The organism is Klebsiella sp. GFKo11 (assembly GCF_056490265.1).
Genome location: NZ_CM151369.1, coordinates 5,966,623 through 6,024,293 on the forward strand (window position 1 = coordinate 5,966,623; position 57,671 = coordinate 6,024,293).

At 53.0% G+C, this 57,671-nt stretch carries 42 protein-coding genes, 4 tRNA genes, 5 rRNA genes and 1 riboswitch (1 of these 52 running past the window's edge); of the genes, 17 read left to right on the forward strand and 34 right to left on the reverse strand.

The genetic code is table 11. The features are described 5' to 3' along the window. Positions 1-137: 137 nt before the first annotated feature. Positions 138-3,821: a methionine synthase gene (gene metH, locus AC07P6_RS28630; RefSeq protein ID WP_478315221.1), complete on the reverse strand. Its 3,684-nt coding sequence runs from the start codon at positions 3,819-3,821 to the stop codon at positions 138-140. Positions 3,822-4,015: 194 nt separating this feature from the next. On the opposite strand from metH, the gene iclR reads away from it, so the two are divergent. Both iclR and AC07P6_RS28640 read left to right on the forward strand, forming a co-directional pair. Beyond that, positions 4,016-4,843, forward strand: coding sequence for a glyoxylate bypass operon transcriptional repressor IclR (gene iclR, locus AC07P6_RS28635; RefSeq protein WP_478315222.1), 828 nt, complete (start codon positions 4,016-4,018; stop codon positions 4,841-4,843). 10 nt (positions 4,844-4,853) lie between these two features. Next, a complete protein-coding gene (locus tag AC07P6_RS28640) occupies positions 4,854-5,258 on the forward strand; it encodes an ASCH domain-containing protein (protein ID WP_478317108.1) in 405 nt (134 codons plus the stop codon). Between the two features lie 14 nt (positions 5,259-5,272). Here the strand turns inward: AC07P6_RS28640 and aceK are convergent, their stop codons facing one another. The 4 genes from aceK to metA all read right to left on the reverse strand — a co-directional run bounded on the left by aceK (position 5,273) and on the right by metA (position 11,197). After that, complete coding sequence (gene aceK / locus AC07P6_RS28645) at positions 5,273-7,015, reverse strand: bifunctional isocitrate dehydrogenase kinase/phosphatase (RefSeq protein WP_434660702.1); 1,743 nt, start codon at positions 7,013-7,015, stop codon at positions 5,273-5,275. Positions 7,016-7,069: 54 nt separating this feature from the next. Continuing rightward, positions 7,070-8,374: an isocitrate lyase gene (gene aceA, locus AC07P6_RS28650; protein ID WP_434660703.1), complete on the reverse strand. Its 1,305-nt coding sequence runs from the start codon at positions 8,372-8,374 to the stop codon at positions 7,070-7,072. 31 nt (positions 8,375-8,405) lie between these two features. Next, positions 8,406-10,007, reverse strand: coding sequence for a malate synthase A (aceB, locus tag AC07P6_RS28655; protein WP_478315223.1), 1,602 nt, complete (start codon positions 10,005-10,007; stop codon positions 8,406-8,408). Positions 10,008-10,267: 260 nt separating this feature from the next. Continuing rightward, the gene (gene metA, locus AC07P6_RS28660) at positions 10,268-11,197 is read right to left on the reverse strand and encodes a homoserine O-succinyltransferase MetA (protein ID WP_434660707.1); all 930 of its coding nucleotides are present in this window, start codon (positions 11,195-11,197) and stop codon (positions 10,268-10,270) included. A 156-nt stretch (positions 11,198-11,353) separates the two neighbouring features. On the opposite strand from metA, the gene AC07P6_RS28665 reads away from it, so the two are divergent. Beyond that, on the forward strand, positions 11,354-11,791 hold the full coding sequence (locus tag AC07P6_RS28665) for an acetyltransferase (RefSeq protein ID WP_182235608.1): 438 nt from the start codon (positions 11,354-11,356) through the stop codon (positions 11,789-11,791). Between the two features lie 100 nt (positions 11,792-11,891). On the opposite strand, the gene rrf (AC07P6_RS28670) is transcribed toward AC07P6_RS28665, so the two are convergent. The 3 genes from rrf (AC07P6_RS28670) to AC07P6_RS28680 form a co-directional block, all read right to left on the reverse strand. Continuing rightward, positions 11,892-12,007, reverse strand: a 5S ribosomal RNA gene (gene rrf, locus AC07P6_RS28670). A 66-nt stretch (positions 12,008-12,073) separates the two neighbouring features. Next, positions 12,074-14,981, reverse strand: a 23S ribosomal RNA gene (locus AC07P6_RS28675). 233 nt (positions 14,982-15,214) lie between these two features. After that, positions 15,215-16,756: ribosomal RNA gene (locus tag AC07P6_RS28680) — 16S ribosomal RNA — on the reverse strand. Together the 16S, 23S and 5S rRNA genes form the textbook arrangement of a ribosomal RNA operon. Before the next feature lie 628 nt (positions 16,757-17,384). Here AC07P6_RS28680 and purH point away from each other — a divergent pair. Together purH and purD are read left to right on the forward strand one after the other, a co-directional pair. Next, positions 17,385-18,974, forward strand: coding sequence for a bifunctional phosphoribosylaminoimidazolecarboxamide formyltransferase/IMP cyclohydrolase (gene purH, locus AC07P6_RS28685; RefSeq protein ID WP_434660709.1), 1,590 nt, complete (start codon positions 17,385-17,387; stop codon positions 18,972-18,974). A 15-nt stretch (positions 18,975-18,989) separates the two neighbouring features. Then, on the forward strand, positions 18,990-20,279 hold the full coding sequence (purD, locus tag AC07P6_RS28690) for a phosphoribosylamine--glycine ligase (protein ID WP_478315224.1): 1,290 nt from the start codon (positions 18,990-18,992) through the stop codon (positions 20,277-20,279). Here purD and zraR read toward each other — a convergent pair. Beyond that, positions 20,276-21,607 (reverse strand): sigma-54-dependent response regulator transcription factor ZraR, encoded by a 1,332-nt coding sequence (gene zraR, locus AC07P6_RS28695; protein ID WP_304255062.1) that lies wholly within the window; start codon positions 21,605-21,607, stop codon positions 20,276-20,278. The two genes, purD and zraR, sit on opposite strands and share 4 nt — an antisense overlap. Beyond that, the gene (gene zraS, locus AC07P6_RS28700; protein ID WP_478315225.1) at positions 21,604-22,995 is read right to left on the reverse strand and encodes a two-component system sensor histidine kinase ZraS; all 1,392 of its coding nucleotides are present in this window, start codon (positions 22,993-22,995) and stop codon (positions 21,604-21,606) included. Before zraS ends, zraR begins: the two co-directional genes overlap by 4 nt. A 256-nt stretch (positions 22,996-23,251) precedes the next feature. On the opposite strand from zraS, the gene zraP reads away from it, so the two are divergent. Then, entirely contained in the window at positions 23,252-23,689 is a 438-nt protein-coding gene (zraP, locus tag AC07P6_RS28705) for a zinc resistance sensor/chaperone ZraP (protein WP_182235603.1), read from the forward strand. A 3-nt stretch (positions 23,690-23,692) separates the two neighbouring features. On the opposite strand, the gene AC07P6_RS28710 is transcribed toward zraP, so the two are convergent. The 6 genes from AC07P6_RS28710 to nudC form a co-directional block, all read right to left on the reverse strand. Continuing rightward, positions 23,693-24,391: a DUF1481 domain-containing protein gene (locus tag AC07P6_RS28710; RefSeq protein WP_478315226.1), complete on the reverse strand. Its 699-nt coding sequence runs from the start codon at positions 24,389-24,391 to the stop codon at positions 23,693-23,695. A 6-nt stretch (positions 24,392-24,397) separates the two neighbouring features. After that, a complete protein-coding gene (gene hupA, locus AC07P6_RS28715; RefSeq protein WP_004097675.1) occupies positions 24,398-24,670 on the reverse strand; it encodes a nucleoid-associated protein HU-alpha in 273 nt (90 codons plus the stop codon). 186 nt (positions 24,671-24,856) lie between these two features. Next, positions 24,857-25,447, reverse strand: a complete 591-nt coding sequence (locus AC07P6_RS28720; RefSeq protein WP_182235602.1) for a YjaG family protein — start codon at positions 25,445-25,447, stop codon at positions 24,857-24,859. 42 nt (positions 25,448-25,489) lie between these two features. Then, positions 25,490-26,161, reverse strand: coding sequence for a deoxyribonuclease V (gene nfi, locus AC07P6_RS28725; RefSeq protein WP_182235601.1), 672 nt, complete (start codon positions 26,159-26,161; stop codon positions 25,490-25,492). Positions 26,162-26,170: 9 nt separating this feature from the next. Next, positions 26,171-27,235, reverse strand: a complete 1,065-nt coding sequence (hemE, locus tag AC07P6_RS28730; protein WP_478315227.1) for a uroporphyrinogen decarboxylase — start codon at positions 27,233-27,235, stop codon at positions 26,171-26,173. Between the two features lie 40 nt (positions 27,236-27,275). Continuing rightward, the gene (nudC, locus tag AC07P6_RS28735) at positions 27,276-28,049 is read right to left on the reverse strand and encodes an NAD(+) diphosphatase (RefSeq protein WP_478315228.1); all 774 of its coding nucleotides are present in this window, start codon (positions 28,047-28,049) and stop codon (positions 27,276-27,278) included. A 95-nt stretch (positions 28,050-28,144) separates the two neighbouring features. Here nudC and rsd point away from each other — a divergent pair, with 95 nt between their 5' ends. The 10 genes from rsd to AC07P6_RS28785 all read left to right on the forward strand — a co-directional run bounded on the left by rsd (position 28,145) and on the right by AC07P6_RS28785 (position 36,896). Then, positions 28,145-28,642 (forward strand): sigma D regulator, encoded by a 498-nt coding sequence (gene rsd / locus AC07P6_RS28740; protein WP_181484074.1) that lies wholly within the window; start codon positions 28,145-28,147, stop codon positions 28,640-28,642. A 54-nt stretch (positions 28,643-28,696) separates the two neighbouring features. After that, positions 28,697-28,810: riboswitch (TPP riboswitch) on the forward strand. Positions 28,811-28,895: 85 nt separating this feature from the next. Further along, positions 28,896-30,791 carry a phosphomethylpyrimidine synthase ThiC gene (thiC, locus tag AC07P6_RS28745; RefSeq protein ID WP_478315229.1) on the forward strand — a complete coding sequence of 632 codons (1,896 nt, stop codon included), beginning with the start codon at positions 28,896-28,898 and terminating at the stop codon, positions 30,789-30,791. Then, complete coding sequence (gene thiE, locus AC07P6_RS28750; RefSeq protein WP_478315230.1) at positions 30,791-31,426, forward strand: thiamine phosphate synthase; 636 nt, start codon at positions 30,791-30,793, stop codon at positions 31,424-31,426. The genes thiC and thiE overlap by 1 nt, the downstream gene beginning before the upstream one ends. Further along, entirely contained in the window at positions 31,419-32,174 is a 756-nt protein-coding gene (locus tag AC07P6_RS28755) for a HesA/MoeB/ThiF family protein (RefSeq protein ID WP_478315231.1), read from the forward strand. Before thiE ends, AC07P6_RS28755 begins: the two co-directional genes overlap by 8 nt. After that, complete coding sequence (gene thiS, locus AC07P6_RS28760; RefSeq protein WP_181484078.1) at positions 32,158-32,358, forward strand: sulfur carrier protein ThiS; 201 nt, start codon at positions 32,158-32,160, stop codon at positions 32,356-32,358. Before AC07P6_RS28755 ends, thiS begins: the two co-directional genes overlap by 17 nt. Position 32,359: 1 nt before the next feature. After that, positions 32,360-33,130 (forward strand): thiazole synthase, encoded by a 771-nt coding sequence (thiG, locus tag AC07P6_RS28765; protein ID WP_478315232.1) that lies wholly within the window; start codon positions 32,360-32,362, stop codon positions 33,128-33,130. After that, positions 33,127-34,260 (forward strand): 2-iminoacetate synthase ThiH, encoded by a 1,134-nt coding sequence (thiH, locus tag AC07P6_RS28770; protein ID WP_478315233.1) that lies wholly within the window; start codon positions 33,127-33,129, stop codon positions 34,258-34,260. Before thiG ends, thiH begins: the two co-directional genes overlap by 4 nt. 302 nt (positions 34,261-34,562) lie before the next feature. Then, positions 34,563-36,095, forward strand: coding sequence for a sensor domain-containing diguanylate cyclase (locus AC07P6_RS28775; protein ID WP_478315234.1), 1,533 nt, complete (start codon positions 34,563-34,565; stop codon positions 36,093-36,095). A 219-nt stretch (positions 36,096-36,314) separates the two neighbouring features. After that, positions 36,315-36,575 carry a PTS sugar transporter subunit IIB gene (locus AC07P6_RS28780; RefSeq protein WP_249415956.1) on the forward strand — a complete coding sequence of 87 codons (261 nt, stop codon included), beginning with the start codon at positions 36,315-36,317 and terminating at the stop codon, positions 36,573-36,575. Positions 36,576-36,578: 3 nt separating this feature from the next. After that, positions 36,579-36,896, forward strand: coding sequence for a PTS lactose/cellobiose transporter subunit IIA (locus tag AC07P6_RS28785; protein ID WP_110277341.1), 318 nt, complete (start codon positions 36,579-36,581; stop codon positions 36,894-36,896). Between the two features lie 43 nt (positions 36,897-36,939). Here AC07P6_RS28785 and dcuB read toward each other — a convergent pair whose 3' ends face one another. The 14 genes from dcuB to AC07P6_RS28855 form a co-directional block, all read right to left on the reverse strand. Continuing rightward, entirely contained in the window at positions 36,940-38,280 is a 1,341-nt protein-coding gene (gene dcuB, locus AC07P6_RS28790) for an anaerobic C4-dicarboxylate transporter DcuB (RefSeq protein ID WP_110277340.1), read from the reverse strand. Positions 38,281-38,733: 453 nt separating this feature from the next. After that, positions 38,734-42,957: a DNA-directed RNA polymerase subunit beta' gene (rpoC, locus tag AC07P6_RS28795; RefSeq protein WP_112217118.1), complete on the reverse strand. Its 4,224-nt coding sequence runs from the start codon at positions 42,955-42,957 to the stop codon at positions 38,734-38,736. Between the two features lie 76 nt (positions 42,958-43,033). Next, a complete protein-coding gene (rpoB, locus tag AC07P6_RS28800; protein ID WP_181484082.1) occupies positions 43,034-47,062 on the reverse strand; it encodes a DNA-directed RNA polymerase subunit beta in 4,029 nt (1,342 codons plus the stop codon). Positions 47,063-47,387: 325 nt separating this feature from the next. Then, positions 47,388-47,753: a 50S ribosomal protein L7/L12 gene (gene rplL, locus AC07P6_RS28805; RefSeq protein ID WP_049842133.1), complete on the reverse strand. Its 366-nt coding sequence runs from the start codon at positions 47,751-47,753 to the stop codon at positions 47,388-47,390. A 66-nt stretch (positions 47,754-47,819) separates the two neighbouring features. Next, positions 47,820-48,317 (reverse strand): 50S ribosomal protein L10, encoded by a 498-nt coding sequence (rplJ, locus tag AC07P6_RS28810; RefSeq protein ID WP_111753862.1) that lies wholly within the window; start codon positions 48,315-48,317, stop codon positions 47,820-47,822. Between the two features lie 293 nt (positions 48,318-48,610). Further along, positions 48,611-49,318, reverse strand: coding sequence for a 50S ribosomal protein L1 (gene rplA / locus AC07P6_RS28815; RefSeq protein ID WP_110277336.1), 708 nt, complete (start codon positions 49,316-49,318; stop codon positions 48,611-48,613). Positions 49,319-49,321: 3 nt separating this feature from the next. Next, positions 49,322-49,750, reverse strand: coding sequence for a 50S ribosomal protein L11 (rplK, locus tag AC07P6_RS28820; protein ID WP_004097640.1), 429 nt, complete (start codon positions 49,748-49,750; stop codon positions 49,322-49,324). Positions 49,751-49,906: 156 nt separating this feature from the next. Beyond that, positions 49,907-50,452, reverse strand: coding sequence for a transcription termination/antitermination protein NusG (gene nusG / locus AC07P6_RS28825; protein ID WP_041143537.1), 546 nt, complete (start codon positions 50,450-50,452; stop codon positions 49,907-49,909). Between the two features lies 1 nt (position 50,453). After that, positions 50,454-50,837, reverse strand: a complete 384-nt coding sequence (gene secE, locus AC07P6_RS28830; protein ID WP_110277335.1) for a preprotein translocase subunit SecE — start codon at positions 50,835-50,837, stop codon at positions 50,454-50,456. 232 nt (positions 50,838-51,069) lie between these two features. Beyond that, on the reverse strand, positions 51,070-52,254 hold the full coding sequence (tuf, locus tag AC07P6_RS28835) for an elongation factor Tu (protein ID WP_182235593.1): 1,185 nt from the start codon (positions 52,252-52,254) through the stop codon (positions 51,070-51,072). A 115-nt stretch (positions 52,255-52,369) separates the two neighbouring features. Beyond that, positions 52,370-52,445 (reverse strand) — tRNA-Thr (locus tag AC07P6_RS28840). 5 nt (positions 52,446-52,450) lie between these two features. Continuing rightward, a tRNA-Gly gene (locus AC07P6_RS28845) sits at positions 52,451-52,525 on the reverse strand. A gap of 120 nt (positions 52,526-52,645) precedes the next feature. Beyond that, a tRNA-Tyr gene (locus tag AC07P6_RS28850) sits at positions 52,646-52,730 on the reverse strand. Positions 52,731-52,740: 10 nt separating this feature from the next. Further along, positions 52,741-52,816: transfer RNA gene (locus tag AC07P6_RS28855), tRNA-Thr, on the reverse strand. A gap of 441 nt (positions 52,817-53,257) precedes the next feature. Here AC07P6_RS28855 and coaA point away from each other — a divergent pair. Further along, positions 53,258-54,208: a type I pantothenate kinase gene (coaA, locus tag AC07P6_RS28860; RefSeq protein WP_478315235.1), complete on the forward strand. Its 951-nt coding sequence runs from the start codon at positions 53,258-53,260 to the stop codon at positions 54,206-54,208. Positions 54,209-54,233: 25 nt separating this feature from the next. On the opposite strand, the gene birA is transcribed toward coaA, so the two are convergent. From birA to AC07P6_RS28880, 4 genes are all read right to left on the reverse strand, one after another. Then, positions 54,234-55,196 (reverse strand): bifunctional biotin--[acetyl-CoA-carboxylase] ligase/biotin operon repressor BirA, encoded by a 963-nt coding sequence (gene birA, locus AC07P6_RS28865; RefSeq protein ID WP_434660739.1) that lies wholly within the window; start codon positions 55,194-55,196, stop codon positions 54,234-54,236. Continuing rightward, complete coding sequence (murB, locus tag AC07P6_RS28870; protein ID WP_478315236.1) at positions 55,193-56,221, reverse strand: UDP-N-acetylmuramate dehydrogenase; 1,029 nt, start codon at positions 56,219-56,221, stop codon at positions 55,193-55,195. Before murB ends, birA begins: the two co-directional genes overlap by 4 nt. Before the next feature lie 190 nt (positions 56,222-56,411). Beyond that, positions 56,412-56,527 (reverse strand): 5S ribosomal RNA (gene rrf / locus AC07P6_RS28875). 66 nt (positions 56,528-56,593) lie between these two features. After that, positions 56,594-57,671, reverse strand: a 23S ribosomal RNA gene (locus AC07P6_RS28880); it runs 1,830 nt beyond the window's last position.

Genomic DNA, 57,671 nt, shown 5'->3' on the forward strand with positions numbered 1-57,671 from the left:
GGATAAGGCGTTTACGCCGCCATCCGGCAAGCTGCGCCCGCAAACCTTGTTTCAGTATAAGGGTTTAAACACAATAAAGAGACAGGGCGCTCATTGAGCGCCCTGTTAGTTGTAAGGAAAGATAACTGATTGGCGAATCAGTCAGCGTCATATCCCAAATTCGGCGCTAACCAGCGTTCAACTTCCGCCACGCTCATCCCTTTACGCAACGCGTAGTCCTCCACCTGATCGCGCTGAATTTGCGCTACCGCGAAATACTTGCTGTCCGGGTGGCTGAAGTACCAGCCGGAGACCGAGGCTCCGGGCCACATAGCGAAGGATTCGGTCAGCTTCATACCGGTGTGTTTTTCCACTTCCAGCAGCTCCCAGATGGTCGCCTTTTCAGTGTGTTCCGGGCAGGCAGGATAACCGGGCGCCGGGCGGATCCCCTGGTAGTTTTCGCGGATGAGTTCCTCGTTGCTGAGGTTCTCGTTCGCCGCGTAACCCCAGTACACTTTACGCACGCGCTCATGCAGATATTCAGCAAAGGCTTCCGCCAGACGGTCGGCAATCGCCTTCACCATGATCTTGTTATAGTCATCGTGCTGCGCCTCGTAAGCATCGGCCAGCGCGTCCTCTTCAAGACCGCCAGTTACCGCGAACGCGCCGATGTAGTCCGCTTTTCCGGACAATTTCGGGGCGACAAAATCCGCCAGGCAGTAGTTAGCAAAGCCGACTTTCTCGGTCTGCTGGCGCAAATGATGGCCCACGGTCAGCACGTGAGTGCGGGTTTCATCGCGATAGATTTCCACATCGTCACCGACGCGGTTTGCCGGGAACAGCCCCACCACGCCGCGTGGGTTAAGAGATTTTTCAGCACTCAGCTTATCCAGCAGATCGTTGGCATCTTTGAACAGACGCTGCGCCTCAACGCCGACCACTTCATCTTCCAGAATGCGCGGATATTTCCCGGCCAGCGACCAGGTCATAAAGAACGGCGTCCAGTCGATATAGTTACGCAGGGTTTCGATACTGGCTTCAACCTCCTGCACGCCCAGACGATGGGCCACCGGCGGGGTATAGTTTTCCCAGTCAAAGGCCAGATCGTTATCGCGCGCAGCCTCCAGCGTGACCGGCGGCGTACGCGGTTTTTTGCGCGCGTGCTGGATACGCACGGTTTCATACTCTTTACGGGTACGAGCAACGAAGTCATCGCGCTGGGTATCGGAGAGCAGCGCCGCGACGACACCTACGGTGCGCGAGGCGTTCTGCACGTAGACCGTCGGGCCACTGTAGTTCTGCTCGATTTTCACTGCTGTATGCGCTTTCGAAGTCGTCGCGCCGCCGATCAGCAGCGGAATGGTAAAGCCCTGGCGTTCCATCTCTTTCGCCACGTTGACCATTTCATCCAGCGACGGAGTAATCAGTCCGGAAAGGCCAATCAGATCCGCATTCACTTCTCTCGCCGTTCTAAGGATTTTCTCCGCGGGGACCATCACGCCAAGATCGACGATTTCGTAGTTGTTACATTGCAGCACCACGCCAACGATATTTTTACCGATGTCATGCACGTCGCCCTTCACGGTCGCAATGACCATCTTGCCGTTGCTGGAGCCTTTCTCTTTGCTGGCTTCAATGTACGGTTCCAGATAAGCCACCGCCTGCTTCATCACGCGGGCAGATTTCACCACCTGCGGCAGGAACATTTTCCCTTCACCAAACAGATCGCCGACCACGTTCATGCCGTCCATCAGCGGCCCTTCGATGACCTCGATAGGGCGCGTGGCCTGCTGACGGGCCTCTTCGGTATCCAGCTCGATAAATTCGGTAATGCCTTTGACCAGCGAATATTCGAGACGCTTTTTCACTTCCCACGAACGCCATTCAGCCTGCTGGATGTTGGCACTTTCGTCGGATTTGCTACCGCGATATTTCTCCGCCAGATCCAGCAGACGTTCAGTGCCATCATCGCGACGGTTAAGGATCACATCTTCAACCGCATCGCGCAGCTCGGCGGGCAGGTCGTCGTAAATCGCCAGCTGACCGGCGTTGACGATGCCCATGTCCATGCCGTTACGGATGGCGTAGTAGAGGAATACTGCGTGAATCGCCTCCCGCACTGGGTCGTTGCCGCGGAACGAGAAAGATACGTTGGAAACGCCGCCGGAAATTAGCGCATGCGGCAGCTCGCGTTTGATGTCTTCACAGGCACCGATAAAGTCCTGGGCGTAGTTGTTGTGCTCTTCAATGCCGGTCGCCACGGCGAAAATATTCGGGTCAAAAATGATGTCTTCCGGCGGGAAGCCCACTTCTTCGGTGAGAATCTTGTACGCCCGGCGGCAAATCTCAATTTTGCGCGCCCGGGTATCGGCCTGGCCCTGTTCATCAAAGGCCATCACTACCATGGCAGCACCGTAGCGGCGCACTTTTTTGGCATGATGGATAAACGGCTCAACGCCCTCTTTCATCGAGATGGAGTTGACGATGCCTTTACCCTGAATGCATTTCAGCCCTTTCTCAATGACCTCCCACTTTGAGGAGTCAATCATAATCGGCACGCGGGCAATATCCGGCTCACCGGCGATCAGGTTGAGGAATCGCACCATCGCCGCTTCGGCGTCGAGCATCCCCTCATCCATGTTGATATCGATAATCTGCGCGCCGCTTTCCACCTGCTGGCGGGCAACGTCCAGCGCTTCGTTGTATTTTTCTTCTTTAATCAGGCGTTTAAATTTTGCTGAGCCGGTCACGTTGGTACGCTCGCCAACGTTCACGAACAGGCTGTCGTCGCCGATATTCAGCGGCTCAAGGCCTGCGAGACGGCAGGCAACCGGCAGTTCCGGCAACTGGCGCGGCGTCAGCCCTTCAACGGCGCGGCTCATGGCGGCGATATGTTCCGGCGTTGTGCCGCAGCAGCCGCCAACGATATTCAGGAAGCCAGCCTCTGCCCATTCACGGATTTGCGCCGCCATATTGTCGGCGTCCAGGTCGTATTCACCAAAAGCGTTCGGCAGCCCGGCGTTCGGGTGCGCGGTGACGTAGCATTCGGCAATGCGCGACAGCTCCTGCACGTACTGACGCAGTTCATCCGGGCCTAACGCACAGTTGAGACCAAAGGTCAGCGCATCGGCGTGGCGCAGTGAGTTATAGAAGGCTTCAGTGGTCTGGCCGGAAAGCGTACGCCCGGAGGCGTCGGTGATGGTGCCGGAGATCATAATAGGCAGATCCACGCCCAGCGCTTCAAACTCTTCCTTCACCGCAAAAATCGCCGCTTTGGCGTTAAGGGTATCGAAGACGGTTTCAATCAGGATCAGGTCACTGCCGCCCTCCACCAGCGCTTTGGTGGATTCGCGATAGGCCGCCACCAGCCCGTCGAAAGTGATATTGCGAAAGGCCGGGTCGTTGACGTCCGGAGAAATAGACGCGGTGCGGTTAGTCGGGCCGAGAACGCCTGCGACGTAGCGCGGTTTTTCCGGCGTGCGGGCGGTCCAGGCATCGGCGCTGGCGCGGGCCAGTTTCGCCGCCGCAAAGTTGATCTCCGCCGACAGGGATTCCATCTGGTAATCCGCCATCGCGATGGTCGTCGAGTTAAAGGTATTGGTTTCAATGATATCCGCCCCGGCCGCAAAGTAGGCATCGTGGATCGCGGTTATCACCTCCGGCTTGCTGAGAACCAGCAGGTCGTTGTTGCCCTTCAGATCGCATGGCCAGTCGGCAAAGCGATCGCCGCGAAAGTCCTGCTCGCTCAGACGATAGCTCTGGATCATGGTGCCCATGCCTCCGTCCAGCACCAAAATACGTTCTTTTAACTGCTGATGCAGTTGCTCAACTTTGCTGCTCACACTCGCTCCCGACAACGCTCAATCAGACCGAAAAAACTCAACAGACCATACTGGCATAAACCTGGAGGGTGGAAAAGAAAACAACGGCAACATGAGACATGTTCAGCTTCACTCATCCGATCAGTTGGGTAGTGATTGCATTATCGCCAAATAAAACGAAAATCATTTCCACGATACAGAAAAAGGAGTCCGCGATGGCTACCCCCGTTCCTGCAAAACGCGGCAGAAAACCTGCCTCACCCGCCGCCGCTCCGGCTGGCGGACAAGTTCAGTCCCTGACACGTGGCCTGAAGCTACTCGAATGGATTTCTGAATCTCACGGCAGCGTCGCGCTGACCGAGCTGGCCCAGCAGGCCGGTTTGCCTAATTCGACCACTCACCGCCTGCTGACCACCATGCAGCAGTTGGGCTTTGTTCGCCAAGTTGGCGAGCTGGGACACTGGTCGGTGGGGGCGCATGCATTTGTTGTCGGCAGCAGCTTCCTGCAAAGCCGCAACCTGCTGGCTATCGTCCATCCGATTCTGCGCCAACTGATGGAAGATTCCGGCGAGACGGTAAACCTCGCGGTGCTGGACCAGGGCGACCATCAGGCGATTATCATCGACCAGGTACAGTGTACCCAACTGATGCGTATGTCGGCGCCAATTGGCGGTAAGCTGCCGATGCACGCTTCCGGCGCGGGAAAAGCGTTTCTGTCGCAGTTGAGTGAAGAGCAAGTGACCAGCCTGCTGCATCGTAAAGGCCTGCATGCTTATACTCACGCTACGCTGGTGTCGCCGGTGCATCTGAAAGAAGATTTGGCCCAGACGCGTAAACGCGGCTATTCGTTTGATGATGAAGAACACGCGCTTGGCCTGCGCTGCGTGGCGTCGTGTATTTATGATGAACACCGCGAGCCGTTCGCCGCGATTTCTATCTCCGGGCCGATTTCGCGCATTACCGACGATCGCGTCACCGAGTTAGGCGCGCTGGCGATAAAGGCGGCGAAGGAAGTGACGCTGGCCTACGGGGGGATTCGATAACATGAACGATCTGAAATCACGCTGGCAGGCAAAATACCCTCAGGCATGGAGTTGGTCCTTCGGCGATTCGCCAGAATTAGCCGACGAGCTGGCCGCGCTGGTGGTTGCCGGGAAAAAACGTGGAACCTGCGGCTCCTTTGCAAGTTATCAACAAGAAGAACCGCGGCTGACGCCCGGCACATATCATATCGTGCTCAACGGCGCGGGCGAGGCGATGTGCGTGATACGCACCCTGGCGCTCAGGCTGATACGTTTTAACGAAATGAGCCCCGAGCTGGCCGCGCTGGAAGGCGAAGGTGATTTAAGCCTGACTTACTGGCAGTCTGCACATCAGGCGTTTTTTGAGCGAGAAGGCACCTGGGCACCGGATATGGAGCTGGTGTACGAAGAATTCGCCGTTATTGAAATGGCCTGAACCAGGCCATCGGCTTAACCCGCCTGCTGTAGGTTGTCGTAGCGCACGCAAAAGCGCTGGCGGCGGCGATAGGCGTAGACGTCCTCCACGTGGCCCTCTCGAATCCGCGTTTGCAACGCCCGCCAGTAATCAGCACGCAGCAGGTCGGCATGCATCTCTTCAAATAGCGGCCCGATGCGCCGGTCAGCGCACAGCCAGTGGCGAAACTCTTCCGGAAAGACATCCCCCGGCGAAACGCTATACCAGGGCTCGCTGGCCAGCTCGTCTTCCGGATAACGTGCAGGCGGGATTTCGCGGAAATTCACTTCGGTCATATAGCAAATTTCATCATAATCGTAGAACACCACCCGGCCGTGGCGCGTGACGCCAAAGTTCTTAAATAGCATATCGCCGGGGAAAATATTAGCGGCGGCCAGTTGACGAATGGCGTTCCCATACTCCTCTACCGCATCGCGCAACGCCTGACCGTCCACCTGCTCCAGCCAGATATTCAACGGCACCATCCGCCGCTCAATATAGAGATGGCTGATGACAATCCGCTCCCCGAGATCGGTGATTTTTGCTCCAGCCTCGGTTTGTAACAGGGTCATGAGTTCAGGCGCAATTTGCCGTTTCTCCAGCACAAAATTTTCAAACTCCTGGGTATCCGCCATTCTTCCCACGCGGTCGTGCTCTTTAACCAACTGATAGCAAGCGCGCACGTGGGCGGCGGTCATCTCTTTTTGCGGCGCAAAATTGTCTTTGATTACCTTAAATACCCGGTCAAATCCCGGCAAGGTGAATACCAACATCACCATCCCGCGAATGCCCGGCGCTTCGATAAATTGCTCATCGCTGCGGGAGATATAGTGCAGGTATTCGCGATAGCTTTCGGTTTTCGCATGCTTCTGACAGCCAATCGCCATATACAGTTCGGCGGTGGTTTTACCCGGCAGGATATCGCGCAGCCATTCGACCAGCGCGCCGGGCAGCGGCGCGTAAACCATAAAATAGGAGCGGGCGAAGCCAAAAACGATACTCGCTTCGGCATGCGTCGTCAGGCAGGCATCGACAAACAGCTCGCCTTCGTCGGTACGATGAATTGGCAGCAGGAAAGGCAGCGTCGTCATTGGCGTGACGAGTTTACCCACCAACCAGGCAGCTTTATTGCGATAAAACAGTTCGTTCGCTACCTGCAAATGCGACCGGGAGAGCAGTTCGCTGCCAAGCGCCTCCTGCAAACAAGCGGTGATATAGCCGATATCACGTGCCCGGTTTTGCCACGGTAGACGCAGAGGGAGATCGGATAACACCTTGCGTAATAAGGTGTCCCAGCCCCGATCGGGGAAGAAATCTTTTGCCAGCGGGCGCGGGATAGAGCGCAAACGGCGCTCGGGCTGTGAACTGAAAATAAAAAGCCGCTCGGGAGTCAGCGAGCGGTGGTCAAACAACCGACAATAGACGGAATTGAAAAAGCTCTCCGCAATTTCGAAGCGAGGGTAATCCGGCAACAAGTGGGTGTAGTGCTCTTTCACCCGCAGCAAAAAATCAGCATCGGTATTTTTGCCATCGGTAATGCAGCGCAGCTGTTCGACAACCAGACCGACATGGTGATCATAGAGATGAATGCGCTGTTTCATTGCCTGCTGGACGGCATGCCAGTCAGCCTGTTCGAAGCGCTGCTGGGCACCGGAAGTGACTTCAAGAAAACGCCCGTACTGGGCGTCAAAACCCTGCAAGATAGTCTGAGCAATCAATAATTCCAGGCCACGCGTCATATCTTCCCCCTCACCCATCCCTCTCCCCCCGGAGCGAGGGAGAGGGGGAAATCATCAGAACTGCTCTTCTTCTGTTGAACCGGTTAACGCCGTGACCGACGAGGCCCCACCCTGAATAATAGTGGTCACCTTATCGAAGTAGCCGGTGCCGACTTCCTGCTGATGAGAGACAAAAGTGTAGCCATCTTTAGCCGCCGCAAACTCCGGCTGCTGGACCTTCTCAACGTAGTGCTTCATGCCTTCGCCCTGAGCGTAAGCGTGCGCCAGGTCGAACATGTTGAACCACATGCTGTGAATACCGGCCAGGGTGATGAACTGATACTTGTAGCCCATATCCGCCAGCTGCTGCTGGAAGCTGGCGATGGTTTTATCATCCAGTTTTTTCTGCCAGTTAAAGGACGGCGAGCAGTTGTAAGCCAGCAGCTTACCCGGATATTTGGCGTGAATCGCATCGGCAAAGCGTTTCGCCAGCTCAAGGTCCGGGGTAGAGGTTTCGCACCACACCAGGTCAGCATACGGTGCGTAGGCCAGCCCGCGACTGATCGCCTGTTCGATACCCGCGTGGGTACGGAAGAAACCTTCGCTGGTACGGTCGCCAGTGATAAATTCGCGATCGTAAGGGTCGCAGTCTGACGTAATTAAATCGGCAGCATCAGCATCCGTTCGGGCGATCACCAGCGTCGGCACGCCCATGACGTCAGCCGCCAGTCGCGCGGCAACCAGTTTCTGAATGGCTTCTTGCGTCGGCACCAGCACTTTGCCGCCCATATGACCGCATTTCTTCACCGAGGCCAGCTGATCTTCGAAGTGAACGGCCGCTGCACCGGCCTCAATCATCGATTTCATCAACTCAAACGCGTTGAGTACGCCGCCAAATCCTGCTTCCGCATCGGCGACGATCGGCAGGAAATAATCGGTGTAACGCGGATCGTTCGGCTCAATACCGGCAGACCACTGGATCTGATCCGCGCGGCGGAAGGTGTTGTTGATCCGATCGACAACGGCCGGTACCGAGTTCGCCGGATAGAGCGATTGATCCGGGTACATGCTGGAAGCCAGGTTGGCGTCCGCCGCAACCTGCCAGCCAGAAAGATAAATGGCCTCAATACCCGCTTTCGCCTGCTGCAACGCCTGCCCGCCGGTCAGCGCGCCGAGGCTGTTGATATACCCTTTTTTCGCTTCACCGTGCAGCAGCCGCCACATCTTCGCCGCGCCCAGCTGAGCCAGGGTGCATTCCGGATTGACTGAACCACGTAATTTCACCACGTCTTCAGCGCTGTATGGGCGGGTAATGCCTTCCCAGCGCGGGTTCGTCCACTCTTTATTTAATTCTTCGATTTGTTGGGTACGAGTTTTCATGTACAGATGCTCCATATTGTTATGTGGTGAATTAGGCCAGCAGGCGGTAGCCCGGCAGAGTCAGGAAGTCGATTAATTCGTCAGAAGTGGTGATTTGTTCCATCAGGCGGGCGGCTTCATCAAAGCGCCCGCTGCTGTAGCGGTGTTCGCCCAGTTCGTCCTGAATCACCCGCATCTCTTCAGCCAGCCACTGACGGAATAGTGCTTTGGTTACCGGCTTGCCGTTGTTCAGGGTTTTCTCGTGATGGATCCACTGCCAAATGGAAGTACGAGAGATTTCGGCAGTAGCCGCATCTTCCATCAGACCATAAATCGGCACGCAGCCGTTGCCGGAGATCCATGCTTCGATGTACTGCACCGCCACGCGAATATTGGCGCGCATGCCTTCTTCAGTTCGTTCACCTTCACAAGGAGCCAGCAGTTGCTCGGCGGTAATTGGCGCATCGTCATCACGGGTGACGAACAGCTGGTTTTTATTCTCGCCCAGCACGCGGTTAAAGACGGCCATTGCGGTATCCGCCAGCCCCGGATGGGCGATCCAGGTGCCATCGTGGCCGTTATTAGCTTCCAGCGATTTGTCGGCTTTTACCTTATTCAGTACCTGATTATTTCGCTCAGCATCTTTGCTCGGAATAAATGCCGCCATGCCGCCCATCGCAAACGCACCACGCTTGTGGCAGGTTTTAATCAGCAATCGCGAGTAGGCGCTGAGGAAAGGTTTGTCCATTGTCACGACCTGTCGGTCCGGCAGCACGCGATCCGGGTGGTTCTTCAGGGTTTTGATATAGCTGAAAATGTAGTCCCAGCGCCCGCAGTTCAGACCCACTATATGGTCACGCAGCGCGTGCAGGATCTCATCCATCTGGAAGACGGCCGGCAGCGTTTCAATCAGTAGAGTGGCTTTGATGGTGCCGCGCGGAAGCTCAAAGCGGTCTTCAGTGAAGCTAAAGACTTCACTCCACCACGCGGCCTCCTGCCAGGCCTGAGTCTTCGGCAGATAGAAATAAGGACCGCTATCTTTTGCCAGCAACGCCTTGTAGTTGTGGAAGAAATAGAGAGCAAAATCGAACAGGCTGCCGGGAATAGCATCCCCACGCCATGTCACGTGTTTTTCCGGCAAATGCAGGCCGCGTACACGACAAATAAGTAATGCCGGGTCCGGCTTAAGCTGGTAAATCTTGCCAGCCTCGTTGGTGTAACTAATGGTACCGTTTACCGCATCACGCAGGTTAATTTGCCCATCAACGACTTTGCTCCATTCGGGTGCCAGCGAGTCTTCAAAATCGGCCATAAAGACTTTTACTTTCGCATTGAGCGCGTTGATGACCATCTTGCGCTCAACCGGGCCGGTAATTTCTACCCGGCGATCCTGCAAGTCTTCAGGAATGCCGCGAATTTTCCAGTCACCATTACGAATGGAAGCTGTTTCCGAAATAAAATCAGGAAGCTTGCCATCATCAATTGCCTTCTGTTGCTGGATTCGTGCCGTCAGCAATTTATTGCGCTCAGGCGTAAAACGGCTCACCAGTTCGCTCAGGAATTCCACCGCCTCAGGCGTTAAGATTTGCTTTTCCTGTTCGCCGTAGGGCTGACTGAAAGTCAGTTCATCAGTGATTGTCGCCTGCTGCGTCATTGTGCTGCTCCTCTTGGTTGATCCAGTTGGCGCGAACGTAAGATCGTTGTGTAGTTTTCGTTCAGCACAATTAAGATTACGCAATTAAATCCCAAAATCAAAAACAATTTCCATTTTTAATTTAAATATCAATTAACTTATTGATAACAATAAAATTAAAAATAAATTACAACATGAAGCAGATTTCGAAAACAAAAAAGGCACCCGAAGGTGCCAGAGGCAAAATGCTGAAACGCTTTAGGATCGTGTTATGTAGAAGATTAATCCAGCGTCGGATTCATATGGCGTAGATCGTATGGCGTGATCTGGTAAACGTAATAGTTGAGCCAGTTGATAAACAGTAAATTACCATGACTTCGCCAGCTGGCTCGTGGTTTGTTCTGCGGATCGTTTTGTGGGAAATAATTGTGCGGGACCTGTGGATCGAGGCCAGCTTCAACATCGCGGAAAAACTCGCTGGCGAGGGTATTCGCATCATACTCTGGATGGCCGGTCACGAAGGCAATACGCTTATCTTTACTGGCAAACAGGTAGGCATCTCCCTCTTCCGTCTCCGCCAGAATCTCTAAATCCGTGTAGTCGCGAATCAATACAGCCGGAAAGTCGGCATAGCGTGAATGTGGGGCAAGGAAAGAGTCGTCAAAACCACGGGTTAATAAGGCATGTGGTTGCAGGATATGGTGTTCGTATACCCCTGAAATCTTTTCGGAACGAGTCTGTTTTGGGATGCCGTAGAGAATATTGAGGGCGGCCTGTACCGCCCAACAGACAAAAAGCGTCGAGGTAACGTGATCTTTGGCCCATTCAAGGACCTGTTTAATCTGTGGCCAGTAGGCGACATCATTGAACTCAACCAGCCCCAACGGGGCACCGGTAACAATTAGCCCATCGAAGTTTTGATCGCAGATCTCCTCGAAATTACAGTAAAAGTTATTCAGATGCTCCATCGGCGTGTTACGTGATTCCCTGGCATCAATGCGCAGCAGTTGAATATCAAGCTGTAACGGTGAGTTCGATAGCAGGCGTAGGAACTGGTTCTCGGTTTCGATTTTCTTCGGCATCAGGTTGAGGATGAGCACCTTCAGCGGGCGAATTTCCTGAGTTGTCGCGCGAGTTGTCGTCATCACAAAGACGTTTTCATCACGCAAGAAACTGACGGCCGGTAGCTCGTCCTGCACCCGAATTGGCATAACTTGATTACCTCATAGCATACGTATAAACGTTTAGACATCCAGACAGCTGAAGATACCCAGAAATCAGGAGAATGTCGAGCCTGCATGTTCAGGGTGAGAAAGTTTCACGGAGATATTTGAGTTAGAATATAAGAACGAATAAAAGGAGAACATATGGTTATTAACATCCGCCGTTCACGGCATGACGAAGGGGAAAAACTCATTGCGATCTGGTGTCGTTCGGTCGATGCAACGCACAATTTCCTGTCGAAGGAGTATAGGGTAGAGCTGGAAGAGTTAGTGAGATCATTTTTGCCCGAAGCACCACTGTGGGTAGCGGTGACGGAGAAAGATGAGCCTATCGCCTTTATGCTTCTTACTGGTGAACATATGGACGCGTTGTTCGTCGATCCCGATGTCCGCGGCTGTGGCGTGGGGAAATTACTGATCAACCATGCGCTGACGCTATCATCGAAACTGACGACCAACGTCAACGAGCAGAATGAACAGGCGGTTGGATTTTATAAGAAGATGGGCTTCAAGGTGACGGGGCGTTCAGAGACGGACGATCTGGGAAAACCGTATCCGTTGCTCAATTTGGTGCACGAGTAATCTACAAGGCCGGATGAGGCAAAGCTGATATCCGGTTTTTTTAAATACCATAAAAACGCAAAAAGCCCATCCGTCAGGATGGGCTCTTCACTTAATTGATGCCTGGCAGTTCCCTACTCTCACATGGGGAGACCCCACACTACCATCGGCGCTACGGCGTTTCACTTCTGAGTTCGGCATGGGGTCAGGTGGGACCACCGCGCTGTCGCCGCCAGGCAAATTCTGTTTAATCTGTATCAAGCTGAATCTCTCTCAAATCCGCCAAAACATCTTCGGCGTTGTAAGGTTAAGCCTCACGGTTCATTAGTACCGGTTAGCTCAACGTATCGCTACGCTTACACACCCGGCCTATCAACGTCGTCGTCTTCAACGTTCCTTCAGGACTCTCAAGGAGTCAGGGAGAACTCATCTCGGGGCAAGTTTCGTGCTTAGATGCTTTCAGCACTTATCTCTTCCGCATTTAGCTACCGGGCAATGCCATTGGCATGACAACCCGAACACCAGTGATGCGTCCACTCCGGTCCTCTCGTACTAGGAGCAGCCCCCCTCAATTCTCCAGCGCCCACGGCAGATAGGGACCGAACTGTCTCACGACGTTCTAAACCCAGCTCGCGTACCACTTTAAATGGCGAACAGCCATACCCTTGGGACCTACTTCAGCCCCAGGATGTGATGAGCCGACATCGAGGTGCCAAACACCGCCGTCGATATGAACTCTTGGGCGGTATCAGCCTGTTATCCCCGGAGTACCTTTTATCCGTTGAGCGATGGCCCTTCCATTCAGAACCACCGGATCACTATGACCTGCTTTCGCACCTGCTCGCGCCGTCACGCTCGCAGTCAAGCTAGCTTATGCCATTGCACTAACCTCCTGATGTCCGACCAGGATTAGCTAACCTTCGTGCTCCTCCGTTACTCTTTAGGAGGAGACCGCCCCAGTCAAACTACCCACCAGACACTGTCCGCAACCCGGATTACGGGTCCACGTTAGAACACCAGCCATTAAAGGGTGGTATTTCAAGGATGGCTCCATGCAGACTGGCGTCCACACTTCAAAGCCTCCCACCTATCCTACACATCAAGGACCAGTGTTCAGTGTCAAGCTATAGTAAAGGTTCACGGGGTCTTTCCGTCTTGCCGCGGGTACACTGCATCTTCACAGCGAGTTCAATTTCACTGAGTCTCGGGTGGAGACAGCCTGGCCATCATTACGCCATTCGTGCAGGTCGGAACTTACCCGACAAGGAATTTCGCTACCTTAGGACCGTTATAGTTACGGCCGCCGTTTACCGGGGCTTCGATCAAGAGCTTCTCCTTACGGATAACCCCATCAATTAACCTTCCGGCACCGGGCAGGCGTCACACCGTATACGTCCACTTTCGTGTTTGCACAGTGCTGTGTTTTTAATAAACAGTTGCAGCCAGCTGGTATCTTCGACTGATTTCAGCTCCGTGAGCAAGTCACTTCACCTACCATCAGCGTGCCTTCTCCCGAAGTTACGGCACCATTTTGCCTAGTTCCTTCACCCGAGTTCTCTCAAGCGCCTTGGTATTCTCTACCTGACCACCTGTGTCGGTTTGGGGTACGATTTGATGTTACCTGATGCTTAGAGGCTTTTCCTGGAAGCAGGGCATTTGTTACTTCAGCACCGTAGTGCCTCGTCATCACACCTCAGCGTTGAATGACGTTCCGGATTTACCTGGAACATCCGCCTACATGCTTAAACCGGGACAACCGTCGCCCGGCTAACATAGCCTTCTCCGTCCCCCCTTCGCAGTAACACCGAGTACAGGAATATTAACCTGTTTCCCATCGACTACGCCTTTCGGCCTCGCCTTAGGGGTCGACTCACCCTGCCCCGATTAACGTTGGACAGGAACCCTTGGTCTTCCGGCGAGCGGGCTTTTCACCCGCTTTATCGTTACTTATGTCAGCATTCGCACTTCTGATACCTCCAGCAACCCTCACAGGCCACCTTCAACGGCTTACAGAACGCTCCCCTACCCAACAACGCATAAGCGTCGCTGCCGCAGCTTCGGTGCATGGTTTAGCCCCGTTACATCTTCCGCGCAGGCCGACTCGACCAGTGAGCTATTACGCTTTCTTTAAATGATGGCTGCTTCTAAGCCAACATCCTGGCTGTCTGTGCCTTCCCACATCGTTTCCCACTTAACCATGACTTTGGGACCTTAGCTGGCGGTCTGGGTTGTTTCCCTCTTCACGACGGACGTTAGCACCCGCCGTGTGTCTCCCGTGATAACATTCTTCGGTATTCGTAGTTTGCATCGGGTTGGTAAGTCGGGATGACCCCCTAGCCGAAACAGTGCTCTACCCCCGAAGATGAGTTCACGAGGCGCTACCTAAATAGCTTTCGGGGAGAACCAGCTATCTCCCGGTTTGATTGGCCTTTCACCCCCAGCCACAAGTCATCCGCTAATTTTTCAACATTAGTCGGTTCGGTCCTCCAGTTAGTGTTACCCAACCTTCAACCTGCCCATGGCTAGATCACCGGGTTTCGGGTCTATACCCTGCAACTTAACGCCCAGTTAAGACTCGGTTTCCCTGCGGCTCCCCTATACGGTTAACCTTGCTACAGAATATAAGTCGCTGACCCATTATACAAAAGGTACGCAGTCACCCAACAAGTGGGCTCCTACTGCTTGTACGTACACGGTTTCAGGTTCTGTTTCACTCCCCTCGCCGGGGTTCTTTTCGCCTTTCCCTCACGGTACTGGTTCACTATCGGTCAGTCAGGAGTATTTAGCCTTGGAGGATGGTCCCCCCATATTCAGACAGGATACCACGTGTCCCGCCCTACTCTTCGAGTTCACAGCCTGTGTGTTTTTGTGTACGGGAGTATCACCCTGTACCCTGCGACTTTCCAGACGCTTCCACTAACACACAAACTGATTCAGACTCTGGGCTCCTCCCCGTTCGCTCGCCGCTACTGGGGGAATCTCGGTTGATTTCTTTTCCTCGGGGTACTTAGATGTTTCAGTTCCCCCGGTTCGCTTCGTTAAGCTATGTATTCACTTAACGATAGTGTGACGGATCACACTGGGTTTCCCCATTCGGAAATCGTCGGTTATAACGGTTCATATCACCTTACCGACGCTTATCGCAGATTAGCACGTCCTTCATCGCCTCTGACTGCCAGGGCATCCACCGTGTACGCTTAGTCGCTTAACCTCACAACCCGAAGATGTTTCGTAAAATACTTCATGATTGCAAAAATTTGAGAGACTCGAACACACCGTCATGCTGTTCTTATTACGGAGAACAGACGCAGCGTGTCGTTTCAATTTTCAGCTTGATCCAGATTTTTAAAGAGCAAAACTTCTTAATACACTCGAAAGTACATTAAGAAGTTCATCATTCATCAGACAATCTGTGTGAGCACTACAAAGGCAGGTTCTTTAAGGTAAGGAGGTGATCCAACCGCAGGTTCCCCTACGGTTACCTTGTTACGACTTCACCCCAGTCATGAATCACAAAGTGGTAAGCGCCCTCCCGAAGGTTAAGCTACCTACTTCTTTTGCAACCCACTCCCATGGTGTGACGGGCGGTGTGTACAAGGCCCGGGAACGTATTCACCGTGGCATTCTGATCCACGATTACTAGCGATTCCGACTTCACGGAGTCGAGTTGCAGACTCCGATCCGGACTACGACATACTTTATGAGGTCCGCTTGCTCTCGCGAGGTCGCTTCTCTTTGTATATGCCATTGTAGCACGTGTGTAGCCCTACTCGTAAGGGCCATGATGACTTGACGTCATCCCCACCTTCCTCCAGTTTATCACTGGCAGTCTCCTTTGAGTTCCCGGCCGGACCGCTGGCAACAAAGGATAAGGGTTGCGCTCGTTGCGGGACTTAACCCAACATTTCACAACACGAGCTGACGACAGCCATGCAGCACCTGTCTCAGAGTTCCCGAAGGCACCAAAGCATCTCTGCTAAGTTCTCTGGATGTCAAGAGTAGGTAAGGTTCTTCGCGTTGCATCGAATTAAACCACATGCTCCACCGCTTGTGCGGGCCCCCGTCAATTCATTTGAGTTTTAACCTTGCGGCCGTACTCCCCAGGCGGTCGACTTAACGCGTTAGCTCCGGAAGCCACTCCTCAAGGGAACAACCTCCAAGTCGACATCGTTTACAGCGTGGACTACCAGGGTATCTAATCCTGTTTGCTCCCCACGCTTTCGCACCTGAGCGTCAGTCTTTGTCCAGGGGGCCGCCTTCGCCACCGGTATTCCTCCAGATCTCTACGCATTTCACCGCTACACCTGGAATTCTACCCCCCTCTACAAGACTCTAGCCTGCCAGTTTCGAATGCAGTTCCCAGGTTGAGCCCGGGGATTTCACATCCGACTTGACAGACCGCCTGCGTGCGCTTTACGCCCAGTAATTCCGATTAACGCTTGCACCCTCCGTATTACCGCGGCTGCTGGCACGGAGTTAGCCGGTGCTTCTTCTGCGAGTAACGTCAATCACTGCGGTTATTAACCACAATGCCTTCCTCCTCGCTGAAAGTACTTTACAACCCGAAGGCCTTCTTCATACACGCGGCATGGCTGCATCAGGCTTGCGCCCATTGTGCAATATTCCCCACTGCTGCCTCCCGTAGGAGTCTGGACCGTGTCTCAGTTCCAGTGTGGCTGGTCATCCTCTCAGACCAGCTAGGGATCGTCGCCTAGGTGAGCCATTACCCCACCTACTAGCTAATCCCATCTGGGCACATCTGATGGCAAGAGGCCCGAAGGTCCCCCTCTTTGGTCTTGCGACGTTATGCGGTATTAGCTACCGTTTCCAGTAGTTATCCCCCTCCATCAGGCAGTTTCCCAGACATTACTCACCCGTCCGCCGCTCGTCACCCAGGGAGCAAGCTCCCCTGTGCTACCGCTCGACTTGCATGTGTTAGGCCTGCCGCCAGCGTTCAATCTGAGCCATGATCAAACTCTTCAATTTAAGTTTGATGCTCGTGAATTAAACTTCGTAATGAATTACGTATGTTCACTCAGAGACTTTGGTATTCATTTAGCGTCTTGCGACGTTTAGAATCCATGTCACTTTGAGTGCCCACACAGATTGTCTGATAAATTGTTAAAGAGCAGTGCAACGCGGCTTTCGCTCACCGTTGCGAGGTGGCGTATATTACGCTTTCCTCTTTCAGAGTCAACCTCTTATTTTCAGGTTTTTCTCTTCAACCGACCCGGCTGTTTGTGTGAAGTGATTCACATCTGCCGTGTCGATGGAGGCGCATTATAGGGAGTTCCCGAGCATCCGCAATAGTTAAATTGCAGAAAAATGACTGACTGCTGCAATCCCCAGCAGAAGCCCACTTTATACCCTGTTGCACACAGAATTATCCACAGACAACTGGCGATATCCTTCTACAACGGTCCTCCCCCTTCTCTATATAAGCAGCAATTCAGGGCAAAAAAGAGAAAGATAAAAATTCGCGAGCGTTGCGCAAACGTTTTCGTTACAATGCCGCGCTATAACAAGGACGCCCGGTTGGGTGCGTTAGGTGAGTTTTTAGACAAAAACTCACCTAACGCTCTCTGTAATATTCAAATCCTGGGGATTTAATACCATGCAACAACGTCGTCCAGTCCGCCGCGCACTGCTCAGTGTTTCTGACAAGGCCGGTATCGTCGAATTCGCGCAGGCACTTTCCGCTCGTGGTGTAGAGCTACTGTCTACAGGTGGTACTGCACGCCTGCTGGCTGAGAAAGGTCTGCCGGTAACCGAAGTCTCTGACTACACCGGTTTCCCGGAAATGATGGATGGACGCGTGAAGACCCTGCATCCGAAAGTACACGGCGGCATTCTCGGTCGTCGTGGTCAGGATGATGGCATTATGGAACAGCACGGTATCGCACCCATCGATATGGTTGTCGTTAACCTTTATCCGTTCGCCGAGACCGTTGCCCGTGAAGGCTGTTCGCTGGAAGATGCGGTAGAGAATATTGATATCGGCGGCCCGACCATGGTTCGTTCAGCGGCAAAGAACCATAAAGATGTGGCCATCGTGGTGAAGAGCAACGACTACGAAGCTATTATTAATGAGATGGATGCCAACGAAGGCTCCCTCACTCTGGAAACCCGCTTCGACCTCGCCATCAAAGCTTTCGAACATACCGCGGCCTACGACAGCATGATTGCCAACTACTTCGGCAGCATGGTTCCGGCCTATTATGGTGAAAGCAAAGAAGCTGCGGGTCGCTTCCCGCGTACTCTTAACCTGAACTTCATTAAGAAGCAGGATATGCGCTACGGCGAAAACAGCCACCAGCAAGCTGCCTTCTATATAGAAGAGAATGTTAAAGAGGCTTCCGTTGCCACTGCGACCCAGGTCCAGGGCAAAGCGCTCTCTTATAACAACATCGCCGATACCGATGCCGCGCTGGAGTGCGTGAAAGAGTTCAACGAACCGGCCTGCGTTATCGTTAAGCATGCTAACCCATGCGGTGTGGCCGTCAGCACCTCTATTCTCGACGCTTACGACCGCGCCTATAAAACCGACCCGACTTCTGCGTTTGGCGGCATCATCGCTTTCAACCGCGAACTGGATGCCGAAACGGCACAAGCCATTATCTCCCGCCAGTTTGTGGAAGTGATCATTGCACCGTCTGCAACAGAAGAAGCGCTGAAAATCACTGCCGCCAAACAGAACGTACGCGTCCTGACCTGTGGTCAGTGGGCAAACCGCGTTGCCGGTCTGGACTTCAAGCGTGTGAACGGCGGCCTGCTGGTTCAGGATCGTGACCTGGGTATGGTTACCGAAGGCGAACTGCGCGTGGTTTCCAGGCGTCAGCCTACCGAACAGGAACTGCGCGATGCGCTGTTCTGCTGGAAAGTGGCGAAGTTCGTCAAATCTAACGCCATTGTCTACGCCAAAGAGAATATGACCATCGGGATAGGCGCAGGCCAGATGAGCCGCGTTTACTCCGCGAAGATCGCCGGGATTAAAGCCGCCGACGAAGGGCTGGAAGTCAAAGGTTCCGCCATGGCGTCCGACGCGTTCTTCCCGTTCCGCGATGGTATTGATGCCGCTGCCGCCGTTGGCGTGAGCTGCGTTATCCAGCCTGGCGGTTCTATTCGCGACGAAGAGGTGATTGCCGCTGCCGACGAACACGGCATTGCGATGATCTTCACCGACATGCGCCACTTCCGCCATTAATCCACGGAGCAGACGATGAAAGTATTAGTTATTGGCAACGGCGGGCGCGAGCACGCCCTGGCCTGGAAAGCGGTACAGTCACCAAATGTCGATACCGTTTTTGTCGCACCAGGTAACGCGGGCACCGCACTGGAGCCTGCGCTGCAAAACGTGGCTATCAGTGTTACCGATATCCCGGCACTGCTGGCCTTTGCCCAGAGCGAGAAGATTGACCTGACTATCGTCGGCCCGGAAGCACCGCTGGTGATTGGCGTGGTCGACGCCTTCCGCGCCGCCGGTCTGAAAATCTTTGGCCCCACCGAAGGTGCCGCGCAGCTTGAAGGCTCAAAGGCCTTCACCAAAGATTTCCTCGCCCGTCATAACATTCCGACGGCGGAATATCAGAACTTCACCGAAATCGAACCGGCGCTGGCTTACCTGCGCGAGAAAGGTGCCCCCATTGTCATCAAAGCCGACGGTCTGGCTGCCGGTAAAGGCGTTATCGTGGCAATGACGCTTGAAGAAGCCGAAGCCGCCGTGCATGACATGCTGGCAGGCAACGCTTTTGGCGACGCGGGTCATCGTATCGTGATCGAAGAGTTCCTCGACGGTGAAGAGGCGAGCTTTATCGTGATGGTCGATGGCGAGCACGTGCTGCCGATGGCCACCAGCCAGGACCACAAACGTGTAGGCAATGGCGACACCGGCCCGAACACCGGTGGGATGGGCGCCTACTCACCGGCACCCGTCGTGACCGATGAAGTTCACCAGCGCACTATGGAACGTATTATTTGGCCAACCGTCAAAGGCATGGCAGCGGAAGGAAACACCTACACCGGCTTCCTGTACGCAGGCCTGATGATCGATAAACAGGGCAACCCGAAGGTTATCGAATTCAACTGTCGCTTCGGCGATCCGGAAACTCAGCCGATCATGCTACGCATGAAATCGGATCTGGTGGATCTGTGTCTGGCCGCTTGTGAAGGCAAGCTGGACGAACAAACCTCCGAATGGGATGAACGCGCCGCGTTAGGCGTGGTAATTGCCGCCGGAGGTTATCCGGCTGACTACCGTACCGGGGACGTTATCCACGGCCTGCCGCTGGCAGAAACCGCAAACGGTAAAGTATTCCATGCAGGGACTAAGCTCGCGGATGACGACCGTGTGTTGACCAGCGGCGGTCGCGTACTATGCGCCACCGCATTGGGTCATACCGTTGCCGAAGCGCAGAAACGCGCTTACGCCCTGATGACCGATATTCGCTGGGACGACAGCTTTAGCCGTAACGACATCGGCTGGCGCGCTATCGAACGCGAGCAAAACTAGCGGCTAAGCTTAGCCAGCAGCGTTTTGCGCGTAATGCCTAACTGGCGGGCGGCTTCAGTTTTGTTGCCGCCCGTTTTTTCAAGCGCCGCCAGAATCACCTCTTTTTCTACTTCCACCAGCGGTTGAATCACATCATCGGATAGTGACAACGCCGGAAGTGGCGTACCGGCAATCGACAACGGTAGCTCGCGTTCGGAAATATACTCTCCCGTCAGCAGAACCACCGCCCGCTCTACCGCGTTTTCCAGCTCACGAATATTGCCAGGCCAGTCGTAGTGGATCAGCAAATCCATCGCCTGCGGCGTAAAACCCTGCACCGCCTTGCGGTTCCGCTCGGCATAACGTTGCAGGAAATAGCGCGCCAGCTGTGGGATATCTTCTCGACGCTGACGCAACGGCGGCATGTCGATAGTCACCACGTTCAGGCGATAGTAGAGATCCTGACGAAAGCGACCGGCACTCACCTCTTCGGCTAAATCGCGATGGGTGGCGGCAATCAGTCTGACATCAACCTTAATCGTCTGATTACTCCCAACGCGTTGAACTTCTCGTTCCTGGATCGCTCGTAACAATCGCACCTGCATCAGCGGTGAGATATCACCAATCTCATCGAGGAATAATGTGCCGCCATCGGCTTGCTCAAAACGCCCTTCCCGCCGTTTATCGGCCCCGGTAAACGCCCCCTTCTCATGACCGAACAGCTCCGACTCCAGCAGCGATTCATTGAGCGCCGCACAGTTCAGCGTCACCAGCGGTTGATTATTACGCCTGCTACTGGCGTGGAGCGCACGGGCAACCAGCTCTTTGCCGGTACCTGACTCACCGCAGATCAACACTGTCGCGTCAGATGGCGCCACCAGGGCGATATTGCTGAGTAGCGTCTGCATCGCCGGGCTATCACCCACCATGCCAAATTGTGCTGCTGGGCCTGGTTCCATGCCGCTATCGGACTGGCGCGTATGTGCCAACGCCTGGGCAAGCGTCTCCTGCAGTTTGTCAAAATCCAGCGGTTTGATGAGATAATCCAGCGCCCCGGACTTGATAGCTTCAACCGCCGTTCCTACGCTGGAGAAAGCGGTCATGATGAGTACCGGAATTGCCGGGTTGTATGCCTTAATTTCCTTGAGCGTTTCGATACCGTCCATCTCCGCCATACGGATATCGCACAGCACCAGGTCAAATACTTTTTGCTTCACTAGCTCCAGAGCCAACAGCCCGTTGTGGGCCAATGCGACGTTATAGCCCCAGCCCCGCAGTAAGGCCTGGAGGATCGTGCAATGGCTGACATCGTCATCAACAACCAGAATGTCTACCTTCTCATCCGTCATCCTTGTTCATCCTTTTGTTGCGCGCTCACCGGCAGATAAAGCGTAAAAACGGCGCCTTTTCCCGGCGTACTGTCGGCGTGGATCGTTCCGCCATGTTGTTCAACAATATTCTGCACTACCGCCAGCCCCAGTCCGGTGCCATCTGCTTTGGTCGTAAAATAGGGGGTGAAGATGGCCTGTCTTTGCTCTGCTGTCATCCCTTTTCCACTATCGGTCACGACGATTTTCACTCTTTGACCATCGCATTCACCGACTTCCACGCGAATCGTCCCATGATATCCAATGGCCTGCATCGCGTTGAGATACAGGTTCAGTAATACCTGCTTAAGCCTGTCAGGGTCGGCCTGAATCCGGCGTAGCGAAGGCTGAGCGTTAAAGTTCAGCTCGATAGCGCGGCTCTGCGCATCCTGACCAATCAGTTGCAGCGAGTGGGTAATAACCTCATTCAAATCAACCCATTGATATTTTAAATGTGCCGGACGCACCAGTTCCAGAAGTTCGCTGACCACCCGGTTTAAACGATCGGCTTCTTTTGCCATCACCTGGGCCAACTGATGCGCTTCGCCGTCGGGCGGGGTACGTTCAGCAAAATACTTTGCCAGCCCTTTAATGGATGATAACGGGTTACGAATTTCATGCGCGACGCCCGCAGCCAAATGCCCGATCGCCACCAGTTTCTCTTTACGCGCCATCGCTTCCTGTAGTTGCTTACGCGAGCGCTGATAGCGTCGGAACCAAAATTGAGCCAGCACGGTTGCCACCATCACCACGCCTGCCGCGCACAGCATAACGATCATATTCCGCAGACCACGGGCGTTGTCAGCATCCAGTTCCCGGGCATCAAAGGCGATAAAAATGACCTGCGGCACCTGAGCACGCAGGTCGGCAGATTCGCGGCGCATCATCATGCGCATATGGTGAGCGCCCCCACCGTTAAGCGGGCGAAACTGGCGATAGATTTCCAGTGCCGGCTCCGGTTTTTCAAGCCGCCGCCAGCGTTCCTCGCTGCCAATGTTCAACTCGCGCATCGCATCGGCAGGATACAGCGTCCCACCAACCTGCTGCGGATCGCTATGAGCAATAATTTTGCCATTCTCATCCGTCACCGCAAACCACAGTACGCCAGGCTGCCAGGCCATCTCCTCAAGCAATGCCTGAAGCTGGGCGTGATGCATACGCATTCCCATACCGACGCGAGTTCCGGACTCAAGGGCGCGAATCAGTACGCTGCCTTTTTCCTGAATGGTCTGGCGCGCGGCGTCGTTCTCACGACCATTGTCGCGCACGATAAGTACGGAAAACAGGCACACCAGCAGTAAGATGAGGCCAGTCAATAGCCAGCTCAGCCCAACGGCGACAGAATCCTTCGACAACCGCATCACGTTCATTGCAACTCCCTTTTATCAGGCTCTACGGTTCCCAGCAGAAATCATGCCATTTTTCCGGCCCGGCAAACGGGCTCTCAGGCATAAACCCGCAAGACGGCGGGTAAAAATGACCCGCATCGATCTTTGCCGCGAGTCATTTTTACTCGCTGTCATCTGCTGATGCGATAGAAAACCTTATATCCTGCGGAGTTTTCATCCTGGCACGGAAGATGCAAATACGGAATAAACCATAAACCATAAACCAGGAGAATAAACCATGAAACGGAACCACAAATTCACTCTGACACTCATCGCCCTTGCCGCCTTAACCTTTGGTAGCAGCTCTGCATGGGCAGGACACCACTGGAATAACGGTAACGGAATGGGTCCGCAGGGTTATAGCCAACTGACGACTGAACAGCAGGCCACTGCCCAGAAGCTGCATAGCGATTTCTATGAGCAAACCCGCGCTCTACGCCAGCAGCTCACATCAAAACGCTACGAATACAATGCGTTGTTAACTGCGGATAAACCGGACAGTACAAAAATTGAATCTGTTGCCCAGGAGATGGAAGCTCTCGGTCAGAAGCTGGCCCAGCAGCGGGTTAAGTTTGATGTCGCTTTAGCCCAGGCGGGTATTCCTCGCGGCGAGGGAATGGGGCGTGGAGGCTGTGGGGGTGGTGGCCGCGGTCATATGGGCATGAACCACTGGTAAAATTTAGAAGTTTTTCTCAGTCGGCTGCCAGGTACAGAAGTCTTCGTTTGCCACCAGCAGCAACTGGGAACCTTCCGGCGCTTCCAGCCACGCCACGCTCACCTCAATGGATGAGTGATTCTGGCGACGTTCAATATGGGCTAGCGCTCGCGCATCAAGGTCAGGCTTCACGGTCTGACCTTCGCAGGTCGTTACCGTCTGGTTGGCATGCCAGCGTCCCTGACGCAGCATCACGCGCCCCTGACGTAAAGCATCGCTGGTCTGGCGTATTTGCTCTGCGCGGTAACGATACAGCGCAACCTGATCGCTGGAAAGCTGCTGCTTCTGCCCGTCGACTTCACGCTGCATAAAGCTTAGCTCGCCCTGCGCATCAAAGCGGGCGCGAATATGTTCCGGGGGTTTGCCGTAAACATTCAGTTCGATTAGCGCAAGCTGATCGTCCTGCCAACGGTACTCGCTGGTCGAGGTATTCCCGTTACGCCACGGGCTAAAGGCGGCAAGAAGGCGAACCTCGCCATCTGAATCTTTACGCCAGATACGCATCGCTCCCTGGTTATCCGCATACCCGCTGGCGGTAAACGGTGGGAGAGAAGAATCGTGGCTGCAGGCAGTAAGCAGCAATACGCCCGCCAGCGCCAACGGACGACGCCAGGTAGACAAAAGGGGCTTAAAAGCCCCTTCGATAAAACTGTAAACTGCCACGCGGTCTTACTTAACTGCGTCTTTCAGTGCTTTGCCTGAAACAAATGCCGGTACGTTAGCTGCGGCGATTTTGATTTCATTACCGGTCTGCGGGTTGCGGCCAGTACGCTCAGCGCGGTGGTTCACTTTGAAGGTACCGAAACCAACCAGTTGAACAGCATCACCTTCTTTCAGAGACTCAGTAATTGCAGCCAGGGTAGATTCCAGGGCAGCTTTCGCCTGTGCTTTGGACAGGTCAGCTTTGTCCGCAATTACATCAATCAGTTGAGTCTTGTTCATAAGTTATCCTTACAATGTGTTTATCGCTTGCTAAGCATCGAGTGCGACGGAAATGCCAAAAAAGCACCCACCTGCATACACGCACCGATAGCCACTTTTTTTCGCCCCCCAAATGTAGACCAGACGGGGGGCGGAATGGAAGCCTTCAGACGCTACAATTCAGGCGGTAAATCACGTTTTCTTGTCTCACTGCTGAAAATTTATACCAATATTGCTCTCGCCGGCCTCGCGGAGGTCTGCACGAAGCCCTTTGATCAGTTCAATGTCTCGTTCTTCACAGTCGGCCAAAAGACGGAAAATCTCCCACTGAATATCCCATTCTTGCTCAACAGCTGGGTTTTCTTTGAGCTCTTCGTCGGTCATTTCGCGACCAGCCTGGGTCATTTCCAGCATCGCAACGGTGGTGATGGAACTCTTGCTCACTTCGATCGCATGTTCAAGCGTTTCCCCGCTCAGCCGCGAGTGAACCAATTCACTTAATGCGACGCAGGCGTCAATGGCCGGATAAACACCGTACAGATCGTAATCATCAGCGGCCGGAATCGCCTCTTCCAGCTTTTCTAGCTGACTATCAAAATTCACTTTCGCATCTTTAACCGTCAGCGTTTCCCAGATCAGGTCAAGGATACGACGATACAGCTGGCCATCAGCGAACTCAGTTTGCTTGCAGAACATGGCGTAGTTGGGGTACATCCGCTCGCACAGACAGGCCATAAAAGTGACGTGCTGCCAGCTCTCCAGCTTCTCCAGACGCAGGTGAATCGGGTTTTGTAACATGATGAATTCTCGAAGTCAGAAATTAGCCGCAGTGTACCTGAATCAGCCGTGATTTGCTTGCCAACGCACAAACGCCGGTCGGCGGGACGCCACCGCATCAGCCCAGCGCGTCGGCTCCGGCAGACGGTAGCCTTTCAGGCAACGTTCTACCCACATCAGCGCGCTATCAAGGCCAACGCGATGTCCGGTGCTGACGAACAGCGGGTTGCAGCGCGCTTTACTGCGCAGGACCCATGCCAACTGCTCACCTTTATCCTGCAATGGAGCCAGCGCACCGGGCTCATCGCCGAGCAGTTCAAACTTACCGCATAGCCGCTTTTTCGCCACACCGATCGTCGGGACATCCACCAGCAGCCCAAAATGGCTGGCGACGCCGAGGCGGCGCGGATGAGAAATACCGTGCCCGTCGACGAATAAAAGATCCGGTTTTTGTGAAAGTTGCTCCCACGCCGCCAGCAGCGCAGGCGTTTCGCGAAAGGAGAGGAAACCGGGAATGTAGGGCATCGCGGTGGCAACGCGCGCCACCTGATATTCCACCAGCTCCAGCGACGGATAGCTCAGCAGCACCATCGCCGCCCGGGTGACTTCGCCCTCTTGCTCAAATCCAACATCCGCCCCGCCGATCAGCATCGGCGGATCCTGGTCCAGACGATCGACTCGCTCCACCGATTCCGCCAGGCTCAGCTGTTGGGCGCGTAGCGATGCCAAATCCATAATCACTCCTTAACGGTGGTATTGCGCCGACAAACGGTGCACCGCCTCCACAAACACACCCGCGTGTTCCGGGTCGACGTCCTGGTGAATCCCGTGGCCGAGGTTGAAGACATGACCCTCACCCTGACCGAATCCGGCGAGAATGGTCGCCACTTCTTCCTCGATACGCGCCGCAGGAGCATAAAGCATTGAAGGGTCCATATTGCCCTGCAGAGCGACTTTATGGCCCACGCGACGGCGCGCATCGGCGATATCGGTAGTCCAGTCGAGGCCCAGCGCATCGCAACCGGTTTCCGCCATCGCTTCCAGCCACTGCCCACCGCCTTTGGTAAACAGGGTTACCGGTACGCGACGGCCTTCGTTCTCACGCAGCAGACCATCGACGATTTTATGCATGTAGTAGAGCGAGAACTGCTGATAATCACGACCGGTCAGCGCGCCGCCCCAGGTGTCAAAAATCATCACCGACTGAGCGCCCGCTTTGATTTGCGCGTTCAGATACAGCGTGACGCTTTTCGCCAGCTTATCCAGCAGGGCATGCAGCGCCTGCGGCTCGGCATACATCATCTTCTTGATCACCGTAAACGCTTTGCTGCTGCCGCCTTCAACCATATAGGTCGCCAGCGTCCACGGGCTACCGGAGAAACCAATCAGCGGCACTTCACCTTTGAGCTCGCGGCGGATTGTACGCACCGCGTTCATCACATAGCCGAGCTCCCCTTCCGGGTCAGGGATCGGTAGTATATCGACATCCGCTTTACAGGTGATGGGCGAGGTAAAACGCGGGCCTTCACCGGCTTCGAAATAAAGCCCCAGCCCCATGGCGTCCGGGATAGTCAGAATGTCCGAGAAGAGGATTGCCGCATCCAGCTTATAGCGACGCAGCGGCTGCAGCGTCACTTCGCAAGCCAGCTCAGCATTTTTACACAGCGACATAAAGTCGCCCGCTTCGGCGCGAGTGGCTTTATATTCCGGTAAATAGCGGCCCGCCTGGCGCATCATCCACACCGGGGTGACATCAACCGGCTGACGTAGCAGCGCGCGCAGGTAACGATCGTTCTTCAATTCGGTCATTTTTACATTCCTTTAGCGTTGATGCGCCAAGTGTAACATGTCACTCATACTCTGCCCGACACATCGCCAAGGTATCTTCTATCAGGCGGCGGGCAACCGTGCCCGGCGGCGGCAGGAGCGGCAGATCGTCATAGCGATACCATCCCGCTTCCAGCAACTCTTTCTTATCGATAACAATCTCGCCGCTGTCGTATTCCGCCATAAACGCAGTCATTAGCGATTGCGGGAACGGCCACGGCTGGGAGGTCACGTAGCGCAGGTTTTTCACCTTAATGCCGCTCTCTTCCATGACCTCACGGGCAACCGTCTGCTCCAGTGTTTCACCGACTTCGACAAACCCGGCCAGCACCGTATGCACGCCGTTGCGATGGCGCGTGTGCTGCGCCAGCAAAATAGAATCATCCCGTCGAATAGCAACGATGATGCACGGCGCGATTTGCGGGTAATAACGCTCACGGCAGTGGCTGCAGAGCATCGCCCATTCAGTTTTGCTGGGGTGCATCGGATGCCCGCAATAACCGCAGAATTTATGCGAGCGATAGAACTCCGCCAGTTGGATCCCGCGTCCTGCCAGTTGAAAAAGGCCAGCATCCTGATCGAGTACCTGACGCAACGATCCCATCTCATGTCGACGCTCCTGACGAACCAGCCACACCGGTTCGCCCTGCCATTCCCCTATGCGCAGCGCGGGTTGCCCCGCAAGATTAAAATTTACCGCTTCGCCATATGGTAATTCCCCGTCGGGTAACCATAATTTCTGTTCGTGGCTGACTATCCACCAACCGCGATCTAATTTTTCAATAATACGATCCATATCTATTGCACTACCTTCATTTTACTGGCACTTTTAACATTAAATTTACATTTTGGTGAGCAACGTATTTCTCTTTAAAACTTGCGGAGTCAACCATGTTAAACCAGCTGGAAAACCTGACGGAACGTGTTGGAGGCAGCAATAAACTGGTCGATCGCTGGCTACAAGTACGTAAGCATTTACTCGTGGCTTACTACAACCTGGTTGGCCTGAAACCTGGCAAGGAATCATTTATGCGGCTTAATGAGAAGGCGCTGGATGATTTTTGTCAAAGTCTGGTGGACTATCTCTCCTCCGGTCATTTTAGTATTTATGAACGCTTTATCGCCGAATTGGAAGGTGATACGCCACTTTTAACCGCCACTAAGCTTTATCCACAGCTGCAAGCCAACACTCAGCAGATCATGGATGACTACGACTCTTGCCTCGAAAACGCCATCGATCACGATAACTACCTTGAGTTTCAACAGGCGTTATCGGATATCGGCGAAGCGCTGGAAGTACGCTTTGCGCTGGAGGATAAACTCATCGCCCTCGCCATCGCCCACAGCCGAAAGGACCCCGTCAGCGACAATATCGCGCCGACGGCTTGAGTTGTCCGCTATTAACGAGTAGTTTACATACATTCCCCCTCTCAGAGAGGGGATGTCATCTTGTCGGAGTGCCCATTTTCCACAGTGGAAAAGGCTGAGACCGTTAATTCGGGATCCGCGGAACCTGATCAGGCTAATACCTGCGAAGGGAACAAGAGTAAACTGCATTTAGCGTCAGCCCATCTGGGCCCGATCGCATCTGTTACTCCATCCGTCGTCTGACAAGCCATATCCTGTTCACCTGGAATGAGCTATGTCTACAACAAAAATGACCCGTCGAGAGCAACGCGAACATGCGCAGCGCTTTATCGACACGCTGGAAGGCACCGCATTTCCCAATTCGCAACGTATCTATATCCGCGGCTCACGTGAAGATCTTCGCGTCCCGATGCGCGAAATTCAGCTGAGCCCGACGCTCATCGGCGGTGCTAAAGATAATCCCCGCTATGAAGCTAACGAAGCCATTCCTGTCTATGACACGTCCGGCCCTTATGGCGACCCGGAGATAGTAATCAATGTCCAACAAGGTCTGGCAAAACTACGCCAGCCGTGGATTGAAGCGCGTGGCGACTGCGAAGAACTCTGCGATCGCAGCTCGGCATATACCAAACAGCGCCTGTCAGATGATGGCCTCGACGAACTGCGCTTTACCGGCCTGCTAACACCAAAACGCGCTATCTCCGGGAAATGCGTGACTCAGTTGCACTATGCCCGCCAGGGCGTTGTCACCCCAGAGATGGAGTTCATCGCCATCCGTGAAAACATGGGCCGCGAGCGCATTCGTGGCGAAGTGTTGAGACACCAGCATCCCGGAGTTGGGTTTGGCGCACGACTGCCGGAGAACATCACCCCGGAATTCGTACGCGATGAAGTCGCTGCCGGGCGCGCGATTATCCCCGCCAATATCAATCACCCTGAGTCAGAACCGATGATAATCGGCCGCAACTTCCTCGTGAAGGTCAATGCCAATATCGGCAACTCGGCGGTCACTTCATCTATCGAAGAAGAGGTCGAGAAGCTGGTGTGGTCCACTCGCTGGGGCGCGGATACGGTGATGGACCTGTCGACCGGTCGCTATATTCACGAAACCCGCGAGTGGATCCTGCGTAACAGTCCGGTACCAATCGGTACCGTGCCGATCTACCAGGCGCTGGAGAAAGTTAACGGGATCGCCGAAGATCTCTCCTGGGAAGCCTTCCGCGACACGTTGCTGGAGCAGGCTGAACAAGGCGTCGACTACTTCACTATCCATGCGGGCGTGCTGCTACGCTACGTGCCGATGACCGCCAGGCGGCTGACCGGCATTGTTTCACGCGGCGGTTCTATTATGGCGAAGTGGTGCCTCTCCCATCATCAGGAGAACTTCCTTTATCAGCATTTCCGCGAAATCTGTGAAATCTGCGCTGCCTATGATGTTTCCCTATCGCTGGGCGATGGTCTGCGTCCGGGTTCCATTCAGGATGCTAACGACGAAGCGCAGTTTGCCGAGCTGCACACGCTGGGCGAACTGACCAAAATCGCCTGGGAGTACGATGTACAGGTGATGATTGAAGGCCCAGGCCACGTGCCGATGCAGATGATTCAGCGCAATATGACCGAGGAGCTGGAACACTGCCACGAAGCACCTTTCTACACCTTAGGGCCGCTCACCACCGATATCGCACCGGGCTATGACCACTTCACCTCGGGCATTGGCGCCGCAATGATTGGCTGGTTCGGCTGCGCGATGCTCTGCTACGTGACGCCAAAAGAGCACCTCGGCCTACCGAACAAAGAAGACGTTAAGCAAGGGCTGATTACCTACAAAATCGCCGCCCATGCCGCTGACCTTGCCAAAGGCCATCCCGGAGCGCAGATCCGCGATAACGCGATGTCAAAAGCACGCTTCGAATTCCGCTGGGAAGACCAGTTTAACCTGGCGCTCGACCCGTTCACCGCTCGCGCTTACCACGACGAGACTCTGCCGCAGGAGTCCGGCAAAGTGGCTCACTTCTGCTCCATGTGCGGCCCCAAATTCTGCTCAATGAAAATCAGCCAGGAAGTGCGCGATTATGCAGCCCGCCAGGATATCGAAGTTGGCATGAGCGATATGTCGAATAGCTTCCGCGCCCGCGGCGGCGAAATCTATCTGAAAAAGGAGGAAGCCTGATGTATCAACCTGATTTCCCATCCGTCCCTTTCCGCTTAGGACTCTACCCGGTCGTCGATAGCGTAGAGTGGATTGAACGTTTATTGACTGCGGGCGTTCGTACCATTCAGCTGCGCATCAAAGATAAACGCGATAGCGAAGTTGAAGACGATGTGATCGCCGCCATCGCCCTGGGGCGCAAGCACAATGCCCGGCTGTTTATTAATGACTACTGGCACCTGGCCATTAAACATCAGGCTTACGGCGTACATTTAGGCCAGGAGGATCTCGAAACCACCGATCTCAGCGCAATCCGCAACGCCGGGCTGCGCCTTGGCGTCTCTACTCACGACGATATGGAAATGGATATCGCGCTGGCGGCTCGTCCCTCCTACATCGCTCTCGGCCACGTTTTCCCGACGCAAACCAAGCAGATGCCTTCCGCCCCTCAGGGACTGGAACAGCTCGCTCAGCATATCCAACGTCTTGGGGATTATCCGACGGTTGCCATCGGTGGTATTAGCCTTGAGCGCGCTCCGGCGGTACTGGCATCCGGCGTTGGCAGTATTGCGGTAGTCAGCGCCATCACGCAGGCGGCTGACTGGCGACAGGCAACGGCACAGCTGCTCGAGATAGCGGGAGTTGGCGATGAATGACAGCGATTTTATGCGCTATAGCCGCCAGCTGCTGCTGGAGGATATCGCCATTGAGGGTCAACAAAAGCTGCTGGCCAGCCGGGTATTGATTATTGGCCTCGGCGGACTGGGCTCGCCCGCTGCGCTGTATCTCGCAGGCGCAGGCGTCGGCACGCTGGTGCTGGCCGATGACGATGACGTGCATGTCAGCAATCTACAGCGGCAAATTCTGTTCACCAGCGATGATATTGCGCAGCCAAAAACCACCGCCGCCCGAGAACGGCTGGCGCGCCTCAACCCACAGATTGAACTGATTACGCTACAGCAGCGATTAAGCGGTCAGGCGCTACAGGACGAAGTGGCAAAGGCCGATGTAGTACTGGATTGCACCGATAACATGGCGACTCGTCAGGAAATTAACGCCACCAGCGTCGCGCTTGAAACACCGCTAATTACCGCCAGCGCCGTCGGGCTCGGAGGCCAGTTGATGGTGCTGACGCCGCCCTGGGAACAGGGGTGCTATCGCTGCTTATGGCCGGACGCTGCCGAACCGGAACGCAACTGTCGCACGGCGGGCATTATCGGCCCGGTGGTCGGCATGATGGGTACCTTACAGGCGCTGGAGGCAATCAAACTGCTCAGCGGCATGGCGGCCCCGCGCAATAGCTTGCGTCTGTTCGATGCCCGGACCAGCAACTGGCGCACTCTTGCACTTCAACGGGCTCAGGGCTGCCCGGTATGTGGAGGGAAGCATGCAAGTGTGGTTTAACGATGAGCCGTTACAGTGCGCCGAAGCGACATCCGTTGCGGATCTGCTCGCTCAACTGGAACAGCAGCAACCGGGCGTCGCGCTGGCGCTCAATCAACACATCCTGCCGCGCGAGCGCTGGGAAGATCAACTTTTGCAGGAAGGCGACCAGATCCTGCTTTTTCAGGTTATCGCTGGAGGCTGACATGTTACGTATCGCAGATAAAACTTTTGAATCGCGTCTTTTCACCGGCACCGGGAAATTCGCAGCCCCCGACGTCATGGTCGAAGCCATTCGCGCCTCCGGTAGCCAACTGGTTACGCTGGCGATGAAACGTGTCGACCTGCGTCAGCATAATGACGCTATTCTCGCGCCGCTGCTGGCGGCGGGTGTGAGCCTGCTCCCCAATACTTCAGGGGCGAAAACGGCGGAAGAAGCCGTCTTTGCCGCCCGTCTGGCGCGGGAAGCGCTGGGCACAAACTGGCTGAAGCTGGAAATCCACCCGGATGCCCGCTGGCTTCTTCCTGACCCAATTGAAACCCTGAAAGCGGCAGAAATATTAGTGCGGGAAGGATTCGTGGTACTGCCTTACTGCGGCGCTGACCCTGTGCTGTGCAAGCGTCTGGAAGAAGCGGGCTGCGCGGCGGTGATGCCGCTCGGCGCGCCTATCGGCTCCAACCAAGGGCTGGAAACCAAAGCGATGCTGGAGATTATCATCGAACAGGCCACGGTACCGGTGGTCGTTGATGCAGGTATTGGCGTACCGAGCCATGCGGCGCAGGCGCTGGAAATGGGCGCTGATGCGGTCCTGGTCAATACCGCTATCGCCGTTGCCGACGATCCGGTAACCATGGCCCGCGCGTTCCGCTTAGCGATCGAGGCAGGATCGCTGGCGAGACAGGCCGGGCCCGGTGCTCGTAGCAGCCAGGCACAGGCCACCAGCCCGTTGACCGGCTTTCTGGAGGCGCTGGTATGAAAACTTTCACTGACCGCTGGCGGCAACTGGACTGGGACGACATTCGCCTGCGTATTAACAGTAAAACCCCGGCTGACGTCGAACGCGCACTGGCAGCAAAACAGCTCAGCCGCGATGACATGATGGCCCTCCTCTCGCCTGCCGCCGCAGGCTATCTGGAACCTTTGGCGCAGCGTGCACAGCGTCTGACCCGCCAGCGTTTTGGTAATACCGTCAGTTTTTACGTCCCGCTGTACCTCTCCAATCTGTGCGCCAACGACTGTTCCTACTGTGGCTTCTCAATGAGCAACCGCATCAAGCGCAAGACTCTGGACGATAATGAGATCGCTCGCGAGTGCGCGGCAATCCGCGAAATGGGCTTTGAGCATCTGCTGCTGGTCACCGGTGAACATCAGGGTAAAGTCGGTATGGACTATTTTCGTCAGCATTTGCCCGCTATTCGCCGCCAGTTCGCCTCGCTACATATGGAAGTTCAGCCGCTGGCGATGGAGGAGTATGCCGAACTCAAAACTCTCGGTCTGGACGGAGTAATGGTCTACCAGGAGACCTACCATGAAAGCATGTATGCGAAGCATCATCTGAAAGGCAAAAAACAGGACTTCTTCTGGCGCTTAGATACGCCGGACCGACTCGGCCAGGCGGGGATTGATAAGATTGGCCTCGGCGCATTAATCGGCCTCTCCGACAGCTGGCGCGTGGATTGCTTTATGGTGGCGGAGCATCTGCTGTGGCTCCAGCAGCGCTACTGGCGCAGCCGCTACTCCATCTCTTTTCCGCGATTACGACCTTGCGCCGGAGGCATCGAACCGGCCTCGCTCATGGATGAACGTCAACTGGTGCAAACTATTTGCGCCTTCCGTCTGCTGGCTCCGGAAATCGAACTCTCGCTCTCAACCCGCGAATCTCCCTGGTTTCGCGATCGGGTCATTCCACTGGCCATTAACAACGTCAGTGCATTTTCGAAAACCCAGCCAGGTGGCTATGCCGATAACCATCCTGAGCTCGAACAGTTTGCGCCTCACGATGACCGTCGCCCCGAAGAGGTCGCCAGCGCGCTGGTTGCCAGTGGGCTTCAGCCAGTTTGGAAGGATTGGGACAGCTGGCTGGGACGCGCTTCCCGGTCGTCATGAAGAGGAATGTAATTCCTTAAAAGTTCTTCGTGCATGCTCGTAAAAAGAGAAACGGGAGATTGTTGTCAGATTTCCGTTTCTCTACCCTGTCTTCGTCAGCAGTGGATGCTGTCCAGGGCGAATGATAGCTCTTCCTCATTTTCGCCCTGCTCCACTCTCACATTGTTATCGCATATAAATAAATCCATCTTACAAAGCGAGAGTTATAATTAACGGAGTTTTATCTGATTCGCTCAGCAGGCATGCTGGCTAAACCTGCGTTTAAACCCACGGTTTATCTCTTCTGGAACGATTTACGACTCATGGCTCGTCATAACAGAAAACTCTCTTTCACCACGCCGATTTTGATCGGGTTTGCGGGTATTTTACTCAGCTTCTTGCTGATCGCGGTGTTTGTCACTCAGACTCAGCGCAACGATTTTCTTGAGGGTTATCATCATACAAACCGCAACTTCACTCATAACATGGCGACGAATTACACGGAAACGCTGCTCCGGGGAAATGATTTTATCCTCGCTCGCGCAGCAACTTTCTTTGCGCGCAATGATGAATTAAACAATGCCGTTAACATCAACCCTGAAAAAGGTTTAATGCTGTTAATGCAGTTGCAAAACATGATGCAGACAGTTTCCTCAATCTCGCTGGCAGATACAGACGGGCACTATCTACGCGTGCCCGAGGTGCTGGAGACCGAAGATAGTCGGACCTTTGATGCCAAATCGCGGCCGTGGTTTATCAAACAGGCAGGAGCTAGCACTGTCAGCCTCTATACCAGTCCCTATCTCGACTATTTCACGCATCATCCAACCATTACTCTCTATAAACCCATTATCTCTCCAGAAGGGCGACTCAAAGGGAGCCTCGCTTTTCATCTCGACCTGACATCAATGGGTTACGCGTTACGACAAATGGTTGCACCTGTTCAGGGCGAATTTTTTGTCGTGCAACGTGATGGTAAAGTCGTTCTTCATCCCGATCCTGGCGCTCTGTTTAAACCCTATGTTAGCAGCACCTTGATGGACAGTATGACCAGCGGCGAAGGCCAGCTTTATGATGCAGATAAAGACGTCTGGTACTATTACTACTCTTTTACCAATCCTGACTGGTTCATTATCTACCGTGTCGCCAATTCGACGCTAATCAACTTAACGCGCCACGAAACCAACATTGTGTCCTGGGGTTTTGCCCTTGCCGCCATTGTCATTGTTCTGTTTGGGCTATACCTACGCCATGCGTCACGCACCGTACTAATGAACATCATCAATGCAATTAAGACCGGGGACGTTAAGCGTGCGCCGCGCCTTGAGGCCATGCTCAGCAAGGCCATTGAGAGCAATAAGCAGCGCGAACTAACCTACGTTCGTCAGGCAACCATCGACGCGCTAACTGGCTGCAAAAACCGCAGGGCCTTCGACAACGATATTGCCGCGCTGATGACCGATCATCAGCCTTTCGCCCTCGCGCTGGTTGATATTGATAACTTTAAATCGATAAATGATACCTGGGGCCATCTCAATGGCGACATCGTCCTGCGTAACGTGGCCCGTGAGGGTCTACAGGTTTTGCAACCTTTACACGTTTCACTCTATCGCTACGGTGGCGAAGAATTTGCGGTAATATTTGCCGCTGAGCATATCGATAATGCCCTGATGTTGTTGGAAAACTGGCGAGCCAACGTCGCGCAGCGCTCCTGGCGTGAAGAGGGATTGACGGTAACGTTCAGCGCGGGCTTAGGCGAATGGAATATGGAGCCACTAGAGCAATTGGTAGTGAGCGTCGATGAGGCACTTTACAAAGCCAAACAGCAGGGAAAGAATCGTATTATTCGCACTTGAGATAATCAGCTTCTACAAGCCCACTTCGCTGGGCTTTATTGATATTTTCAGCCACAAAAAAGAAACCGGTTTCATTATTTTGTGATGACTTACACACAATCATCGTAAAGCGGTTGTTCCGCCCTCTTGCCCGCGATAAAGATGGTATATCAAGGAACACAAGGGCCACGAACTATGAAGAATATCGTTTTATGCTGTGCTGCGGGTATGTCCACCAGCATGCTGGTTCAACGCATGCAGGCGGCTGCGCAACAGAAAGGTATCGAAGTCTCCATCAAAGCCGTACCGGTCGCCGAGTTTAAAGATAACCTCGCGGCTGCCGATATTATCCTGCTCGGACCACAAGTGAAGTATGAGCAGGCGAAACTACAGGCGCAGGCCGATCCGTTCGGTAAAAAAGTCGCCGTTATCGATATGATGGATTACGGCATGATGAAAGGCGATGCCGTGCTTGATAAAGCCCTGAAGTTGATGGAGTAAGAGATGGAAGATTTAGAAACGATCATTATGGAGCTGTTGGTTAACGCCGGTTCAGCACGTAGTTCAGCCTTAACCGCTCTGCAGCTGGCGCGTAAAGGTGATTTCGCCGCCGCCGAGCAGGCCATGGCTGAATCCCACGAATTCGTTAAGCATGCACATAAAATCCAGACTCAGCTCATCGGTCTGGACGAGGGTACCGGCAAGCTTCCGGTCAACCTGATTACCGTTCACTCGCAGGATCACCTGATGAACGCGATGGTCATTCAGGATCTGGCGACCGATATGATTGAACTCTATCGCCGTATTCCGCTCGCACAATAGCCTCGACCCTTTAACAGGCGCCGCTATCGGCGCCTGCCTCCTCTTAAAGAAAGCCGTACATCGCCGCAAATACCCAGCCAAAGACGCAAGAGACGCTGACGCCAATTAAGCCTGGCAGGATAAAACTATGGTTAATCACAAAGCGGCCGATATGCGTGGTACCTGAACGGTCGAACTGAATCGCCGCCAGATCGCTTGGGTAGGTCGGCAGAATATAATAGCCATAGCAGGCAGGCGCAGAAGCCACAATATAGGCAGGATCGACGCCAATCGCCAACGCCACCGGGACAATCGCCGCCAGCGCAGCCGCCTGGGAGTTAACAAACTTCGACACCATCAGCAGCACGATGGCGTAGGCCCACGGATACTCTTTGACCATCTCCCCCAGCACGCCTTTAATTTCGGTCATGTGCGCGCCGAACATGGTCTCCGCCATCCACGCGATACCATACACCGCAACGATGGCGATCATCCCCGAACGGAAAACCTCATTTTTGGAAATCGATGCCGGATTAGTTTTGGTAATGATAATGATGAGCGCTCCGGAGAGCAGCATAAACATCTGGATCACCAGAACCATCGATAGCGGCTTACCGTCGAACGCCGGGCGCAGTTCGGAAAAGGCACCGAGTAAGGCAACCACTGCGATCGATGCGAGAAAAATCCACATCGCAATCCAGTTACTGGTCGGCAGCTTCTTATCCAGTAGCGTGGCCGTATCGCCGTAAACATAATGGCGATTTTCCGGTGTCGAGATGAAGTCCTGAAATTTTTCGTCTTTATCCAGGTCCTTACCACGAAACCAGCTAAAAATACCGATAGCCAGAATACCTAATAGCGTGGACGGGATAGTTATAGCCAGGAGATCGAGGAATTCAAGATGTTTACCGTTAAACGTGAAATTACCAAGCATGGCAACCAGTGAGACAACCGCAACGGAAACCGGGCTGGCGATAATTCCCATCTGCGCACCGATAGAACTTGCCGCCATAGGCCGTTCCGGACGGATATTATTCTTAATGGCAACGTCATATATAATCGGCAGAATCGTATAAACGACGTGACCAGTGCCGCAAAGAATCGTCAGCGTACAGGTGACAAATGGCGCGACGATCGAGACGTACTTCGGGTTGCGCCGCAGGAGTTTCTCGGCAATCTGCAACATGACATCTAAACCGCCGGAGGCCTGTAATGTCGCCGAAGCGGCGACCACCGCGATAATCACCAGCATGACATCGACGGGCGGTTTTCCCGGCTGAAGATGAAAAACAAAGACTAAGATAACTAGCCCAATGCCGCCTAAAAGACCGAGCGCAATTCCGCCCTTTTTCGCGCCATAGAACAGACAAATTAAGATAATGATGAGCTGTATAGCAAATTCCATGCATCCCCCAGAAACTATCTATTAAATAACGGCAATGCTCACGCTTTGTTTTTATTTGCTCACCTCCTCTATCGCCTTTTCGACAGGCGCTGCAATCCTCTCAGCTGTGGTAAACCGAAAAGAACAGGGAAAGTAATCACATGATTATTTGAGTTTTTTGACTATATAGAGTTTGCGGTTCTTATTTTTTGATACGTGTAGAATTTCCGCCTATCAATTGATGACGCAATTAATAAATAGCAATTAATGATTTATATTAATGACTAATTGCTAATTAATTGGAGTATTAACATTAATAAAATGTAAATTAAAATGAATGTAATGAAGAATGCCGATCGGTTGGCAGGCGCTAAATGACGGCCCTCTGAAAAAATAGTCCATGTTCAGAAATGACAATAAAAAAAGCCAGTCAGGAAACCCGACTGGCTTTTTAAGCGCTTAGCGAATCAACGATTAATCGTTGTCAGAGCCACCCAGACCTGCGTTCAGCAGTTCTGCCAGGTTAGCTGAAGCTTCTTCAACACTTACCTGCGGTACAGCTGGCTGTTCGCCTGCTGCACGACGGCGCATACGATCCTGGTGGTACGCATAACCGGTACCAGCCGGGATCAGACGACCCACGATGACGTTCTCTTTCAAGCCACGCAGTTCGTCGCGTTTACCCGCAACGGCTGCTTCGGTCAGGACACGCGTGGTCTCCTGGAACGATGCGGCAGAAATGAACGACTCGGTTGCCAGAGACGCTTTGGTGATACCCAGCAGGTCGCGGGAATACGTTGCCGCCACTTTGCCGTTCGCTTCCAGATCGCGGTTAGCAATCTTGACGCGGGAGTATTCAACCTGCTCGCCTTCCAGGAAGTCGGAGCTACCAGCACTTTCGATGGTCGCTTTACGCAGCATCTGACGAACGATAACTTCAATGTGTTTATCGTTAATCTTAACGCCTTGCAGACGATATACGTCCTGTACTTCGTTGGTGATGTAACGCGTTACCGCGTGTACGCCACGAAGACGCAGGATGTCGTGCGGTGCTTCCGGACCGTCGGAAACCACGTCACCACGTTCTACACGTTCGCCTTCAAACACGTTGAGCTGACGCCATTTCGGAATCATCTCTTCGTACGGATCGCTACCGTCTAACGGAGTGATAACCAGACGACGCTTCCCTTTGGTTTCTTTACCGAAGGAAATGATGCCGCTGATTTCCGCCAGGATTGCTGGCTCTTTCGGACGACGTGCTTCGAACAGATCCGCAACGCGCGGCAGACCACCGGTGATATCCTTGGTACCGCTGGATTCCTGAGGAATACGCGCCAAAGCGTCACCCGCGCTGATCTGGATGCCATCTTCCAACTGGACGATCGCTTTACCTGGCAGGAAGTACTGCGCAGACATATCGGTGCCAGGGATCAGAACGTCGTTACCGTTAGCATCAACGATTTTCAGGGCCGGACGCAGGTCTTTACCACCCGCTGTACGCTCTGCAGAATCCAGAACCACCAGCGAAGACAGACCGGTCAGCTCGTCGGTCTGACGAGTAATGGTCTGGCCGTCAATCATGTCAGTAAAGCGGATGAAACCACTTACTTCAGTGATTACCGGCATGGTATGCGGATCCCAGTTCGCTACGGTTTCCCCGCCAGCAACCTGCTCACCATCACCTTTGCCCATCACCGCACCGTAAGGAACTTTATAGCTCTCTTTAGTACGACCGAATTCGTCGATCAGCTTCAGCTCGGTGTTACGAGAGGTCACTACCAGCTTACCGGCAGAGTTCACAACCGACTTCGCATTGCTCAGACGGATGCTACCTTTGTTTTTCACCTGGATGCTGGATTCAGCAGCCGCACGAGATGCCGCACCACCGATGTGGAACGTACGCATCGTCAGCTGTGTACCCGGCTCACCGATGGACTGTGCCGCGATAACGCCGATGGCCTCACCTTTGTTGATGATGTGGCCACGCGCCAGGTCACGACCGTAGCAGTGCGCACATACACCAAAGTCGGTGTCACAGGATACAACGGAACGCACTTTGACGGAGTCAACGGAGTTCTCTTCCAGCAGGTCACACCAGTGCTCGTGCAGCAGCGTATTGCGTGGAACCAGAATGTCCGCGGTGCCCGGCTTCAGAACATCTTCAGCAGTCACACGACCCAGGACGCGATCGCGCAGCGGCTCTTTAACATCGCCACCCTCGATAACCGGGGTCATGGTGATGCCTTCCAGGGTACCACAGTCGTCTTCAGTGACAACCAGGTCCTGGGCAACGTCAACCAGACGACGAGTCAGGTAACCGGAGTTCGCTGTTTTCAGTGCGGTATCCGCCAGACCTTTACGCGCACCGTGCGTGGAGATGAAGTACTGAAGTACGTTCAGACCTTCACGGAAGTTCGCGGTGATTGGCGTTTCGATGATGGAGCCATCTGGCTTCGCCATCAGGCCACGCATACCAGCAAGCTGACGAATCTGTGCAGCAGAACCACGCGCACCGGAGTCGGCCATCATGTAGATGCTGTTGAAGGAAACCTGCTGCTCTTCTTCGCCGTCACGGTTAATCACGGTTTCAGTTTGCAGGTTATCCATCATCGCTTTAGATACACGATCGTTCGCAGCAGCCCAGATATCGATAACTTTGTTATAGCGTTCGCCCGCAGTTACCAGACCAGACTGGAACTGTTCCTGAATCTCAGCAACTTCAGCTTCCGCTTCGCTGATGATCTCGTATTTTTTCTCCGGGATGACCATGTCATCGATACCAACGGATGCACCTGAACGCGCTGCATAAGCAAAGCCGGTGTACATCGTCTGGTCCGCAAAAATAACGGTTGGTTTCAGGCCCAGAATACGGTAACAGGTGTTCAGCATCTTAGAGATCGCTTTTTTACCCAGTGCCTGGTTCACGATGGTGAACGGCAGACCTTTAGGTACGATCATCCACAGAATGGCACGGCCAACGGTCGTGTCTTTCAAGCTGGTTTTCGCGACGAATTCGCCGCTTTCATCTTTTTCGTACTCGGTGATACGCACTTTAACGCGCGCATGCAGAGAGGCCAGGCCAGCACGATAAATACGCTCAGCTTCTTTCGGGCCTGTCAGCACCATGCCTTCGCCTTTGGCGTTAACACAGTCACGAGTCATGTAGTACAGACCCAATACAACGTCCTGAGAAGGAACGATGATAGGTTCACCGTTCGCTGGGGACAGGATGTTGTTGGTAGACATCATCAACGCACGCGCTTCCAGCTGGGCTTCCAGCGTCAGCGGTACGTGAACAGCCATCTGGTCACCATCGAAGTCGGCGTTATATGCCGCACAAACCAGCGGGTGCAGCTGAATAGCTTTACCTTCGATCAGTACAGGTTCAAAGGCCTGGATACCCAGACGGTGCAGTGTTGGCGCGCGGTTCAGCAGTACCGGGTGTTCGCGGATCACTTCGTCCAGGATATCCCAAACGACAGCTTCTTCACGCTCAACCATTTTCTTAGCGGCTTTGATGGTGGTGGCCAGGCCACGCAGCTCCAGTTTGCCGTAAATGAATGGTTTGAACAGCTCCAGTGCCATTTTCTTCGGCAGGCCGCACTGATGCAGACGCAGGTATGGACCTACGGTGATTACAGAACGACCGGAGTAGTCAACACGCTTACCGAGCAGGTTCTGACGGAAACGACCCTGCTTACCTTTGATCATATCAGCCAAAGATTTCAGAGGACGTTTGTTAGAACCGGTGATCGCACGACCGCGACGACCGTTATCCAGCAGGGCGTCGACCGCTTCCTGCAGCATACGTTTTTCGTTACGTACGATGATATCCGGCGCAGCCAGATCCAGCAGACGTTTCAGACGGTTGTTACGGTTAATCACGCGACGATACAGATCGTTCAGATCTGAAGTTGCGAAACGACCACCATCCAGCGGAACCAGCGGACGCAGATCTGGCGGCAGAACCGGCAGAACGGTCAGGATCATCCACTCTGGTTTGTTACCAGACTGCACGAACGCTTCCAGCAGTTTGATACGCTTGGTCAGCTTTTTACGCTTGGTTTCGGAGTTGGTTTCGTTCAGCTCTTCGCGCAGAGTTTCACACTCTTGCTCCAGATCCATGCTTTTCAGCAGGGCCTGGATTGCTTCCGCACCCATCTTCGCATCGAATTCGTCACCGAACTCTTCCAGCGCGTCCAGATACTGCTCTTCAGTCAGGATCTGTTGACGTTCCAGGTTGGTCATACCGCCTTCGATAACGACATAAGATTCGAAGTACAGTACGCGTTCGATATCACGCAGCGGCATATCGAGCAGCAGGCCGATACGGGACGGCAGAGATTTCAGGAACCAGATGTGCGCAGTCGGAGACGCCAGCTCGATGTGGCCCATACGCTCACGGCGCACTTTAGTCTGGGTCACTTCAACGCCGCACTTCTCACAGATCACACCACGGTGTTTCAGGCGCTTGTACTTACCGCACAGGCACTCATAGTCTTTTACCGGCCCAAAGATACGGGCGCAGAAAAGGCCGTCACGCTCAGGCTTGAACGTACGGTAGTTAATGGTTTCCGGCTTTTTAACTTCACCAAAAGACCATGAACGGATCATGTCTGGCGAGGCCAGAGCAATTTTGATCGCATCAAACTCTTCGGTTTTAGTCTGCGCTTTCAGAAACTTTAATAAATCTTTCACGGATTTGCTCCCGTCGGAGTTAGCACAATCTGGCGCCGGGAATTATCCCGGCACCAGTGACCTGTTTGAGCGAGAGTTACTCGTCTTCCAGTTCGATGTTGATGCCCAGCGAGCGAATCTCTTTCAACAGTACGTTGAAGGATTCCGGCATGCCCGGTTCCATCTGATGGTTGCCGTCCACGATGTTTTTATACATCTTGGTACGACCGTTCACGTCATCAGACTTAACGGTGAGCATTTCCTGCAGGGTGTATGCCGCGCCATAAGCTTCCAGCGCCCACACTTCCATCTCCCCGAAGCGCTGACCACCGAACTGCGCCTTACCACCCAGCGGCTGCTGAGTAACCAGGCTGTAAGAACCGGTAGAACGCGCATGCATTTTGTCATCAACCAGGTGGTTCAGTTTCAGCATGTACATGTAGCCAACGGTTACCTGGCGCTCGAACTGCTCACCGGTACGACCGTCAAACAACGTGATCTGACCGGAAGTCGGCAGGCCGCCCAGCTGTAACAGTTCCTTGATTTCAGACTCTTTCGCACCGTCGAATACTGGCGTTGCGATCGGCATACCTTTTTTCAGGTTTTCAGCAAGACGCAGAACTTCTTCATCAGTGAAGGTATTCAGATCGACCTTCTGACGAACGTCTGTACCCAGATCGTAGGCACGCTGGATGAATTCGCGCAGTTTGGCGACTTCTTGCTGCTGTTTCAGCATGGCGTTGATTTTCTCGCCAATACCTTTCGCAGCCATACCCAGGTGGGTTTCCAGAATCTGACCGATGTTCATACGAGACGGTACGCCCAGCGGGTTCAGTACGATGTCTACCGGCGTGCCGTTTTCATCGTAAGGCATATCTTCGATCGGGTTGATCTTAGAGATAACACCCTTGTTACCGTGACGACCAGCCATTTTGTCACCAGGCTGAATCTGACGTTTAACGGCCAGATACACTTTAACAATCTTCAGCACGCCTGGTGCCAGATCGTCGCCTTGAGTGATTTTGCGGCGCTTCGCTTCGAGTTTCTTCTCGAACTCGTGTTTCAGTTCGTCATACTGCTCAGCCAGCTGTTCTAGCTGATTTTGTTTCTCTTCGTCGGTCAGGCCGAGTTCCAGCCAGCGGTCACGCGGCAGTTTGTCGAGCTTCTCAGCTTCAACACCACCGGAAACCAGCACCGCGTAGATACGACCAAACAGGCCAGCCTCGAGGATCTGCAATTCTTCAGACAGGTCTTTCTTCGCCTGCTTCAGCTGCATCTCTTCGATTTCCAGCGCACGTTTGTCTTTTTCTACGCCATCGCGGGTAAAGACCTGAACGTCGATAATCGTACCGGAAACACCGTTTGGTACGCGCAGAGAAGAGTCTTTAACATCAGACGCTTTCTCACCGAAGATTGCACGCAGCAGCTTCTCTTCTGGCGTCAGCTGGGTTTCACCTTTCGGCGTGACCTTACCAACCAGAATGTCGCCACCGGTAACTTCTGCACCAATGTAAACGATACCGGACTCATCCAGTTTGGAGAGCGCAGCCTCACCCACGTTCGGGATGTCAGCAGTGATCTCTTCCGGCCCCAGCTTGGTGTCACGAGACACACATGCCAGTTCCTGAATATGGATGGTAGTGAAACGGTCTTCCTGAACAACACGCTCGGATACGAGGATGGAGTCTTCGAAGTTGTAACCATTCCATGGCATGAATGCCACGCGCATGTTCTGACCGAGCGCCAGCTCACCGAGGTCGGTAGACGGGCCATCTGCCAGCACGTCGCCGCGCTCGATTGGCTCACCCAGAGACACACACGGCATCTGGTTAATACAGGTGTTCTGGTTAGAACGGGTGTATTTGGTCAGGTTATAGATGTCGATACCTGCTTCACCCGGGTACATCTCGTCTTCGTTAACTTTGATAACGATACGGGAGGCATCCACGTACTGAACCAGACCGCCACGTTTAGCAACCGCAGTTACACCGGAGTCAACGGCAACAGCACGTTCCATACCGGTACCAACCAGCGGCTTATCAGCACGCAGAGTCGGAACCGCCTGACGTTGCATGTTCGCACCCATCAATGCACGGTTGGCGTCATCGTGTTCCAGGAACGGGATCAGGGACGCACCGACGGAAACCACCTGTTGGGTGGAAACGTCCATGTAGTCAACCTGGTCGCGGCTGAACAAGCTGGATTCGCCTTTGCTACGACAAGTTACCAGGTCTTCTTCAAAGTGGCCTTCGTCATCCAGGTTGGAGTTCGCCTGAGCGATAACGTAGTTGCCTTCTTCAATAGCAGACAGGTAATGAATTTCGTCGGTAACAACACCGTCGGTTACTTTACGGTACGGAGTCTCAAGGAAGCCGTATTCGTTAGTCTGTGCGTACACGGACAGGGAGTTGATCAGACCGATGTTCGGACCTTCAGGCGTTTCGATAGGACATACGCGACCGTAGTGAGTCGGGTGTACGTCTCGAACTTCAAAGCCTGCGCGTTCACGGGTCAAACCGCCTGGGCCGAGTGCGGAGATACGACGTTTGTGCGTAATCTCAGACAACGGGTTGTTCTGGTCCATAAACTGGGAAAGCTGGCTGGAACCGAAGAACTCTTTAACCGCGGCAGAAATCGGCTTGGCGTTGATCATATCCTGAGGCATCAGGGTATCCAGATCGCCCAGAGACAGACGCTCTTTCACCGCACGCTCAACACGCACCAGGCCAACGCGGAATTGGTTTTCCGCCATTTCGCCTACGGAACGGATACGACGGTTACCGAGGTGGTCGATATCATCGACTTCGCCTTTACCGTTACGGATATCGATGAGCTTTTTCATCACTTCGATGATGTCTTCTTTGCTCAGGATACCGGAACCTTCGATTTCATCACGCAGCAGAGAGCGGTTGAACTTCATACGACCAACCGCTGACAGATCATAGCGGTCTTCGGAGAAGAACAGGTTCTCGAACAGATTTTCAGCTGCTTCACGAGTCGGTGGTTCACCAGGGCGCATCATGCGGTAGATTTCTACCAGTGCGCTCAGACGATCGTTGGTTGGGTCGACGCGTATAGTCTCAGACATATACGCACCGTGGTCCAGATCGTTGGTGAACAGAGTTTCAATGCGCTTATGGCCAGACTGGCTCAGCTTCGCCAGCAGATCCAGGCTCAGCTCCATGTTCGCAGAGCAGATCAGCTCACCGGTAGATGCGTCAACATAGTCTTTAGATGCAACTTTACCCGCAATGTACTCAACCGGAACTTCGATATGTTTGATATCGTCTTTTTCCAGCTGGCGAATGTGGCGTGCAGTGATGCGGCGGCCTTTTTCGACGTACAACTTGCCGTTAGCTTCGATATCAAAAGAAGCTGTTTCACCGCGAAGACGCTCAGGAATGAGCTCCATCTGCAGCTTGTTATCGCGAATTTCAAAGACCACTTTGTCGAAGAACAGGTCAAGGATCTGCTCAGTGGTGTACTGCAGCGCACGCAGAATAATCGTTGCTGGCAGCTTACGACGGCGGTCAATACGGACAAACAGGTTGTCTTTCGGGTCGAACTCGAAGTCCAGCCAGGAACCACGGTAAGGAATGATACGCGCGTTATACAGCACTTTACCCGAAGAGTGGGTTTTCCCTTTGTCGGAGTCAAAGAAGACGCCTGGGCTACGGTGCAGCTGAGAAACGATAACACGCTCGGTACCGTTGATAACAAAGGTGCCGTTGTCAGTCATGAGCGGAATTTCGCCCATGTAGACTTCTTGTTCTTTAATGTCTTTGACTGTGCCTTCCGGCGCTTCGCGCTCGTAGATCACCAGACGCAGTTTTACACGCAGCGGTGCCGAATAGGTCACGCCACGAATCTGACATTCTTTAACGTCAAAAACAGGTTCGCCCAGACGGTAGCTGACGTATTGCAGCTCAGAATTACCGCTGTAGCTCTTAATCGGAAATACGGAACGGAAAGCTGCTTCCAGACCATACTGTCCTTCAGGATCTTGCTCGATGAACTTCTGAAACGAGTCAAGCTGGATAGAAAGGAGATAAGGTATGTCCAGAACCTGCGGACGTTTACCAAAATCCTTACGAATACGTTTTTTCTCGGTATAGGAGTAAACCATAGGGTTCCTCAGCTCGCTGACAAGTCGACCCATCTGCCCACATAAGGCAGTTTTTTATGCAACACTATTTTGTTGACCGGAAAATGGAACACTTTCCGCAATACCTGTTTCTATCACGCTTAAACCATTTCATTGCAATTTACACAGCTCAGGAGCCCTAACCTGTCGCAGTATATTAAGTCGTCTATAGAAACAAGCATTGTCAGGACAACCAGTAGTCAAACAGTGTGAAATGCTACTGGCGCCTTACAGCGCAAAAAGGCTGGTGACCAAAAAGTCACCAGCCATCAGCCTGATTACTCAGGCTGCAACCGGAAAAGTTGGCTTATTTAACTTCAACTTCAGCGCCAGCTTCTTCCAGAGATTTTTTCAGTGCTTCAGCGTCATCTTTGCTCACGCCTTCTTTCAGAGCGGCCGGAGCAGATTCTACCAGGTCTTTAGCTTCTTTCAGACCCAGGCCAGTTGCGCCACGTACTGCTTTGATAACGGCAACTTTGTTAGCGCCGATACCTTTCAGAATTACGTCGAATTCAGTTTTTTCTTCAGCAGCTTCAGCCGGGCCAGCAGCTACAGCTACAGCAGCAGCAGCAGAAACACCGAATTTTTCTTCCATTGCAGAGATCAGCTCAACAACGTCCATTACGGACATAGCGGATACTGCTTCAATGATTTGATCTTTAGTGATAGACATTTAAATTGTTCCTGAATATCAGAATAAGTTTATACGTAAGCAGATGCTTTACAAAGACAACTGCGATTAAGCAGCTTCTTTCGCATCGCGAACAGCAGCCAGAGTGCGAACCAGTTTGCCAGCCGAAGCTTCTTTCATGGTTGCCATCAGGCGTGCAATTGCTTCTTCGTAGGTCGGCAGGGTTGCCAGGCGATCGATTTGCGATGCCGGGATCAACTCACCTTCAAAGGCTGCGGCTTTGACCTCAAATTTTGCATTCGCTTTCGCGAACTCTTTGAACAGACGAGCAGCTGCGCCCGGGTGTTCCATAGAGTATGCAATCAGGGTCGGACCAACAAACGTGTCTTTCAGGCACTCGAACTGAGTACCTTCAACGACGCGGCGCAGCAGGGTGTTACGAACAACACGCATGTAAACGCCAGCTTCACGACCTGCTTTACGCAGTTCAGTCATTTTGCCTACAGTAACGCCACGGGAATCCGCAACTACTGCAGACAGCGCGCCTTTGGCTACTTCGCTGACTTCAGCAACAATCGCTTGTTTGTCTTGAAGATTTAAAGCCATTAGCTTTGCTCCTGGATGTTTGCCAGAGTTTATGCTCTGGAACTCACTTCACTCTTTCCAACGAAAGAGCGTCTTTATACGGTGAGCAGAAACAAGCCAGAGTATCCAAAAATAATCTTAGCGTTCTGTCACCGTCTACGCAGGGCATTAAGTTTCTTGCGAAACACCTGCGGTCTTCGACGGAGGCCTGGATAGGCCAGGCTCCAACGAACAAATCTGTTATTTGCTAACTTTCGTTAACAAACGTGGGGGTAGAATTGTAGACAAATCCTACGCCCACGTAAAGGCGAATATTAGTTCGCCACTGTCGCAGTCAGACCAGACTGATCAACGGCAACGCCAGCACCCATGGTGGTGGAGAGGCTAACTTTCTTGATGTACACGCCTTTTGCCTGAGTCGGTTTTGCTTTTTTCAGCGCAACCAGCAGAGACTCCAGGTTTTCTTTCAGTTTGTCAGCGTCAAAATCCACTTTACCGATGGTAGTGTGGATGATGCCGTTTTTGTCGTTACGGTAACGAACCTGGCCTGCTTTAGCGTTCTTAACTGCTTCAGCAACGTTAGGAGTCACGGTACCAACTTTCGGGTTTGGCATCAGGCCACGTGGACCCAGAACCTGGCCCAACTGGCCAACAACGCGCATTGCATCCGGGGAAGCAATAACAACGTCAAAGTTCATTTCGCCTTTTTTGATCTGGTCAGCCAGATCTTCCATACCTACCAGCTCGGCGCCTGCAGCTTTAGCTGCTTCAGCGTTCGGGCCCTGGGCAAATACGGCTACGCGAACGGAACGACCTGTGCCGTGCGGCAGTACAGTTGCGCCACGGACGTTCTGGTCAGATTTACGAGCGTCGATGCCGAGGTTTACAGCAACGTCAACGCTTTCTACAAACTTAGCGGTCGCCAGCTCTTTCAGCAGGGCAATGGCTTCGTTGATGTCATACTGTTTAGTTGCATCAACTTTGTCACGGATCACGGACATGCGCTTGGTCAGTTTAGCCATTTCTTAGTCCTCCACTACCAGGCCCATGGAACGTGCAGTACCTTCAATGGAGCGAGTCATCGCTTCAATGTCGGAACCAGTCATGTCGGCAGCTTTGGTCTGCGCGATTTCCTGCAGCTGAGCGCGGGAAATTTTACCTACTTTATCTTTGTTCGGCTTACCGGAACCAGACTTGATGCCTGCAGCTTTCTTCAGGAGAACAGCAGCCGGCGGAGTCTTAGTAACAAAGGTAAAAGAACGGTCAGCGTAAACGGTGATAACAACCGGGATTGGCAGACCTTTTTCCAGGGATTCGGTTTTAGCGTTGAACGCTTTGCAGAATTCCATGATGTTCACACCCTGCTGACCCAGTGCTGGACCAACCGGCGGACTCGGGTTTGCCATACCAGCTGCAACCTGCAGCTTGACGTAGGCTTGTACTTTCTTAGCCATTTAAATTTCCTCGTTTGGGTGTAACGCCTTTAAAAAAGGCTCCCCGTGATAAATATCGCTTTATGGGCATATGACCCATAAAAACAAAAGGCGCGAAATTGTATGTCAATTTCGCGCCTCACGCAATGATTAAATCGCTGTTTTTTTGATCGGCAGTTAAGCTTTTTCTACCTGAGCAAAATCAAGTTCAACCGGAGTTGCACGACCGAAGATAGAAACGGACACCTTCAGACGCGACTTCTCATAGTCAACTTCTTCGACGACGCCATTAAAGTCTGCGAACGGACCATCGCTAACGCGTACCATCTCACCCGGTTCAAATAGCGTTTTCGGCCGCGGCTTATCACCAACCTGCTGCAGACGGTTCATGATCGCGTCCACTTCTTTATCACTGATCGGAGCCGGACGGTCAGAGGTGCCGCCGATAAAGCCCATCACTCGAGGCACGCTACGCACCAGGTGCCAGCTCGCGTCATTCATGACCATCTGGACCAGTACATAACCAGGGAAGAATTTACGCTCGCTTTTACGGCGCAGGCCGCCACGGATCTCGACCACTTCTTCCGTCGGCACCATGACTTCGCCAAACAACTCTTCCATATTGTGTAATTTGATATGTTCACGCAACGAGGTAGCTACGCGACCTTCAAAACCGGAAAACGCCTGAACGACGTACCAACGTTTTTTAGGAGCTTCAGACATCTCAGAACCTCAGGCCAGTGATAAAGGATACCAGGCGAACCAGAATACCATCCAGTCCCCACAGGATCAGTGACATTACTGCAGTCACTGCGGCAACAATCAGCGTAGTGTGCAACGTTTCCTGGCGAGTTGGCCAAATAACCTTGCGGACTTCAGTTCTCGCTTCGCGAGCGAAAGCCACTGTCGCCTTACCTTTTGTCGTTAACAGCGCGACGCCGCCTGCTGCAGCGATCAGAATCACTACGGCCAACGCACGCACTGCCAGCATAATGTCACGATAGAGGAAGTTGCCGACGATAGCCATAATCAGCAGCACGGCAACAATCGCCCACTTCATCGCTTCGAGGCCGCGCCCGCTCCCTTGAGCTTCGGTATTCGCACTCATAAACCAACCTGTCACAAGAATTCAGACAAATATCTTCACCCCGCATGAAATACGAGGCGACCAAACCGAAATGCTCTGTTGCGTTTCGGACTTAACGCCCTCTTCAGAGCCTGTCTCAGCAATGATTATGACTCAAAAAATCACTGATGAGCCAGGTTCTGGTGTGAAAGCGTGCAAAAAGGGCATCAAATGATGCCCTTTTATTGCGCATTGCGTCAAATGTTATCAGTGATTAGCTGAGAACTTTAGCAACAACGCCCGCGCCAACGGTACGGCCGCCTTCACGGATTGCGAAACGCAGACCGTCGTCCATTGCGATCGGGTGGATCAGGGTAACAACCATTTTGATGTTGTCGCCCGGCATAACCATCTCTACGCCTTCCGGCAGTTCGATGGTGCCAGTCACGTCAGTTGTACGGAAGTAGAACTGCGGACGATAGCCTTTGAAGAACGGAGTATGACGGCCGCCTTCATCTTTGGACAGAATATAAACTTCAGATTCGAACTTGGTGTGCGGCTTGATTGAGCCCGGCTTAGCCAGTACCTGGCCACGTTCGATTTCTTCACGTTTGATACCACGCAGCAGAACACCTACGTTCTCACCAGCACGGCCTTCGTCCAGCAGTTTGCGGAACATTTCAACGCCGGTACAGGTAGACTTCGCAGTCTCTTTGATACCAACGATTTCAACTTCTTCGCCAACTTTAACAATACCGCGCTCTACACGGCCGGTAACAACAGTACCACGACCGGAGATGGAGAATACGTCTTCGATAGGCAGCAGGAACGGCTTGTCAATCGCACGCTCTGGTTCCGGGATGTAAGAATCCAGGAAGCCAGCCAGTTCGATGATTTTCGCTTCCCACTCAGCGTCACCTTCCAGTGCTTTCAGAGCAGAACCACGAACGATCGGAGTGTCGTCGCCCGGGAAATCGTACTGAGACAGAAGTTCACGAACTTCCATTTCGACCAGTTCCAGCAGCTCTTCGTCATCAACCATATCGCATTTGTTCAGGAACACGATGATGTACGGAACGCCTACCTGACGACCCAGCAGGATGTGCTCACGGGTCTGCGGCATCGGGCCGTCAGTCGCAGCAACAACCAGGATCGCGCCATCCATCTGCGCAGCACCGGTGATCATGTTTTTAACATAGTCGGCGTGGCCCGGGCAGTCTACGTGTGCGTAGTGGCGAGTCGGGGTGTCATATTCAACGTGGGAGGTGTTGATGGTGATACCACGAGCTTTTTCTTCCGGCGCGTTATCGATCTGATCGAATGCGCGAGCAGCACCGCCGTAGGTTTTAGCCAGTACGGTAGTGATTGCAGCGGTCAGCGTTGTTTTACCATGGTCAACGTGGCCGATAGTACCGACGTTAACGTGCGGTTTTGTACGTTCAAACTTTTCTTTAGACATCGATTGTCCCTCTAAGACACGGATAAATCGGTGATATCACCACATCAACCAGGCAACATGCCCGACTTGTTGAATGCAATAGAATAGAGAGAAACAGGGAGGAGAGATAAAGAAGTGGTGCTGATACCCAGAGTCGAACTGGGGACCTCACCCTTACCAAGGGTGCGCTCTACCAACTGAGCCATATCAGCACGTCTGGAGCGGGCAGCGGGAATCGAACCCGCATCATCAGCTTGGAAGGCTGAGGTAATAGCCATTATACGATGCCCGCATCCTGAAACTCGGCTACCCAGTTCTTTCTATAACAAAAAAAAGAGATGAATCTCTTTTTTTTGTTTGAGTTGACTAGTTTAACCAATCAACCCTGGCTTCGCAAAGCGTTGCCGAAAGATGGTGGTGGGGGAAGGATTCGAACCTTCGAAGTCGATGACGGCAGATTTACAGTCTGCTCCCTTTGGCCGCTCGGGAACCCCACCAGGCACTTGATGGTGCCGACTACCGGAATCGAACTGGTGACCTACTGATTACAAGTCAGTTGCTCTACCTACTGAGCTAAGTCGGCATCAAGTAGCGCGCATTCTAGGGAGACCTGAGAGTTCATGCAACTAAAAAATTGCATAAAACGTTCTATCGCTCACATTTTGTGCTTAATCGAGAAAAAACGGTGTAAATTCAAACAACGAAGCACAAAAATACACCATTCATCGCACAAAGTTACTTAGAGGTAACTCCTGAAAATGTAAAATCCCCTTTTGATATAACATCTTTACCGCTACGAGCTACCCGTGGTCTCAGTTAATTAACATTGGCAGCCCTGTAGAAGACTTTATATGCCACCACCAACTCATTCGCCTCTGTGATGTTACCGTTAGAAAGCATCATTCAATGAGTTTTTTTCTTATTATTCCTTGCAATCTGGTGTTACCCTCCTGCCCATTGTCCTGATTAACTAGTGTGAAGCACCCCCGCCTTTCTTTCATTCGGCGACTGCAAGAACATGCTTATGAGCCAAAAAGAGCAAACGTTAATGACACCGTACCTACAATTTAACCGCGACCAATGGGCTGCACTTCGTGATTCTGTTCCGATGACGCTAGCAGAGGAAGAAATCACGCGGTTAAAAGGCATCAATGAAGATCTTTCCCTTGAAGAAGTTGCAGAGATTTATTTGCCACTGTCGCGCTTGCTCAATTTTTATATCAGTTCTAACTTGCGCCGCCAGGCGGTACTGGAACAATTCCTCGGTACCAATGGTCAACGCATCCCTTATATCATCAGTATTGCGGGTAGCGTGGCTGTCGGCAAAAGTACTACTGCGCGCGTGCTGCAAGCTTTACTCAGTCGCTGGCCCGAACATCGCCATGTTGAATTGATCACTACCGATGGTTTTTTGCATCCTAACGCAGTATTGAAAGAACGCGGCCTGATGAAGAAGAAGGGCTTCCCGCAGTCTTACGATATGCATCGCTTAGTTAAATTCGTTTCCGACCTGAAATCAGGCATTCCAAACGCCACTGCTCCTGTCTATTCACATCTGATTTATGATGTTATTCCTGATGGGGATAAAACAGTTATCCAGCCGGATATTTTAATTCTTGAAGGATTAAATGTTTTACAAAGTGGAATGGATTACCCACACGATCCACATCATGTATTTGTTTCAGATTTTGTTGATTTTTCAATTTATGTCGATGCGCCAGAAGACTTGCTCAAAACATGGTATATCAATCGTTTTCTGAAATTTCGCGAAGGGGCATTTACCGACCCCGACTCTTATTTCCATAATTACGCACAGCTTTCTAAAGATGAAGCTATCAACATTGCCACATCGTTATGGAATGAGATTAATCTTTTGAATTTAAAGGAAAACATCCTTCCAACTCGTGAGCGGGCTAGTCTTATAATGACTAAAAGTGCAAATCATTCCGTCAATCAAGTTCGATTACGAAAATAAGACAGGGAGCGTTAGCTCCCTTTTTTCATTCAGCGCTGCGCAACGATATCTCGCCACCAATCCAGGGTTTTACTACTCCATCCTGTTCCAGCAATAAGGCTCCTTGAGCATCAATCCCGCGGGAAATACCAAAGATTTCTTTATCACCAATAATAAGTTTAACCGGACGATTAATAAAGTTATCTAACTTTTCCCAGCGTTTTAGATACGGTGCCAAACCTTCCTGTTCAAAAAGCTGCAGACTAGCCCGCAATTCTTTAATCAACCGCGCGGCCAGAGTATTCCTATCGATAGAGATTCCTGCTTCCTGTAAGCTGATCCAGCCTTGATTAACAACATCAGACTCAACACGACGCATCATAAGATTGATACCTGCCCCGCTGACTATCTGTGCAGCGTCACCGGTTTTACCCGTCAGTTCCACCAGGATCCCTGACAGTTTCCGATCCTGCAAATAGAGATCATTCGGCCATTTCACCCGTACTTTATCGGCCCCCAGGCTTTGAAGTACCTCGGCAATCACAATCCCGATGACCAAACTCAAACCAATGGCAGCAGCGGGCCCCTGCTCAAGACGCCAGTACATTGAAAGGTAGAGGTTAGAACCAAACGGCGAGAACCACTTACGCCCCCTACGACCGCGACCAGCCTGTTGATATTCCGCTACGCAAGCATCACCAGACTGCAGTTCACTAAGCCTATCCAGTAAATACTGATTCGTAGAGTCAATAACCGGTAGCACGGTTACCCGCCCATGTTCAATCTGCTTCGAAATCTGTTCTTCGTCTAATAGCTGTATAGGTTCCGGCAAGCTGTAGCCTTTACCTGGGACGGTAAATACATCAACTCCCCAGTCACGCAAGGTTTGAATATGTTTATTGATTGCCGCCCGGCTCATTCCTAAGCGCTCGCCAAGTTGCTCGCCTGAGTGAAACTCAGCGTCGGCCAGTATCGATACCAACGTCAGAGGAACGGTATAATCTTTCATACAATAATCCCCTCCGCATCGACTTCACCTGTTTTGCTAATAAAACGCACTTCCGGTTGTAGCCAGATATTGAACTTATCCCCAACCTGCTGGCGAACATAGTGGGCTAATTTAACCACATCTTCACTGGTTGCCCGATCGTAATTAATCAATACTAATGCCTGTTGGTTGTGTACCGCTGCACCGCCAATTACCTTGCCTTTAAGCTGACATTGATCGATGAGCCATCCTGCTGCCAGCTTTATGCTGCCATCAGGCTGCGGGTAGTGAGGAATACCTGGATATTGCTCCAGCAAACCTTGCGCATTTTCAGCACTAATCACCGGATTCTTAAAGAAACTGCCCGCATTACCCGTCACTTTTGGATCAGGAAGCTTAGTCATTCGCATGTGACAAACGGAATCAAAAACCTGATGCGGCGTAACATTTTCAGGATCAAGGCGGGTTAAATCACCGTAAGTTAAGACCGGTCGCCATACTTTTGCCAAAGTTAGGCCTACGGCCACAATAGCGTAGAGGTCCTTATACTCATGCTTGAAAATACTGTCGCGATAGCCAAAGCGGCACTCAGCGGCGGAAAAGCGCCGCTTCTGACCAGTGGCTAACTCAACGCAATCGACATACTGACAAACGCTCTGTAATTCAATTCCATAGGCACCAATGTTTTGAATCGGGGAAGATCCGGCACAGCCAGGGATTAATGCAAGATTTTCTAAACCAGGCATTTTATTATTCAACGCGAATTGCACCAACCGATGCCAGTTCTCCCCCGCCCCAACATGCAAATGCCAGGCATCAGGTGTTTCACTAACCTCTATGCCCATGATACGGTTGATAATTACCGTACCAGAATAATCCTCCAGGAAGAGAATATTGCTTCCTTCTCCCAGGATCAAAACAGGTTGTTTTGCTGTAACAGCCTTTTGCCAGACAGCAACCAGCTGTTGTTCGTTTTCGACGCGTACAAGCTCTCTGGCCGAGCAGTCTATGCCAAAGGTATTCCAGGGTTTGAGGGAGTGGTTCATAGTGGTTTCCTGATGCAAAATCAGCATTAGTTTACCGTATATAGCAGGGGAAGGCTTGCCTGATTGTCAGTAGTACGTTAGCGATAACTCTCTACTATGGCCGACCAGGCAATTCTGACAAGCATAAAATTTTTGGTATACAAAAACGCAAAAAGCCCATCCGTCAGGATGGGCTCTTCACTTAATTGATGCCTGGCAGTTCCCTACTCTCACATGGGGAGACCCCACACTACCATCGGCGCTACGGCGTTTCACTTCTGAGTTCGGCATGGGGTCAGGTGGGACCACCGCGCTGTCGCCGCCAGGCAAATTCTGTTTAATCTGTATCAAGCTGAATCTCTCTCAAATCCGCCAAAACATCTTCGGCGTTGTAAGGTTAAGCCTCACGGTTCATTAGTACCGGTTAGCTCAACGTATCGCTACGCTTACACACCCGGCCTATCAACGTCGTCGTCTTCAACGTTCCTTCAGGACTCTCAAGGAGTCAGGGAGAACTCATCTCGGGGCAAGTTTCGTGCTTAGATGCTTTCAGCACTTATCTCTTCCGCATTTAGCTACCGGGCAATGCCATTGGCATGACAACCCGAACACCAGTGATGCGTCCACTCCGGTCCTCTCGTACTAGGAGCAGCCCCCCTCAATTCTCCAGCGCCCACGGCAGATAGGGACCGAACTGTCTCACGACGTTCTAAACCCAGCTCGCGTACCACTTTAAATGGCGAACAGCCATACCCTTGGGACCTACTTCAGCCCCAGGATGTGATGAGCCGACATCGAGGTGCCAAACACCGCCGTCGATATGAACTCTTGGGCGGTATCAGCCTGTTATCCCCGGAGTACCTTTTATCCGTTGAGCGATGGCCCTTCCATTCAGAACCACCGGATCACTATGACCTGCTTTCGCACCTGCTCGCGCCGTCACGCTCGCAGTCAAGCTAGCTTATGCCATTGCACTAACCTCCTGATGTCCGACCAGGATTAGCTAACCTTCGTGCTCCTCCGTTACTCTTTAGGAGGAGACCGCCCCAGTCAAACTACCCACCAGACACTGTCCGCAACCCGGATTACGGGTCCACGTTAGAACACCAGCCATTAAAGGGTGGTATTTCAAGGATGGCTCCATGCAGACTGGCGTCCACACTTCAAAGCCTCCCACCTATCCTACACATCAAGGACCAGTGTTCAGTGTCAAGCTATAGTAAAGGTTCACGGGGTCTTTCCGTCTTGCCGCGGGTACACTGCATCTTCACAGCGAGTTCAATTTCACTGAGTCTCGGGTGGAGACAGCCTGGCCATCATTACGCCATTCGTGCAGGTCGGAACTTACCCGACAAGGAATTTCGCTACCTTAGGACCGTTATAGTTACGGCCGCCGTTTACCGGGGCTTCGATCAAGAGCTTCTCCTTACGGATAACCCCATCAATTAACCTTCCGGCACCGGGCAGGCGT

What these genes read in the sequence shown, in the direction of transcription:
- iclR (WP_478315222.1), top strand. Translation starts at nt 4,016, where the DNA reads ATGGCTACCCCCGTTCCTGCAAAACGCGGCAGAAAACCTGCCTCACCC.
- aceK (WP_434660702.1), bottom strand. Translation starts at nt 7,015, where the DNA reads ATGACGCGTGGCCTGGAATTATTGATTGCTCAGACTATCTTGCAGGGT.
- aceA (WP_434660703.1), bottom strand. Translation starts at nt 8,374, where the DNA reads ATGAAAACTCGTACCCAACAAATCGAAGAATTAAATAAAGAGTGGACG.
- aceB (WP_478315223.1), bottom strand. Translation starts at nt 10,007, where the DNA reads ATGACGCAGCAGGCGACAATCACTGATGAACTGACTTTCAGTCAGCCC.
- metA (WP_434660707.1), bottom strand. Translation starts at nt 11,197, where the DNA reads ATGCCAATTCGGGTGCAGGACGAGCTACCGGCCGTCAGTTTCTTGCGT.
- AC07P6_RS28665 (WP_182235608.1), top strand. Translation starts at nt 11,354, where the DNA reads ATGGTTATTAACATCCGCCGTTCACGGCATGACGAAGGGGAAAAACTC.
- purH (WP_434660709.1), top strand. Translation starts at nt 17,385, where the DNA reads ATGCAACAACGTCGTCCAGTCCGCCGCGCACTGCTCAGTGTTTCTGAC.
- purD (WP_478315224.1), top strand. Translation starts at nt 18,990, where the DNA reads ATGAAAGTATTAGTTATTGGCAACGGCGGGCGCGAGCACGCCCTGGCC.
- zraR (WP_304255062.1), bottom strand. Translation starts at nt 21,607, where the DNA reads ATGACGGATGAGAAGGTAGACATTCTGGTTGTTGATGACGATGTCAGC.
- zraS (WP_478315225.1), bottom strand. Translation starts at nt 22,995, where the DNA reads ATGAACGTGATGCGGTTGTCGAAGGATTCTGTCGCCGTTGGGCTGAGC.
- zraP (WP_182235603.1), top strand. Translation starts at nt 23,252, where the DNA reads ATGAAACGGAACCACAAATTCACTCTGACACTCATCGCCCTTGCCGCC.
- hupA (WP_004097675.1), bottom strand. Translation starts at nt 24,670, where the DNA reads ATGAACAAGACTCAACTGATTGATGTAATTGCGGACAAAGCTGACCTG.
- AC07P6_RS28720 (WP_182235602.1), bottom strand. Translation starts at nt 25,447, where the DNA reads ATGTTACAAAACCCGATTCACCTGCGTCTGGAGAAGCTGGAGAGCTGG.
- nfi (WP_182235601.1), bottom strand. Translation starts at nt 26,161, where the DNA reads ATGGATTTGGCATCGCTACGCGCCCAACAGCTGAGCCTGGCGGAATCG.
- hemE (WP_478315227.1), bottom strand. Translation starts at nt 27,235, where the DNA reads ATGACCGAATTGAAGAACGATCGTTACCTGCGCGCGCTGCTACGTCAG.
- nudC (WP_478315228.1), bottom strand. Translation starts at nt 28,049, where the DNA reads ATGGATCGTATTATTGAAAAATTAGATCGCGGTTGGTGGATAGTCAGC.
- rsd (WP_181484074.1), top strand. Translation starts at nt 28,145, where the DNA reads ATGTTAAACCAGCTGGAAAACCTGACGGAACGTGTTGGAGGCAGCAAT.
- thiC (WP_478315229.1), top strand. Translation starts at nt 28,896, where the DNA reads ATGTCTACAACAAAAATGACCCGTCGAGAGCAACGCGAACATGCGCAG.
- thiE (WP_478315230.1), top strand. Translation starts at nt 30,791, where the DNA reads ATGTATCAACCTGATTTCCCATCCGTCCCTTTCCGCTTAGGACTCTAC.
- AC07P6_RS28755 (WP_478315231.1), top strand. Translation starts at nt 31,419, where the DNA reads ATGAATGACAGCGATTTTATGCGCTATAGCCGCCAGCTGCTGCTGGAG.
- thiS (WP_181484078.1), top strand. Translation starts at nt 32,158, where the DNA reads ATGCAAGTGTGGTTTAACGATGAGCCGTTACAGTGCGCCGAAGCGACA.
- thiG (WP_478315232.1), top strand. Translation starts at nt 32,360, where the DNA reads ATGTTACGTATCGCAGATAAAACTTTTGAATCGCGTCTTTTCACCGGC.
- thiH (WP_478315233.1), top strand. Translation starts at nt 33,127, where the DNA reads ATGAAAACTTTCACTGACCGCTGGCGGCAACTGGACTGGGACGACATT.
- AC07P6_RS28775 (WP_478315234.1), top strand. Translation starts at nt 34,563, where the DNA reads ATGGCTCGTCATAACAGAAAACTCTCTTTCACCACGCCGATTTTGATC.
- AC07P6_RS28780 (WP_249415956.1), top strand. Translation starts at nt 36,315, where the DNA reads ATGCTGGTTCAACGCATGCAGGCGGCTGCGCAACAGAAAGGTATCGAA.
- AC07P6_RS28785 (WP_110277341.1), top strand. Translation starts at nt 36,579, where the DNA reads ATGGAAGATTTAGAAACGATCATTATGGAGCTGTTGGTTAACGCCGGT.
- dcuB (WP_110277340.1), bottom strand. Translation starts at nt 38,280, where the DNA reads ATGGAATTTGCTATACAGCTCATCATTATCTTAATTTGTCTGTTCTAT.
- rpoB (WP_181484082.1), bottom strand. Translation starts at nt 47,062, where the DNA reads ATGGTTTACTCCTATACCGAGAAAAAACGTATTCGTAAGGATTTTGGT.
- rplL (WP_049842133.1), bottom strand. Translation starts at nt 47,753, where the DNA reads ATGTCTATCACTAAAGATCAAATCATTGAAGCAGTATCCGCTATGTCC.
- rplJ (WP_111753862.1), bottom strand. Translation starts at nt 48,317, where the DNA reads ATGGCTTTAAATCTTCAAGACAAACAAGCGATTGTTGCTGAAGTCAGC.
- rplA (WP_110277336.1), bottom strand. Translation starts at nt 49,318, where the DNA reads ATGGCTAAACTGACCAAGCGCATGTCCGTGATCCGTGACAAAGTTGAT.
- rplK (WP_004097640.1), bottom strand. Translation starts at nt 49,750, where the DNA reads ATGGCTAAGAAAGTACAAGCCTACGTCAAGCTGCAGGTTGCAGCTGGT.
- nusG (WP_041143537.1), bottom strand. Translation starts at nt 50,452, where the DNA reads ATGTCTGAAGCTCCTAAAAAACGTTGGTACGTCGTTCAGGCGTTTTCC.
- secE (WP_110277335.1), bottom strand. Translation starts at nt 50,837, where the DNA reads ATGAGTGCGAATACCGAAGCTCAAGGGAGCGGGCGCGGCCTCGAAGCG.
- tuf (WP_182235593.1), bottom strand. Translation starts at nt 52,254, where the DNA reads ATGTCTAAAGAAAAGTTTGAACGTACAAAACCGCACGTTAACGTCGGT.
- coaA (WP_478315235.1), top strand. Translation starts at nt 53,258, where the DNA reads ATGAGCCAAAAAGAGCAAACGTTAATGACACCGTACCTACAATTTAAC.
- birA (WP_434660739.1), bottom strand. Translation starts at nt 55,196, where the DNA reads ATGAAAGATTATACCGTTCCTCTGACGTTGGTATCGATACTGGCCGAC.
- murB (WP_478315236.1), bottom strand. Translation starts at nt 56,221, where the DNA reads ATGAACCACTCCCTCAAACCCTGGAATACCTTTGGCATAGACTGCTCG.